This window comes from Butyrivibrio sp. MB2005 (assembly GCF_000424285.1).
GTDB lineage: Bacteria > Bacillota > Clostridia > Lachnospirales > Lachnospiraceae > Butyrivibrio.
This window is the reverse complement of the sequence record NZ_KE384158.1, coordinates 74,979-132,649: the sequence shown is the minus strand read 5'-3', so window position 1 is coordinate 132,649 and position 57,671 is coordinate 74,979. Positions and strand designations below refer to the sequence as shown.

The 57,671-nt window shown below is 40.5% G+C and carries 46 protein-coding genes and 1 riboswitch (1 of these 47 only partly in view); of the genes, 41 read left to right on the top strand and 5 right to left on the bottom strand.

Going from position 1 to position 57,671, the window contains the following annotated elements:
• On the bottom strand, positions 1 to 1,888 hold the 5' portion of the coding sequence (locus G610_RS0117190) for a Crp/Fnr family transcriptional regulator (protein ID WP_026525762.1). Its footprint begins 224 nt before the window's first position; 1,888 of the gene's 2,112 nt are visible here — the first part of the coding sequence; its start codon is at positions 1,886 to 1,888; the stop codon falls past the left edge of the window.
• A 270-nt stretch (positions 1,889 to 2,158) separates the two neighbouring features.
• Between G610_RS0117190 and G610_RS22460 the strand changes: the two genes are divergently transcribed.
• A complete protein-coding gene (locus G610_RS22460) occupies positions 2,159 to 4,075 on the top strand; it encodes a putative bifunctional diguanylate cyclase/phosphodiesterase (RefSeq protein ID WP_026525761.1) in 1,917 nt (638 codons plus the stop codon).
• Here G610_RS22460 and G610_RS0117180 read toward each other — a convergent pair.
• Positions 4,062 to 5,318, bottom strand: coding sequence for a nucleotidyltransferase (locus G610_RS0117180; protein WP_026525760.1), 1,257 nt, complete (start codon positions 5,316 to 5,318; stop codon positions 4,062 to 4,064). The genes G610_RS22460 and G610_RS0117180 overlap by 14 nt on opposite strands.
• A gap of 126 nt (positions 5,319 to 5,444) precedes the next feature.
• Here G610_RS0117180 and G610_RS0117175 point away from each other — a divergent pair, with 126 nt between their 5' ends.
• Positions 5,445 to 6,641 carry an acetate/propionate family kinase gene (locus G610_RS0117175; protein WP_026525759.1) on the top strand — a complete coding sequence of 399 codons (1,197 nt, stop codon included), beginning with the start codon at positions 5,445 to 5,447 and terminating at the stop codon, positions 6,639 to 6,641.
• A gap of 85 nt (positions 6,642 to 6,726) precedes the next feature.
• Here the strand turns inward: G610_RS0117175 and G610_RS0117170 are convergent, their stop codons facing one another.
• Complete coding sequence (locus G610_RS0117170) at positions 6,727 to 7,581, bottom strand: AraC family transcriptional regulator (protein ID WP_026525758.1); 855 nt, start codon at positions 7,579 to 7,581, stop codon at positions 6,727 to 6,729.
• 157 nt (positions 7,582 to 7,738) lie between these two features.
• Between G610_RS0117170 and rpmF the strand changes: the two genes are divergently transcribed.
• The 27 genes from rpmF (at position 7,739) to G610_RS0117035 (ending at position 35,352) form a co-directional block, all read left to right on the top strand.
• On the top strand, positions 7,739 to 7,921 hold the full coding sequence (gene rpmF, locus G610_RS0117165; protein ID WP_026490935.1) for a 50S ribosomal protein L32: 183 nt from the start codon (positions 7,739 to 7,741) through the stop codon (positions 7,919 to 7,921).
• Between the two features lie 142 nt (positions 7,922 to 8,063).
• A complete protein-coding gene (gene plsX / locus G610_RS0117160) occupies positions 8,064 to 9,074 on the top strand; it encodes a phosphate acyltransferase PlsX (protein WP_026525757.1) in 1,011 nt (336 codons plus the stop codon).
• Between the two features lie 130 nt (positions 9,075 to 9,204).
• Positions 9,205 to 9,441 carry an acyl carrier protein gene (gene acpP, locus G610_RS0117155; protein ID WP_026525756.1) on the top strand — a complete coding sequence of 79 codons (237 nt, stop codon included), beginning with the start codon at positions 9,205 to 9,207 and terminating at the stop codon, positions 9,439 to 9,441.
• 70 nt (positions 9,442 to 9,511) lie between these two features.
• Complete coding sequence (gene rnc / locus G610_RS0117150; protein WP_026525755.1) at positions 9,512 to 10,204, top strand: ribonuclease III; 693 nt, start codon at positions 9,512 to 9,514, stop codon at positions 10,202 to 10,204.
• Between the two features lies 1 nt (position 10,205).
• Positions 10,206 to 13,763, top strand: coding sequence for a chromosome segregation protein SMC (gene smc, locus G610_RS0117145; protein ID WP_026525754.1), 3,558 nt, complete (start codon positions 10,206 to 10,208; stop codon positions 13,761 to 13,763).
• The gene (ftsY, locus tag G610_RS0117140) at positions 13,763 to 14,677 is read left to right on the top strand and encodes a signal recognition particle-docking protein FtsY (protein ID WP_026494801.1); all 915 of its coding nucleotides are present in this window, start codon (positions 13,763 to 13,765) and stop codon (positions 14,675 to 14,677) included. The genes smc and ftsY overlap by 1 nt, the downstream gene beginning before the upstream one ends.
• Positions 14,678 to 14,697: 20 nt before the next feature.
• The gene (ilvA, locus tag G610_RS0117135) at positions 14,698 to 15,924 is read left to right on the top strand and encodes a threonine ammonia-lyase (RefSeq protein ID WP_026525753.1); all 1,227 of its coding nucleotides are present in this window, start codon (positions 14,698 to 14,700) and stop codon (positions 15,922 to 15,924) included.
• Between the two features lie 3 nt (positions 15,925 to 15,927).
• A complete protein-coding gene (locus tag G610_RS0117130; protein WP_035797885.1) occupies positions 15,928 to 16,803 on the top strand; it encodes a YitT family protein in 876 nt (291 codons plus the stop codon).
• A gap of 5 nt (positions 16,804 to 16,808) precedes the next feature.
• Positions 16,809 to 17,915, top strand: coding sequence for a GH25 family lysozyme (locus G610_RS0117125; RefSeq protein WP_196809865.1), 1,107 nt, complete (start codon positions 16,809 to 16,811; stop codon positions 17,913 to 17,915).
• A 1-nt stretch (position 17,916) separates the two neighbouring features.
• Positions 17,917 to 21,195: a glycoside hydrolase family 2 gene (locus G610_RS0117120; protein ID WP_026525750.1), complete on the top strand. Its 3,279-nt coding sequence runs from the start codon at positions 17,917 to 17,919 to the stop codon at positions 21,193 to 21,195.
• Between the two features lie 104 nt (positions 21,196 to 21,299).
• Positions 21,300 to 21,644, top strand: a complete 345-nt coding sequence (gene ylxM, locus G610_RS0117115; RefSeq protein ID WP_026525749.1) for a YlxM family DNA-binding protein — start codon at positions 21,300 to 21,302, stop codon at positions 21,642 to 21,644.
• Between the two features lie 3 nt (positions 21,645 to 21,647).
• Positions 21,648 to 23,027: a signal recognition particle protein gene (ffh, locus tag G610_RS0117110; protein ID WP_026525748.1), complete on the top strand. Its 1,380-nt coding sequence runs from the start codon at positions 21,648 to 21,650 to the stop codon at positions 23,025 to 23,027.
• A gap of 81 nt (positions 23,028 to 23,108) precedes the next feature.
• A complete protein-coding gene (rpsP, locus tag G610_RS0117105; RefSeq protein ID WP_026525747.1) occupies positions 23,109 to 23,351 on the top strand; it encodes a 30S ribosomal protein S16 in 243 nt (80 codons plus the stop codon).
• A gap of 50 nt (positions 23,352 to 23,401) precedes the next feature.
• On the top strand, positions 23,402 to 23,632 hold the full coding sequence (locus G610_RS0117100; RefSeq protein WP_026494794.1) for a KH domain-containing protein: 231 nt from the start codon (positions 23,402 to 23,404) through the stop codon (positions 23,630 to 23,632).
• Positions 23,633 to 23,718: 86 nt separating this feature from the next.
• Complete coding sequence (gene trmD / locus G610_RS0117095) at positions 23,719 to 24,504, top strand: tRNA (guanosine(37)-N1)-methyltransferase TrmD (RefSeq protein WP_026525746.1); 786 nt, start codon at positions 23,719 to 23,721, stop codon at positions 24,502 to 24,504.
• Between the two features lie 52 nt (positions 24,505 to 24,556).
• Entirely contained in the window at positions 24,557 to 25,090 is a 534-nt protein-coding gene (gene rimM / locus G610_RS0117090) for a ribosome maturation factor RimM (protein WP_026525745.1), read from the top strand.
• Between the two features lie 56 nt (positions 25,091 to 25,146).
• A complete protein-coding gene (gene udp, locus G610_RS0117085) occupies positions 25,147 to 25,929 on the top strand; it encodes a uridine phosphorylase (RefSeq protein WP_026525744.1) in 783 nt (260 codons plus the stop codon).
• 160 nt (positions 25,930 to 26,089) lie between these two features.
• Complete coding sequence (gene rplS / locus G610_RS0117080; protein WP_026494790.1) at positions 26,090 to 26,437, top strand: 50S ribosomal protein L19; 348 nt, start codon at positions 26,090 to 26,092, stop codon at positions 26,435 to 26,437.
• 108 nt (positions 26,438 to 26,545) lie between these two features.
• Positions 26,546 to 27,139: a signal peptidase I gene (lepB, locus tag G610_RS0117075; protein ID WP_026525743.1), complete on the top strand. Its 594-nt coding sequence runs from the start codon at positions 26,546 to 26,548 to the stop codon at positions 27,137 to 27,139.
• Positions 27,140 to 27,151: 12 nt separating this feature from the next.
• The gene (ylqF, locus tag G610_RS0117070; RefSeq protein WP_026525742.1) at positions 27,152 to 28,027 is read left to right on the top strand and encodes a ribosome biogenesis GTPase YlqF; all 876 of its coding nucleotides are present in this window, start codon (positions 27,152 to 27,154) and stop codon (positions 28,025 to 28,027) included.
• The gene (gene lepB, locus G610_RS0117065; RefSeq protein ID WP_026525741.1) at positions 28,028 to 28,585 is read left to right on the top strand and encodes a signal peptidase I; all 558 of its coding nucleotides are present in this window, start codon (positions 28,028 to 28,030) and stop codon (positions 28,583 to 28,585) included. It abuts the gene before it with no gap.
• Between the two features lie 19 nt (positions 28,586 to 28,604).
• Complete coding sequence (locus G610_RS0117060; RefSeq protein ID WP_081667580.1) at positions 28,605 to 29,369, top strand: ribonuclease HII; 765 nt, start codon at positions 28,605 to 28,607, stop codon at positions 29,367 to 29,369.
• Between the two features lie 23 nt (positions 29,370 to 29,392).
• Complete coding sequence (gene fliK, locus G610_RS0117055; RefSeq protein WP_026525739.1) at positions 29,393 to 31,309, top strand: flagellar hook-length control protein FliK; 1,917 nt, start codon at positions 29,393 to 29,395, stop codon at positions 31,307 to 31,309.
• 17 nt (positions 31,310 to 31,326) lie between these two features.
• On the top strand, positions 31,327 to 31,647 hold the full coding sequence (locus tag G610_RS0117050) for an EscU/YscU/HrcU family type III secretion system export apparatus switch protein (RefSeq protein ID WP_026525738.1): 321 nt from the start codon (positions 31,327 to 31,329) through the stop codon (positions 31,645 to 31,647).
• Positions 31,648 to 31,690: 43 nt separating this feature from the next.
• Positions 31,691 to 32,077: a YraN family protein gene (locus G610_RS0117045; RefSeq protein ID WP_026525737.1), complete on the top strand. Its 387-nt coding sequence runs from the start codon at positions 31,691 to 31,693 to the stop codon at positions 32,075 to 32,077.
• An 18-nt stretch (positions 32,078 to 32,095) separates the two neighbouring features.
• A complete protein-coding gene (locus G610_RS0117040; protein WP_026525736.1) occupies positions 32,096 to 32,803 on the top strand; it encodes a response regulator transcription factor in 708 nt (235 codons plus the stop codon).
• Positions 32,803 to 35,352, top strand: a complete 2,550-nt coding sequence (locus G610_RS0117035) for a sensor histidine kinase (protein WP_026525735.1) — start codon at positions 32,803 to 32,805, stop codon at positions 35,350 to 35,352. The genes G610_RS0117040 and G610_RS0117035 overlap by 1 nt, the downstream gene beginning before the upstream one ends.
• Positions 35,353 to 35,445: 93 nt before the next feature.
• On the opposite strand, the gene G610_RS0117030 is transcribed toward G610_RS0117035, so the two are convergent.
• Positions 35,446 to 36,618, bottom strand: coding sequence for a ribose-phosphate pyrophosphokinase (locus G610_RS0117030; protein ID WP_026525734.1), 1,173 nt, complete (start codon positions 36,616 to 36,618; stop codon positions 35,446 to 35,448).
• Positions 36,619 to 36,726: 108 nt separating this feature from the next.
• On the opposite strand from G610_RS0117030, the gene G610_RS0117025 reads away from it, so the two are divergent.
• From G610_RS0117025 to G610_RS0116990, 8 genes are all read left to right on the top strand, one after another.
• On the top strand, positions 36,727 to 38,082 hold the full coding sequence (locus G610_RS0117025) for a DUF512 domain-containing protein (protein ID WP_026525733.1): 1,356 nt from the start codon (positions 36,727 to 36,729) through the stop codon (positions 38,080 to 38,082).
• Between the two features lie 18 nt (positions 38,083 to 38,100).
• Complete coding sequence (gene der / locus G610_RS0117020) at positions 38,101 to 39,429, top strand: ribosome biogenesis GTPase Der (RefSeq protein ID WP_026525732.1); 1,329 nt, start codon at positions 38,101 to 38,103, stop codon at positions 39,427 to 39,429.
• Positions 39,430 to 39,453: 24 nt separating this feature from the next.
• The gene (gene plsY, locus G610_RS0117015; protein WP_026525731.1) at positions 39,454 to 40,119 is read left to right on the top strand and encodes a glycerol-3-phosphate 1-O-acyltransferase PlsY; all 666 of its coding nucleotides are present in this window, start codon (positions 39,454 to 39,456) and stop codon (positions 40,117 to 40,119) included.
• A 17-nt stretch (positions 40,120 to 40,136) separates the two neighbouring features.
• A complete protein-coding gene (locus G610_RS0117010; RefSeq protein ID WP_026525730.1) occupies positions 40,137 to 41,159 on the top strand; it encodes an NAD(P)H-dependent glycerol-3-phosphate dehydrogenase in 1,023 nt (340 codons plus the stop codon).
• Positions 41,160 to 41,220: 61 nt separating this feature from the next.
• Positions 41,221 to 41,315, top strand: a riboswitch (THF riboswitch).
• Between the two features lie 67 nt (positions 41,316 to 41,382).
• Positions 41,383 to 41,961, top strand: coding sequence for a folate family ECF transporter S component (locus G610_RS0117005; protein ID WP_051198090.1), 579 nt, complete (start codon positions 41,383 to 41,385; stop codon positions 41,959 to 41,961).
• Positions 41,962 to 42,160: 199 nt separating this feature from the next.
• Positions 42,161 to 42,835, top strand: coding sequence for a hypothetical protein (locus tag G610_RS0117000; RefSeq protein WP_026525728.1), 675 nt, complete (start codon positions 42,161 to 42,163; stop codon positions 42,833 to 42,835).
• Between the two features lie 185 nt (positions 42,836 to 43,020).
• Complete coding sequence (locus tag G610_RS0116995; protein WP_026525727.1) at positions 43,021 to 47,022, top strand: leucine-rich repeat domain-containing protein; 4,002 nt, start codon at positions 43,021 to 43,023, stop codon at positions 47,020 to 47,022.
• 196 nt (positions 47,023 to 47,218) lie between these two features.
• Entirely contained in the window at positions 47,219 to 48,970 is a 1,752-nt protein-coding gene (locus G610_RS0116990) for a sensor domain-containing diguanylate cyclase (RefSeq protein ID WP_026525726.1), read from the top strand.
• A 171-nt stretch (positions 48,971 to 49,141) separates the two neighbouring features.
• Here G610_RS0116990 and G610_RS0116985 read toward each other — a convergent pair whose 3' ends face one another.
• On the bottom strand, positions 49,142 to 50,200 hold the full coding sequence (locus G610_RS0116985) for a fibronectin type III domain-containing protein (RefSeq protein WP_026525725.1): 1,059 nt from the start codon (positions 50,198 to 50,200) through the stop codon (positions 49,142 to 49,144).
• A gap of 367 nt (positions 50,201 to 50,567) precedes the next feature.
• On the opposite strand from G610_RS0116985, the gene G610_RS21475 reads away from it, so the two are divergent.
• The 4 genes from G610_RS21475 to tyrS all read left to right on the top strand — a co-directional run bounded on the left by G610_RS21475 (position 50,568) and on the right by tyrS (position 56,918).
• Positions 50,568 to 51,605, top strand: coding sequence for a DUF3089 domain-containing protein (locus G610_RS21475; protein ID WP_051198089.1), 1,038 nt, complete (start codon positions 50,568 to 50,570; stop codon positions 51,603 to 51,605).
• 81 nt (positions 51,606 to 51,686) lie between these two features.
• On the top strand, positions 51,687 to 53,525 hold the full coding sequence (locus G610_RS0116975; protein WP_026525724.1) for an AAA family ATPase: 1,839 nt from the start codon (positions 51,687 to 51,689) through the stop codon (positions 53,523 to 53,525).
• Between the two features lie 438 nt (positions 53,526 to 53,963).
• Positions 53,964 to 55,202, top strand: coding sequence for an Ig-like domain-containing protein (locus G610_RS0116970; RefSeq protein ID WP_026525723.1), 1,239 nt, complete (start codon positions 53,964 to 53,966; stop codon positions 55,200 to 55,202).
• A gap of 492 nt (positions 55,203 to 55,694) precedes the next feature.
• Positions 55,695 to 56,918, top strand: coding sequence for a tyrosine--tRNA ligase (gene tyrS / locus G610_RS0116965; RefSeq protein ID WP_026525722.1), 1,224 nt, complete (start codon positions 55,695 to 55,697; stop codon positions 56,916 to 56,918).
• The last annotated feature ends 753 nt before the right edge of the window (positions 56,919 to 57,671 follow it).

Genomic DNA, 57,671 nt, shown 5'->3' with positions numbered 1-57,671 from the left:
GTCTTGGCGATGCGTTTGCTTCAAACTTGATATAGCTGATGTAATCGCTGACAAATACATTCTTGTAATTGTTGTTGAATTTCTGAAGCTGCGTCTTTAGTTTCTCCTTCATGTCGGTTGAAAGAGAGTGATTCTTCTTGTAGAACTGCAGGTAGTCGCAGTACATGGATGTAAGAGAAGGATCAGTTACATCATTCCAATGAACGCCCTGCTCGGTTTTACACATCTCCCAGCGGAACTCGCCACACAACCTTATTAGAATATCATCAAGTGTCTCAGTGTTAAAGATGGAAATTATAAGTCTTGCGGGAGTGTTTCTTTTTTTACCCTCAATTTCCTGCCACACAGCGGCGCGGCTTCCCACATTTGGCATAAGGATCATAATGGGAGTTACGTCTTCATTAAGCAGAACCTGGGGTACATTTATTTCAACATTGGAATACAGACCGCCTCTGCAGAAAACGGAATAATCCACAGAGCGAATGTAATCATAGAAGTCATGAATCTTCTTATAATCGATATAGGTAGCATCAAGCGGTCTTGTCACATTCTCCGCATCAAAAACAGGGACGTACATGGAAGGACGTCCAAAGCTCATTCTGTTACCAAGAGCCAGGAGATTCTTGACCTCGAATTTGAGCCTTTCAAGAGGATCTATTTTCATTTCTTCCATCTGTGCTTCGTTTATATCACCGCTGGTTTTCAGTGTGCGAAGGGCAGTGAAATAGTCTTCATCGAACTCATTTCTTGAGGGTTCACGCTCCATGTTGTAGACTTTCTTAAGCCATTCATAGCATGTCATGACCTGACCCTCGGGATCGGGTTTGTAGGTTTTCATAAGGACGTAAAGCTGCCTTGTGTTTTCAAGACCTGCAAGTTCCTCATCCACAAAGCCGAACATAAGGAACATCATTACTTCAGAAGGAATCATAGGATCTCTCAGACTCCTGAGGAAAGCAGATGTGTAGATCGTATAATAATCCTGAGAAACCTTTCTTCTGAGGGCTCTGCTCTCATCGGAAGAATCGTATCTTCCGGGTGTTGCTTTAAATTCAGTGATGATTTCTTTGAAATTGGCTGTAGCTTTCTCGTCGGCATCTGCATATTGAAGGATGGTGTTAAGGGCATCCTTGATGTCAATGTCATTAGCCTGTCCCTCGGTGCCGTTTCGCTTCATGTCATTTGCTTTAGCTCTCACAAGCTGCATAGTGGACTTAAAGCGTGAGATCTGTTTGTTCATATTTTCATAGAACTCAGCAAGCTCTGTCCTGCATGCAGCATTATAAGTAAGGGCCTGTATGGAGTAGAGTATTATACCGTTTGCAATTTCAGGGGATAAGCCATAGCAATACTTTTTCAGGATATCTTCCTTGGAAGCCATGGTTCTGTAAAAGCTTTCCTGCCATTCAGACAGTGCGCTTACCTTTTCCGGAGGCTTTACATTCTCTATTTCAGGGAAATGTTCAACCTCCTGACCTACGGAAACAGCCATGACAGGGTATTCCAGGGCATCCTGTTTTATCTGCTCGCATTCGGCGCAGATTTTCTCATAGTCTTCATTGTATTTGTCTATGGATGCAACGATTATTTTGATAGTCTGTGCAGCCAGGATTGGAGATATTTTTGGATTGGAGCTGACAATTTTGTATAGATCATCCTGAGAGGAGTAGGGATATGAAAAAACAGCAGACTCCTCCAGAGAGGTGTAGCTAAAGGCATAAGTTTTTCCCGGATGCTCGGCAGCGCCAAGTATGCCTCCTACCTCTACAGTTATCGCTTCACCGTCAATTGCTACGGAGACTTTTCCTTTTACAACAATTTCAATTGTCTCGACTTTATCGCCTTTTCTGTGAATAATCTCATTTGCCTTAAGATTAACGAGCCCCATATGAATCCCCTCTATTATCGAAATTGTATAGTTATAAATATTATAAATGATTTTGCGATTACAATTCATTAAAGTTTAGTAAACACTATTCAAATTAAATAAAAAATTATCGCAATTACACAAAATGGATTGAAACTTACTTAAAATAAGAATATTATGGTAGTAAGAAACAGGGAGGAGAGATACGTTTTTTGCGGGAGTCTCTTTTTGGCCCTGTATTTTTTTATTAATTGATAAATTTACGAATCACTGGGGTTGCAGAGGTTAAGGATGGTTTATTCGAATCATTTTGATATAGCCGGAATAATGGTTATACTTACCAGCTTAATATGTGCGTGGATAAGACCCAAGCTTATGAAAAACTTCAGTAAGTATCTGAAGTTATTAATTATGCTTTCGATTGCATATAATGTTCTGGATTTTGCCACAATCCTATTTCTTAAGATGCAAAATCCCGCAACCTGGTTCGTTACATACTTTTTGCTTATATTATATTTTGTTGTGCTGTCTTTGTTTCCATACAGAGGAGCACTGTATTTCTTTGAGATATGCGGAGAAAAATATAATCCGCTGATTCTAAGAATTCCACTATATTCCATGCTGTTCTTATCAGTATTCGGTAATATTTTCTTTGATTTCTTCTTCAGACTTGATAAAGAAACAATGGAATATACGCAGGGTATTGGCAGTTATGTAGTGCTGTTCTATTACTTTTTTGTTGCGATCATGGTTGCTGATTGCGCCATAAAACATAAGAGATATCTTGGCGTAATAAGGCTGCGAATGCTTGTAACATTGTTCTGCGTCACCATATTCAATATCGTGTATCAGATTTTGTTCCCGGAGACATCAATAACCGGCCTGGTACTGGCCCTTAGCGTGGCACTGCTGGTTGTAGTGTTCTGCTTCATTGACGTAACACTAGATGACCTTACGGGTCTTAATAACAAGGTTGGATTTGTCAGAGCCTGCGATGAGCTTATGCATAAGCAGGATATGACAGGCTACAGCATGATAAAAATCCAGATTTACCACATGCAGGAGCTGAATGAGCGAACAGGTATGGAGAACGGAGATAAGGTTCTTCTTTTGCTCGCTGAAAATGTAAAAAAGGCTGCCGATGAAGCAAAACATAAAGCTGTATGCGGGCGAATAGGCGGCGATACCTTTGCTATTTTGACAGATGAAGAAGTAACGATAAATACCATGGCGAAGGCCAGTATACAGGACTTTATTCAGAATCCGCTTACAGGCCTTGATTATGCGGTATCCTTCTATGCAGGTGGTTACAAGATTGAAGAGGGAGACAACGATATCGACAGTATGCTTGATCATGCGGGCTATGCACTTAAGTGGGTATCAGGTAATTTCAAGACCAATGTGGCTTTCTATGATGAGGATATCAGAAAAGAAGATGAGCACAGAAAAGCTGTCGAGCAGAAGGTCAGAAATGCCATTTTGGAGCGTGAGTTCAAGGTATATCTGCAGCCCGTATGCAACACCATGACGAGAGAAAGAGTCAGCGCAGAAGCTCTTGTAAGGTGGATAGATTCCAAGAATCAGATGATCAATCCATCGGACTTTATTCCCATTCTTGAAAAGAACGGTTTTGTAACAGAGCTTGATCTTTATGTCCTTGAAGATGTCTGCAAAATGCTAAGAGACTGGACGGATCTTGGAATCGATGTGGTTCCTGTATCTGTGAATTTCTCAAGAGTAGATGTGGATCATGCGGGAATAGTAGAGGATATTATTGCGATTGTAGATAAGTATGAACTTGATCACAGTCTCATCAAGATAGAGCTTACAGAGAGCGCCTTTAGTGAAAATATAGGAAATATCATCAGTACTCTTACAAAACTTCATGACGCCGGATTTGTGATCATGATGGACGACTTTGGAAGTGGATATTCAAACCTGAATATGTTCAAGGATATGCCAATTGATGTAGTTAAGATCGATATGTATTTCCTTAGAAATATTGAGAACAGTGAAAAGGGAATGATAGTACTTGAGTCTGTGGTTCAGATGGCAAAGAGACTTGGCCTTGAGATAGTTGTTGAAGGTGTTGAGACTCAGGAGCAGTATGACTATATCAGAAAGCTTCGCTGCGAGATGATCCAGGGCTACTATTTCGCTAAGCCTATGCCATCAGAAATATTCCCGGATCAGGTTACTGCAGGGTGATTACAGATTTTGAATACTCATTGATATCTGTTTTGCCAAGTATAAGATCATATACATTGGATGCGCGGACGGTTTCGTTAAGGAGCCTTAGCTGCATATCATCAAGTATTTTAACTGAATCAGCAAGTCTTGAAATAACAGGGATGCGAGAGCATTCCTGTATTTTTTTTAGGAGCGGAGAGGCATTCTTATTTAGCCCCAGAATTCTTGCGTAGGAAGTAAAAGAAGTCTTGTCACCGGCATATTCAGCGAGGTTTTCTGCCTTTATATCAAGAAGTATATGCAAAAGAGCGCGGCTTATTCTGGTATAAGCGATGTCCTTGCTCTTAAGAAGCATGGTAAAGTCAGAGATTTTTCTATAGCTTCTAAGATTTGCCACAATCTTATCTGAAAGGTCGCTGCTAACATCTGCAAAAGCGGTATATCCTTCATTTTTATGCATGATAAGTTTGTAGTGAAGAAGCTTAGAAAAATCATCAATTGTCATGATGGACTTATTACTGTTTTTTAGGCAGTCCTCAATAATTGAATAAACTTCTCCCGGGACACTTTGTGAAAGCACAGGACTGTCAGCTACTTCATCAGAGAAGAGAGAATAATCCTTTCCCTCTAGAAAAGCCCTTATTGATTCGGCAGAAGATAACGTCCCTTTTGCAACAGAATCGTGGTAGCCTGCACCTTCCCTTTTTATTGAAAAAGGAGTAATAGAGCTATTTTGCAGGAAAAGAGCCTTGATGTATTCTGTGCCAAGAATATCGTTAGGCATGGAAAAAGAATCGCCATCAAGTCCTGTGATTTCTGAAAGGGCTTTGCTTCTGGCAGCGGCATAGCTTTCGCCTGCTTTTACATATTCCTTTATTTTATCGCTAAGCTCAGCAGGTTCGTTAGCAAGTATTTTGGCAGCCTTGGACATTCCTTCGATGTCATCTGATTCAGATCCAAAGCCAAGAAAATCAACGCAGCCAAGTCCGTTTAATATAGAAACAGCTCCGCCTGCAAAGTACTCGGCACTTCCTGTGCTGTAATATACGGGCAGTTCAAGAACAAGGTCGGCGCCGCAAGAAAGAGCCATTTTTGTCCTAAGCATCTTATCAAAAATGGCAGGGCAGCCCCTTTGAGTGTAATCGCCGCTCATGACGATAACCACATAATCGGAGCCTGTCTTTTTCTTTAGTTTTTGAATCGCATATTCATGGCCGTTGTGGAACGGATTATATTCAGCGATTATTCCCAGTACTTTCATAAAATTTCCCGTATATTTTTATAATTTAATAAGTAAATGCTTTTAACTTATTCATTATAGTGTGCTACAATATTAAAACACAAGTTAAAACAATAACCATAAATATATATGGACATGGAGGTAATAATGAAGATTTTAGTTATCAATTGCGGAAGCTCATCACTTAAGTTTCAGCTCATCGATTCAGACTCAGAAAAAGTGATCGGCAAAGGTCTTTGTGAGAGAATCGGCATCGACGGTAGAATTAGCTTTACTCCCGGTGATGGCGATAAGATTACAAAGGATACAGCTATTCCGGATCACAACCGTGCAATCACTCTTGTTATTGAGGCACTTACAGATCCTCAGACAGGTGTTATTAAGTCTCTTGACGAGATCGGCGCAGTTGGACATCGTATCGTTCACGGTGGTGAGAAATTCACTAAGTCGGTTATCATCGACGAGGATGTTATCAAGGCTATCGAGGAAGTAAGTGACCTTGCACCTCTTCACAATCCTGCTAACCTCATTGGTATCAGAGCATGCCAAAGCGCAATGCCCGGAGTACCTATGGTTGCAGTATTCGACACAGCTTTCCATCAGACAATGCCCGAGGAAGCATTCCTTTACGGAATTCCTTATTCTCTTTATGAAAAATATAAGATCCGCAGATACGGCTTCCACGGCACAAGCCATTCTTATGTAAGTAAGAAGGCTGCAGAGATGCTTGGTAAGGACTACAGTGAGCTTAAGACTATCGTTTGCCACCTTGGTAACGGAGCTTCAGTTTCAGCTGTAAAGAACGGAAAATGCGTAGATACATCAATGGGCCTTACTCCTCTTGAAGGTCTTATCATGGGAACCAGAAGTGGTGACATCGATCCTTCAGTAGTAGAGTTCATCATGAAAAAAGAGGGCATCAACGTAGCGGAAGCTGAGAACCTTCTCAATAAAAAGTCAGGTGTTCTTGGCCTTTCAGGTGATGTATCTTCTGATTTCAGAGATCTTGAGGACGGCTACTTTAAAGGAGATGAGGGCTGCATCAGAGCTATCAATACTTTCTGCTACAGAGTAGCTAAGTATGTTGGCGCATACGCAGCAGCTATGGATGGAGTAGATTGTATCTGCTTCACAGCAGGCGTAGGTGAGAATGGACCTCTCGTAAGAGATATCATCTGCCAGAGACTTGGTTTCCTTGGTGTTATCCTTGATAAGGAAGCAAATGAAGTTCACGGTAAGGAGAAGGTTGTATCAACACCTGATTCCAAGGTTAAGGTTCTTGTTGTTCCTACAAACGAAGAGCTTGCAATTGCCAGAGATACAAACGAGCTTTGCTCAAAGTAATTCTTGTTAGCATCGATATAAAATAAAAGAAAAACGGCAGCTGTCTTATAACCGACAGTTGCCGTATTTTTTACTGACAAATATTTTATTTATTACAGTTCTGGGAGTACTTTTTAGGAGATATTCCCACGGACTTGGTAAATGCCTTCAGGAAGTTACTGTAATCCACAAACCCTGACTTCTCACAAACTTCGCTGACACCGTATCCTTCAGCCAGCAGAGCCTTGGCGATACTGATTCTTCTCGCCGTCATGTACTTATTGATGGTGGTTCCTGTTGTGCTCTTAAAAATTCTGCAAATATAGCTTTCGCTTATGTAGAATTCCTTGGAGAGCTTGGCGATGCTTATGGGAGAGTTAATGTTCTTATTTATATAGGATAAAATTGCATCTACCTGATCGTTGTAGGTACCTGATATAATAGTATCGTTGTTAGCATTATGAATTATGCTGTTGATCATCACAAAGAGCTCGGTAAATGCTGACCTTTCAACAAGATCGCGGCCATAGCCGTTATTTGACAGAATCTTATTTACAAAGAAAAGAAAACGATTCTGCTGCTCCTGAGTAAGACTGAGCTTATGAGCGAATCCGTGCTCCTTACTGTGGAAGCAGTAATCAAGGTCAGTTTCTTCACTTGAGATCTTTTTCATGAAATCGGGATGTATCATTATTACAATACGTTCATGAAGCTCTTTATCAATTTGACTGAGATAATGGGAATCATACTGATTAATTAAGAAAAGATCCCCGGGATTTATATCGTAGACTTTATTATCAATAAGAAACTGCTTGCCGCCTGAAATGGAAAAATAAACCTCGTAGCAATCGTGAATGTGCATTTCCATAGCTTTTTCATCTTTATAAAGATGGGCGATAGAGAAGTATTTATTTTCGATACTGCTAAGCATTGCTTCTTTGCAGGAATTGAGTTCTTTCATGTGCTTATAGTGCTCCGTTGTGCATGTAATTCATATAAGTTAAAAAAATCGTTGACAATCACGAATTCAACGCATATAATAGCATAAGTGTGTTGACTAATGCAAATGACCATTTGTTATGGTTCATGATATGAACGCTGTAAGGAGGTGTTACCGAATGTCTATCTGCCCGAAGAATAAGTCTTCCAAGGGTCACAGAGACCAGAGAAGAGCAAACTGGAAAATGACTGCTCCCACACTGGTTAAGTGCAGCCACTGTGGCGCGCTTATGCAGCCTCACAAGGTTTGCAAGAAATGTGGCTACTACAACAAGAAGAGCGTTGTAGCAAACGAGGATTGATTGTAAATGAGATATAAAAACTCGGATTTCATTATGAAGTCCGAGTTTTTTTATACCCTTTTTTATTACCCTTTTTGGCTTGTTTTAGCCACGCTTGTATTATAGAATAATATAGTTGAATATAATGTTTCGGGAGGTTGAAATGGCTGAACTTGTAAGAGTTGCAGTTGATGCAATGGGCGGAGATAACGCGCCCGGGGAGATTGTTAAGGGAGCTGTCGATGCTCTTGCTGAGTCCGACAGATTGAAAATCTTTCTTGTTGGTAAAGAACAACTGGTTAATGAAGAACTTTCTAAATATACATACGACAAGGAGAGACTCGAAGTCGTAAATGCTGAGGAAGTTATTGAGATGGCAGAGCCTCCGGTACTTGCAATTCGTACCAAGAAGGACTCTTCTATAGTAAAAGCCATGTTTATGGTTAAGCATGGTGAGGCAGATGCCTATGTTTCCGCAGGAAGTACCGGTGCCACACTGGTAGGCGGTCAGGTGATCGTAGGCAGACTTAAGGGTGTTGAGAGATCACCTCTTGCTCCCCTTATTCCTACTGAGAAGGGGGTATCACTTCTTATCGACTGCGGTGCAAATGTAGATGCAAGACCTTCACACCTTGTGCAGTTTGCAAAGATGGGCTCTGTATACATGCAGAATGTATGCGGCATATCCAATCCCAGAGTCGGAATCGTTAATATAGGTGCAGAGGAAGAGAAGGGTAATGCTCTTGTAAAGGAGACCTTCCCCCTTCTTAAGAATTGTCCTGATATCAACTTTATCGGTTCTGTTGAGGCCAGGGATATCCCTTCAGGTGCAGCTGATGTTATAGTTTGCGAGGCATTCACAGGTAATGTTATCCTGAAGATGTATGAAGGTGTTGCCAAGACTCTTCTTAAGGTTGTTAAGGATGGTCTTATGAGTAACCTTAGAGCCAAGATCGGCGGACTTTTAATAAAGCCCACACTCAAATCGGTTCTTAAGGATTATGACACAGAGAAATACGGCGGAGCTCCTATGCTTGGACTTTCAGGACTTGTTGTTAAGACTCACGGAAGCGCCAAGGCTATCGAGGTTAAGAACAGCATTCTTCAGTGCGTAACCTTTAAAGAACAGAATATTGCTGAGAAGATTCAGCAGGCTATATCTTCAGAAGAATAAAGCGTTTGGAATCAGGCTTTTAGCGCATACTACAGAAAATACTTGTAAGGCTAATTAAATGGTATTATAGTTTTTGTTACTACAATTACTTGTAATAAATAAGAAATTTTGCAAAGGATGGACCAATAATATGGAATTCGAAAAGTTAAAGAAAGTTATTGCTGATGTACTTAATGTTGATGAGGGTGAGATCACTCTTGAGTCTACTTTTACAGATGATCTTGGAGCTGATTCACTTGATGTTTTCCAGATCATCATGGGTATTGAGGATGAGTTTGATGTGAAGATCGACGCAGAGCTTGCTGAGAAGATCACAACAGTAGGTGAGGCAGTAGAGCTTCTTAAGAAGGCTAGAAACGAGGCCTAAGATAAATAAAGCGAGTAGGGTGTGATTTAATCTTCCCTACTCGAATTTTAGAAAAAAGTGGGAGTTGTTTATGATAGGGGAGCAGGAACTTACCGAACTTGAAAATAAAATAGGCTACAAATTTAAGGATAGGAACCTTCTTCTACAGGCTCTTACCCATAGCTCTTATGCTAACGAACAGAAGATCAATAAGCGCAAGGACTACGAGAGAATCGAGTTTTTGGGCGATGCTGTTCTTGAGTTAGTATCCAGTCATTATCTGTATGAGAAATATCCCGACAAAAAAGAAGGAGAGATGACCAAGCTTCGCGCATCCATGGTATGTGAGCCTGCGCTTTCTTATTGTGCACAGGAAATAGAGCTTGATAAATACATCTTCCTTGGAAAAGGTGAAGAGGCCACAGGCGGACGTCACAGAGAATCTATCATCGCTGATGTTATGGAGGCTTTGATCGGCGCTATCTATCTTGACAGCGGACTTGACGCAGCCAAGAAGCATATAGAGAAATATATCCTCGACAACCCGGAGGATAAAAAGATATTTTATGACAGCAAGTCAGTTCTTCAGGAAATGGTACAGAAGGACGACAAGGGAGAACTTCGTTATGAAATTTGTGGCGAAAAAGGTCCCGAGCATGATAAAATATTCGAGTCTGCCGTTTACGTGGGCAGTATCAAATTGGGAGAGGGGTCAGGAAAGACCAAGAAGGCAGCTGAACAGAAGGCGGCTTATCAGGCTATCCTGAAACTAAAAGAAAAGTAATATGTATTTAAAAAGCATTGAAATTCACGGCTTTAAGTCATTCGCAAATAAAATAAAACTTGAATTTCACAATGGAATATCCGGCATAGTTGGACCGAACGGATCAGGTAAGAGTAATGTCGCTGATGCAGTGAGATGGGTTCTCGGTGAACAGCGTATTAAGCAGCTCCGTGGCGGCACTATGACGGATGTTATTTTTGCAGGAACAGAGCTTAGAAAGCCTCTGGGCTATGCATATGTCGCAATTACGCTTGATAATTCAGATCATGCGCTTCCTATTGAATATGATGAAGTAACTGTCTCCAGACGCCTTTACAGGTCCGGAGAGAGTGAATATATGATAAATGGTAATACCTGCAGGCTCAAAGATGTAAATGAGCTTTTTTATGATACAGGTATCGGTAAAGAGGGTTATTCCATCATCGGACAGGGTCAGATTGATCAGATCCTTTCAAGTAAGCCCGAGGACAGACGTAATCTTTTTGATGAAGCTGCAGGTATCGTTAAGTTTAAATCAAGAAAAGATACCGCCATCAAGAAGCTTGAACAGGAGAAGCAGAACCTTACCCGTGTAAATGATATTTTATCCGAGCTGGAGAAACAGGTTGAGCCTTTAGAGAAACAGTCTGAGGTTGCAAAGGTTTATTTGAAGCACAAGGAAGAGCTCAAAAGCCTTGATGTGAATATGTTCCTTCTTGAAAACGAAGCTCAGAAGAAGAACCTTGCTGAGTCCGAGGAGAATCTGGAGGTTGCATCCAAGCAGCTTACAGAAGCTCAGGAGAAATACGAGGATACCAAGGCTGAGTACGAGGGAATTCAGGAGGAGATCGAGACTCTTGATCATGAAATCGAAGAGGCAAGAGCCAAAATCACAGATACCTCCGTTAAGAGAGAAAAGCTCGAAGGTCAGATTGGTATCATGAATGAGCAGATTCGTTCTGCAACCAATGACTCTGAGCATTTCGAGAGACGTAAAAAGGACGAAGAAGAGAAGATAGCTGAGAAGGAGAAGGAAAGAGATAAAGTCCTTGCCGAGAAAGAGGTTATCGATAAAGAGCTTGAAGTCCTTTCAGGTGACAGAGCAAAAGCCAGAGAGAAGCTCGATGGCATAATGACTCAGATAAATGAGATAAATACTGAGGTTGAGAATTGCAAGAGCAAGATTATCGAGACCTTGTCCGAGAGATCTACCATTAAGTCACGTATCAGTTCCCTTGATACCAGACAGGAGCAGATCAATATCAGAAAAGCTGAGCTTACAGGTAAGCTCGTAAAAGCCCGTTCCGATGAATCTGCACAGGAAGAGATTATCCAGAAGCTGAATGCGCAGTTCGAGCAGATCACAGATGAGATCAGAACCATGAACCAGAAACAGAAAGATTCTGAGAATGAACTGGCAGGAATAAGGGATAAGCTTTCACAGAAGGATGCAAAGCTCCGTGATGAGCAGAATCTTTACACACAGGCTAAGTCCAAGCTGGATGCACTGAGTAATCTTACAGAGAGATATGAAGGCTACGGCGGCAGTGTTAAGAAGGTTATGGAGCACAAGGCAGACACCCCTGGAATCATCGGCGTTGTTGCCGATATCATTAAGACTCAGCCCAAATATGAGACAGCTATTGAGATTGCACTTGGCGGTAATATTCAGAATATTGTAACGGATGATGAAGAGACAGCTAAGGAAATGATTGCTTTCCTTAAGAAGTCCAAGGCAGGACGTGCAACATTCCTTCCTCTTACAAGTATCCGTGATCCTCAGGAGTTTAAGGCTCAGGAAGCTCTTAATGAAAAGGGCGTTCTTGGTATGGCAGATGAGCTGGTTGATACCGAGGATAAATACAGAAGTGTTGCCAAGGCAATGCTTGGAAGAATTGTGGTTGTAGATACAGTTGATAACGCTGTTTTAATCGCAAGAAAATATAAGTACACTATTCGTATGGTTACTCTTGAAGGAGAACTTCTTGTTCCCGGCGGTGCCATCAGTGGTGGTACTTTCAGGAATAATTCCAACCTTCTCGGAAGACGAAGAGAGATGGATGAGCTGGAAGCTGATGTTAAAAAGCACAAAGAAAACATCGCTCTTTTCCAGAAGGAGATTGAAGATACCAAGAAACACAGAAACGAACTTCGCGTAACTGTTGAGGAACTTAGAACAGCTCTGCAGACCAAGTTTATCGAGCAGAATACTGCACGTATAAATGTGGAAAATGAGAAGGAGCGCCAGGCTCAGCAAAAGGGCAACTACTCAGACCTTAAGGCTGAGAGCGAGTCCATCGAGCAGCAGATGCTGGATATCCAGAAGGAACGAGAGGATTCCAAAGCAGCTCTTGAACAGTCAGAGAAAACTGAAGCAGAGCAGTCTGCAAAGGTATCTGAATTCCAGACCAGGTTAGAATCTCTTCACGAAGAGGAAGAGAAGGAATCTGAGAATGTATCCGCCTGGGATATTGAATATGAGAAGATTCTTCAGAAGGAGACCTTCGAAAAGCAGAATCTTGATCGTATCGAAGGCGAGATCAAGACAGAGCAGGATGCTCTTGATGAAATAATTGCATCCATCAAACAGAATAACGAGATTTTAGAACAGCGTAAAAAGGACATCGAAGAGATTAAGCTCACAATCGAGAGCTCTAAAGATGTTCAGACTGATGTAAGCAAGGCACTTGAAGAAAAGAGAGCAAAGAAAGAAGAACTTACAGCTTCTCAGAAGAATTTCTTCAAGATGACTGAGGAACTGAATCAGACTATCAACGGTCTTGATAAGGAAGTTACAAGACTTACTGCAAGATGCGAGAGAAGTAAGGAAGCAATCGAGACTCAGATCAACTACATGTGGGATGAGTATGAGATCACTCTTACAGATGCAGCATCCATGCGCGATGAGACCATGACAGACATGCCTGCGATGAAGAGACAGATTTCTTCACTTAAGGATGCTATCAGAAAACTTGGCGATGTAAACGTTAATGCTATCGAGGATTACAGAGTACTCATGGAGCGTTACACCTTCATGAAGACGCAGCATGACGATCTTATTGCAGCTGAGGAGCAGCTTCGCGAGATCATCACTGAGCTCGATGAGTCCATGAGAAAGCAGTTCATCGATCAGTTCCAGAAGATACAGACAGAGTTCGATAAGGTATTCAAGGAGATGTTCGGAGGCGGTAAAGGTACGCTTGAGCTTGTTGAGGATGAGGATATCCTTGAAGCAGGTATCAGAATCAACGCTCAGCCCCCGGGTAAGAAGCTTGTTAATATGATGCAGCTTTCCGGTGGTGAGAAGGCCCTTGCTGCGATTGCACTTCTTTTTGCAATTCAGAACCTTAAGCCTTCACCCTTCTGTCTACTTGATGAGATTGAAGCGGCCCTTGATGAGAACAACGTTGTTCGTTTTGCACATTATCTCCATAAACTTAAATCCACGCAGTTTATTGTCATCACACACAGGCGTGGTACAATGGAAAGTGCTGACAGACTTTATGGTATTACAATGCAGGAGAAGGGTGTATCTACTCTTGTTAGTGTTAATTTGATTGATAAGGAGCTTACGGATTAATGGCAGGCGGTTTTTTTGCAAAACTACAGGATGGACTCACTAAGACCAAAGAAGGTGTGGTTAAGGGCATAAACAATGTTCTTAGCAACTTCTCAAGTGTCGATGAGGATTTCTACGAAGAGCTTGAAGAGACTCTCATAATGGGCGACATTGGAATCAATGCCACAAGCCGAATTATGGACAAGCTCAGAGAACAGGTCAGAGACAGACATATCACTGATACTGCTGAGTGTAAGGAGCTTCTCATAGAGAACATCCGCGAGCAGATGCGTACCAAAGAGAACGCTTATGAATTTGAGAATCAGAAGACGGTTATCTTTGTAATAGGTGTTAACGGTGTTGGTAAGACAACATCAGTTGGTAAGCTTGCTGCCCATTTCAGGAAAAAAGGCAAAAAGGTTCTTGTGGCTGCAGCGGATACATACAGAGCAGGAGCTACAGAACAGCTTAGGGAGTGGACAAACAGAGCCGAAGTTCCGCTTGTTGCAGGAAAAGAAGGTGCAGATCCCGCAAGTGTTATTTATGATGCGGTATCTTCATTCCGTTCAAAAGATATTGATATTTTGATGATCGATACTGCCGGAAGACTTCACAACAAGAAGAATCTTATGGAAGAGCTTTCCAAGATGAACAGAATTCTTGATAAGGAGCTTCCCGGTGTAAGACGCGAGAACTTCATTGTTCTTGATGGAACTACAGGCCAGAATGCCATTTCACAGGCCAGAGAGTTTGGAGAGGTAGCTGATCTTACAGGTATCGTTCTTACCAAGCTTGATGGAACAGCCAAGGGCGGTATTGCAGTAGCTATCGTATCAGAGCTTAATATTCCGGTTAAATATATCGGAGTAGGTGAAGGTCTTGATGACCTTGAAAGATTTGAATCTGATCAGTTTGTGGATGCACTTTTTAGTTAATTTCGGAGGTCACAGTTACAATGGGGAAACAGGAGAGTTTGACGCTTCCGGCTTTTGAGGAAGCTTATGAATGTGTAAAAAAGGTAACACTGGATACAAAGCTTATCTACAGTGATTACTGGAGTCAGGTTACAGGCGGTAAGGTATACTTAAAGCCTGAGAACCTTCAGAGGACAGGCGCCTACAAGGTTCGCGGAGCATATTATAAGATAATGACTCTCAGCGATGAGGAGAGAGAAAAGGGTCTTATAACAGCTTCAGCAGGAAACCATGCGCAGGGCGTTGCTTATGCTGCTAAGGCTTACGGAGTAAAGGCTACAATCGTAATGCCTACTTCAACACCTCTTATCAAGGTAAACAGAACCAAGGCTCTTGGAGCAGAGGTTATCCTTCACGGTGATGTTTATGATGATGCCTGCGATATGGCACTTAAGCTTGCTGACGAGCATGGCTATACATTCGTTCATCCTTTTGATGATCTTGATGTTGCTACAGGTCAGGGCACAATCGCCATGGAGGTTATAAAAGAACTTCCTACAGTTGATATGATCCTTGTTCCCATCGGAGGAGGCGGCCTGGCAACAGGTGTTGCAACTCTTGCAAAGCTTCTTAATCCTAAGGTTCAGGTCATCGGTGTTGAGCCTGAGGGTGCAAGCTGTATGAAGGAGAGCCTTAAGAATGGTAAGGTAACAACACTTCCTTCCGTAAGCACAATTGCTGACGGTACAGCAGTTAAGACTCCCGGTGAGAAGATTTTCCCTTACATTCAGAAATATATTGATGACATTGTGACTGTTCCCGATGAAGATCTGGTTGTTTCCTTCCTCGATATGGTTGAGAATCACAAGATGGTTGTTGAGAACTCAGGTCTTTTATCTGTAGCAGCACTTAAGCAGATTGATACCAGGAATAAGAGAGTTGTCTGCGTGCTTTCCGGAGGAAATATGGATATTATCACAATGTCTTCCGTAGTACAGCAGGGACTTATCCTCAGAAATCGTATCTTCACTGTATCAGTGCTTCTTCCCGACAAGCCGGGACAGCTTGCTGCAGTTGCAGATATCATTGCTAAGACAAACGGTAATGTTATCAAGCTTGAGCATAACCAGTTTGTATCAATCAACAGAAGCGCAGCTGTTGAACTTCGTATAACTTTGGAGGCATTTGGCAGCGAACATAAAGAGCAGATAATGCAGACTCTTGAAGAGCACGGCTATAAGCCGAAGATTGTTCGCACCAATATTTAATATATGACTTACGTAGAGAAAATCACCAAAAAGGGAACAGATTATTTTCTTATTACACTGGGTGCTTTGTTATATGCTGTAGGAACCAGCTTTTTCAATGACCCCAATAACATTGCTCCCGGTGGAATTACCGGTGCGGCTATCGTACTTAACAGAATTGTCCCTATAGGAACCGGTGTATGGTTCATGATCATAAATATTCCGATTCTGTTTTTGGCGATTTATAAGTTCGGTATCAGATTCACTATTTCAACGATTTATGCTACGTCAATGATATCTATCTTTACGGATCTTCTTGCTAAGTACTGCATGAGATTCGCTGTATATGACGTAATTCTGGGCGTGATTTTCGGAAGTGTTCTTGTGGCTGTAGGAATCGGTATTACATTTAAATGTCATGCCACCACAGGAGGAACGGATGTTATCATCAAACTTCTCAGACAGAAATATCCTCATATTAAGACAGGAGTGCTTTTCCTTTTGAGTGATGTTTTTGTTATATCCTTTGCGGGTATTGTACTTAAGGATATTAAAGTTGTCCTGTATTCGCTTCTTGGAGTTGTGATCACTTCTTACGTTATCGATTTTGTTCTGTACGGACGTGACGGCGCAAAACTCATTTACATTATTTCTGATAAGACGGATAATATTTCTGGAAGGCTCTTGTCTGAGCTTGATGTTGGAGCAACCCATATTTTTGGAGAGGGTGCTTACAGCGGAGAAAAGAAAAAGGTTATCCTCTGTGCCATCAAAAAGAGATTGTCACCTCTTGCAGAGGACATTGTACGTGAAGAGGATCCCGATGCATTCATGATCGTAAGCAGTGCATCTGAAATTTTCGGTGAAGGATACAAGAGCTATTTTGACGAACGGATTTAATGCATATGAAAAAGAATGACCATCAAAACAGCAAAATGGTTCGAAAAACCAAAGATATAATATCTATAATTTTTCTAAGTCTGGTGAGCCTTCTTGCGCTCACCTTCTGTATAGGATTACTTCTTTCCAATGCTGACCTGCGAAGACGCATCGAAGCTAAGACCAGTGAGCTTGATGCTATCGAAAATGAGGGCTATTATACCACAGCCAGAGCAGAGCAAATGGTTGAAAGTGCTGTGGCTGAGACTCAGTCCGAGACACTTGAAAGTGTCAGAAACACATTTAAGGAGGAGCTTGGCAGCAAGGGAAGTCTTTCGGCTATCAGGGAGCTTTTTCCTGATGATCTGATAGTCGCATCTAATGGAGAATATCGTTTTTATCCAATTGATGAAAATATGGACAGACACATGTTTAAGGCTGAGGACTTTAGAGAAAGTTCCAATGGGAAGCTTGACTACATCGGTCCTGATGAAAGCGTTCAGCCTAAATTCGGAATTATGGTCTCAAGATATAATGGTGAGATTAATTTTGAAAATGTTAAATCAGCAGGTGTGGATTTTGTAATGGTAAGAGCAGGACTCCGTGGAAGCTCTGAGGATGCATCCCTTGTTGAGGATGACTTCTTCAGACAGGACATAAATGGTGCTCTTGCGGCAGGACTTCAGGTTGGTGTGTATTTTGATTCATCTGCCATCAATACAATGGAAGCTGAAGAAGAGGCGGAGTTTGTCCTTTCTCTTATAGCTCCTTATGAAGTTACTTATCCTATCGCCATAATGATCGAAGCTTCAGACAGTCCGGATTCGAGGACTATAAATCTTGAAACTGATGATTATTCAAAGATTATAGATGCATACTGCTCAAAAATTCAGGATGCAGGCTATAAGCCTATGGTTTATGGCAATATTTTATCTTATGTAGAATATATCGATCTTGGTATACAGCAAAAATATCCCGTATGGTTCTCTTTTTCAGGGGACAGACCTTATTATCCCTACAGCTTTGATATGTGGGAGTACACCAGAAACGGATATATTTACGGCATTAACGGCGGTGCAAACTTCATAATGTGCCTTACCGATTATTCAAATTCAGAAGAAACGGATGATTAAAATGGATAGATTTGATTACGGGATCATAGCTGATCCCAGGGCTTTTAAGATAAATACTTTGCCTGCTCACGCAGACTTTATTCCCTATGCAAGTGAAGCTGAGTGCGATTCAAAATCTCACCTTGCAAAGGACAGAGTGCCCTATGACACTTCTCTTAGAATGAGTCTTAATGGTATTTGGAAGTTTTCTTATGCAAATAACATTAAGAGCGCTATAGCAGGCTTTGAGGTTCCGGACTACGATTGCAGCGGCTGGGATGATATAAGAGTACCTTCAAATATTCAGTTTGAAGGCTATGATGCACCCACCTATGTAAATACTCAGTACCCATGGGAGGGTCATGAGGATATTGAACCCGGTCAGATTCCTGAGATTTTTAATCCTACGGGCAGCTATATAAGATATTTTGAGATTCCTGCAGGTTGGAATAAGGATGATAAGGTTTGCATTTCTTTCCAGGGTGTTGAATCAGGCTATGCATTCTGGGTAAACGGAAGCTTTGCTGGATACAGTGAGGATAGCTTTACTCCTTCTGATTTTGATATCACTGAGCTTTTGCAGGAGGGCGTAAATAAGCTGGCTGTTCAGGTTTATAAATGGACTTCATCAAGCTGGCTTGAAGATCAGGATATGTTCCGCTTATCAGGAATTTTCCGTGACGTATATCTGTATACAAAGCCCACTGTTCATGCAGAGGATATAAGAATAGAGGCAATTCCTGACGAAACTTTTAAGGACGGTAATCTTAGTATCGAAGTAAAGACTAATGTTAAGACAGCAAAGGTTTCCTATGAGCTTTATATGCCCTTTGACTGCAATGATGAGATGGTAGCTGCATCAGGCGTTATAGAAGTTAAGGACGCTGAAGGCTCTGTTTCTGTGGCTGTAGCAAACGTTAAACTGTGGAGCGCAGAAAAGCCTGAACTCTATGAACTTCGCCTTAAATTCATGGATGAGAATGACAAGGTATATGAAGTTGTAAGCGAGAAAATAGGCTTTAGAAAATTTGAGATGAAGGATGGCATCATGTGCCTTAACGGCAAGAGAATTGTTTTCTATGGCGTTAACAGACATGAGTTTTCCTGCGATTTTGGAAGAAGCCCAAGGCGCGAAGAGGCATATCTTGACCTTTGCACCATGAAACAGAATAACATCAATGCTATAAGAACCTGCCACTATCCGGATGATGTTTATATCTATCATCTTTGTGATGAGCTTGGAATTTATCTTATAGCTGAGAATAATATGGAGACCCATGGCAGATGGAATTCCATTATTGCCGGTGAGATTCCTATTGAGAAATCACTTCCGGGAGATAATGACGATTACAGACAGATGATGCTTGACCGCGTGGGTTCAACCTATGAGAGAGATAAGAATCATCCTGCAATTCTCATATGGTCTGTAGGTAATGAGTCCTTTGGCGGAGATGTTATTCGTGATATGGCTGATCTTTTCCGCAAGAAGGATAAAGAGCGCCTTGTTCACTACGAAGGACTTTTCTGGGACAGAAGATATAATGAGACCTCCGACATGGAAAGTCAGATGTATACTTCTGTAGTTAATGTTGAGAAGTTTTTGGAAGAGCATCCCGAGAAGCCTTTTATCATGTGCGAATACATGCATGCTATGGGTAACTCAATTGGAGGCATGTTCAAATATATCGACCTTACTGAGAGGAATCCCAGATTCCAGGGCGGATTTATCTGGGACTATGTGGATCAGTCAGTAAGGACCAAGAACCGCTATGGAGTTGAATATCAGGCTTATGGCGGAGATATCGGAAGGCGTCCCTGTGACTATAACTTCAGCGGTAATGGTATCGTTGATGGCACAAGAAAGCCCTATGCAAAAATGCAGGAGGTCAAGAGATGCTATCAGCCCTTTAGAATTGACTTTGTAACTGATGCAGACAGTGATGATAACTACCTTGCTGTAGCAGTTAAGCCTAAGAGTGTAAAGGCAAAGATCTATAACAGAAATCTTTTCACAGATGCAAAAGAACTTGATTTTTATGTGAAAATCTCAGCTTATGGAAAAGAGATATTAAATGAGCAGCTCGATATTTCCGTAAAGCCCGGAGAAGAAGAGATGTTTGACATCACTTCATATCTTGAAAGAGCAAAGGAAATCCTTAGAGTAAGTCCTGCCAGTGTTTCAAAGGACACAGGTCTTGTAAAGGATAGCACAGAGCTTGTTGTTCAGGTATCTGCTAAAAACAGGATGAAGACCTGCTATAGCGATGCGGGCTATGAGGTGGCCTTTGGAGAAAAGGCTGTAACTGTTGATGTCGCTACAGCTCCCGAAGGAAGCAGCTTTTATGCTCCGCAGCATACTTTCAAACTTGTTAAAAGCCATGACAATATCGGCGTAAGAGGCGATGATTTTGAAGTTCTTTTTTCAAAGCCTCTTGGTGGCATTGCATCTTATATCTATGCCGGAAAAGAGATGATAAGAACTGCTCCCAGGCCGAATTTCTGGAGAGCAGCCGTTGAGAATGATAATGGAAACAGAGATCCACTCAGAATGGCTATGTGGAAAACAGCCAGCTGCTTCCAGTCAAAGATGTCACCAAACGGCGAAAGTACTTATTCAGGTGCTCCGGATGACGGACAGTATCCTAAGGTTACGGAGAACAGTGATTCTGTAGAGGTCGTATTTAGAAGATACATTGCAACTTATCCTGTTACCTGCTGCTATGCGACTTATACAGTATTTAAGGATGGCACAGTAAGGGTCAGCCTTGATTATGATAAGGCAGAAGGCACTCCCGATATGCCTGAATTTGGATTCATGTTCTTTATGGATGCAGATTATGACCATGCTACCTGGTACGGAATGGGACCAGAGGAGACCTATTGCGATAAGAACCTTGGCGGAAAACTGTCTGTATACAGCAACCTTGTAAAGGATAATGTTCAGCCTTATCTTGTACCTGAGGAGACAGGTAACAAGACAGGAGTCAGATGGGCTAAGGTTACTGATATAAAGGGTCGCGGTCTTATTTTCAGAGGCTATGATGATGGCACTAAGTATTCTGATAAATATATGAGCAGACCCGGAACAATGGAGTTCTCAGCACTTCCTTATACTCCGGATCAGCTTGACGAAGCAAAGCATCCTTACGAGCTTCCACCTGTAAATCAGACGGTTGTAAGATGTATTCTTAAGCAGATGGGTGTTGGCGGAGATGATACATGGGGAGCGAGACCTCATGAAGAATTCAGAATAAGCGGCGGCCAAAAGCTTCATTTCACCTTTGAATTTAAGGGAATTTGAAGATGTAAAGTAAAAATACTTGACAGCTGATTATATATGCGGTACTATATCACACGTGCGATTAGTACCGCATTTCTTTTTGCGTGAAACAGTTCGGAGATGAGATGGAGAAGATTGTAGAACAGGGTCTTTTATACGACTACTATGGTGAGCTTTTAACCGAGCACCAGAAAAATATATATGAAGATGCAGTCTACAACGACATGTCTCTGGTAGAGATAGCCGAACAGTACAATATCAGCAAGCAGGGCGTACACGATATTATCAGACGCTGTACCAAATCTCTTGAAGGATATGAAGAGAAACTTGGAATGATACAGAGAACAGGGAAGATTCGCGAGCAGCTTGATTTTTTATCCAAGGCTGCTGATGATGAGACCATAGATCAGAAGACACTTCGTGACAGAATCATGAAGACAATAGATGGTATTACCAGGGAGTTGTCATAATATATGGCTTTTGAGAGTTTATCAGATAAGTTACAAAACGTATTTAAGAATCTCCGCGGCAAAGGTAAGCTTACTGAGGAAGATGTAAAGGTAGCCATGAAGGAAGTTAAGATGGCGCTACTTGAAGCCGATGTAAACTTCCGCGTTGTTAAATACTTTGTAAATAAAGTGCAGGAGAGAGCAATCGGTGAAGATGTGCTTAATGGTCTTAATCCTGCGCAGATGGTTATTAAAATAGTTAACGAGGAACTGACAGAGCTTATGGGCTCTGAGATTACAGAGATTCAGTTCCAGCCCGGCAAGAGCATCACAGTCATTATGATGTGTGGTCTTCAGGGTACAGGTAAGACCACTACTGCAGCCAAGATTGCAGGAAAGGTCAAGCTTAAGGGCAAAAAGCCCCTGCTGGTAGCCTGCGATATTTACAGACCTGCGGCTATCGACCAGTTAGAGATAAATGCTAAAAAGCAGGAAGTTGATTTCTTCTCAATGGGAACAGATGTTAATCCCGTTGATATCGCTAAGGCAGCCATTGAGCATGCCGAGAAGAATAACGAGAACGTAGTTATTCTCGATACTGCAGGACGTCTTCAGATTGATGAAGACATGATGCAGGAGCTTATCAATATTAAGAATGCCGTTACGGTTCATCAATCACTTCTTGTAGTTGATGCAATGACCGGTCAGGCGGCGGTAGATGTGGCAGTTCAGTTCAACGACCGAATAGGCGTTGATGGTATCGTCCTCAGTAAGATGGACGGTGACACCAGAGGTGGTGCTGCCTTATCAGCAAGACAGGTTACAGGTAAGCCTATTTTATACGTTGGTATGGGTGAGAAGCTCTCAGATCTTGAGCCTTTCTATCCCGACAGAATGGCGAGCCGTATACTTGGAATGGGCGATGTGCTCAGTCTTATAGATAAAGCTGTTGAAGCTAATCGCGAGATGGATGAACAGAAAGAACGCGAGATGGCTTCCAAGATGAAGAAGGGCAAGATTGATTTCGAGATGTATCTTGAATCAATGAAGCAGATGCGCAACATGGGCGGCCTCGGAGCCATCATGGGTATGCTTCCCGGAATGGGTAAGATAAGCGATGACAGCCTTCCCGATGAGAAACAGCTGGCTAAGATGGAAGCGATTGTGCTTTCAATGACACCTGAAGAGAGACGTAATCCCAAGCTTATGAATCCTCAGAGGAAGTACAGAATAGCTAAGGGTTCAGGTAATGACATCGCTGATGTAAACCGCTTTATCAAACAGTTTGACCAGATGCAGAAGATGATGAAGCAGATGCCCGGTATGATGGGCAAGAAGGGCAGACGAGGCTTCGGCGGCGGTTTCCCCGGAATGGGAAAAGGCGGTTTTGGTAAATTCTTTTGATATGAGAGTTCGGTAACACCATCCGAATTTTACATATAGCTACTACATTTTATTTATTTTTTATATGGAGGATTATTAAAAATGGCAGTAAAAATTAGACTTAAGAGAATTGGTAAAAAGAAGGTTCCTTTTTATCGTATCGTTGTTTCTGATTCTAAGTTCCCTGTAAGCGGCAAGTTCATCGAGGAGATCGGAACTTACGATCCTAACACAGATCCCAGCACATGCAAGGTTAACGAGGAGCTCGCTAAGAAGTGGCTCAGCAACGGTGCTCAGCCTACAGACGTAGTTAAGAAGATCTTCAAGCAGGCTGGTATTAAATAATTACCGGACGAGACTTTTTAGCTTAGTATAATAAAACTAGGGGAAAATTCATGAAAGAATTGGTAGAAGTAATTGCAAAGTCTCTGGTTGACAATCCGGATGAGGTTGTTGTAAACGAGAAAAAAGATGGCCGAAACATCATTTTAGAGCTGCATGTTGCACCCTCTGATATGGGTAAAGTTATCGGCAGACAGGGAAGGATTGCAAAGGCCATCCGCTCTGTTGTTAAGGCAGCATCTACCAGAGAGAATCTTAAAGTTGATGTCGAGATAGTTGATTGATTATCAATTGGACAGAAACCGATAATACTTACAGCCGGATAAAGTTTGTGCTTTATTCGGCTGATTTAAATTAAAAGAGGTTTTTAATGAATTTTTATATTATGACACTTTTTCCCGAGATGGTTCTTTCGGGACTAAAGACCAGCATAATCGCCAGAGGCATTGATAATGGCTATATCCATGTGGAGGCCTACAATATCAGGGATTATGCTGATAATAAACATAATAAGGTGGACGATTACACCTACGGAGGCGGTGCCGGAATGCTTATGCAGGCGCAGCCTATTTACAGCTGCTATCAGGACATAATGAAGCATATAAAAGAGAAGGATCCTGATGCTGAGGTAAGAGTTGTATACGTAACACCGCAGGGAAGTGTCTTTAATCAGAACATGGTAAGAGAGTTTTCAGGTTCAGAGAATATCATCTTTTTATGCGGACATTATGAAGGTATAGATGAGAGAGTCTTAGAAGAGATTGTTACTGATTATGTTTCAATCGGTGATTATGTGCTGACAGGCGGTGAGCTTCCGGCGATGGTTATGATAGATGCCATATCAAGGCTTGTTCCCGGAGTTTTGAATAACGAAGAGTCAGCTCAGACAGAATCATTTGATGACGGACTTTTGGAATATCCTCAGTATTCAAGACCTGAAGTATGGATGGATAAAAAGGTTCCTGCTGTGCTTTTGTCAGGTAACCATGCCAATGTTGACGTATGGCGTTTTGAGAAATCTCTTGAAAGAACTAAAGAGAGACGCCCTGAATTATACGATAAATACGTGGAGACACATCCCGATGAATTCACTCCAAAAAGTCTAAAGAAGAGACGGAAGATTCTTGACAGAATAGCAGAAGCGGAAGAAAATTAATTTATATTGTAACAGTGTGTTTTTACATAAATACGAGCATAGGAGCGATAATTTGACAGAATATTTTGTTGTTGGTGTTATAGCATCTACTCATGGTCTTAAGGGAGAAGTTAATGTTTTTCCTACAACGGATGATCCCCAGAGATTTAAGAAGCTTAAGAAGGTAATTCTTGATACAGGCCGTGAGGGTAAAAAAGAACTTAATATCGAGAAGGTTCGATTTGGTAATAAATTCGTTATCGTTAAGTTCAAGGAATTTAACGATATTTCCGAGGTGGAGCGCTTTAGAAGCAAAGAGCTTATCGTAAGCAGAGAGGATGCCATAAAGCTTGAGCCCGGTGAATACTACCTTGCAGATCTTGAAGGCATGAAGGTGGTTGACGAAGATGGGAATGAACTTGGAACAATTATCAGAGTTATCCAGACAGGAGCCAATGATGTATATGAGATGAAAAAGGCTGATGCAGCTGCGGTTTCAGAAGGGGATGACACTGTTATGATCCCGGGAATCAAAGAGTGTGTTAAAAATATTGATATAGAAAATAAAGTAATGACCATTCATATTATGGACGGATTATTTGACTAATACAGGCTATCGTAACTTAGGTCGCGATAAGATGTCATTTTACAGGAGGAAAAGCTATGGTTGATTACACAGAAGGTGCCGGTTATCAGTATCATATTCATTTAAAAGAAGGAGATGTGGGACGTTACGTGATCCTTCCCGGAGATCCCGGACGCTGCGAGAAAATCGCTGCATATTTTGATGATGCCAAGCAGGTTGCTTATAACAGAGAGTACAATACCTACACTGGCTATCTTGATGGCGAGAAGGTCAGTGTTGTTTCTACAGGTATTGGCGGTGCTTCTGCATCCATCGCTGTGGAAGAACTCCATAAAATCGGAGCAGATACCTTTATCAGAGTTGGTACCTGCGGCGGAATGCAGCTTGATGTAATGGGCGGAGATCTTATTGTGGTTAACGGTGCTGTTAGAGCCGAGGGCACTTCAAAAGAGTATGCGCCTATTGAATATCCTGCTGTTGCAACCTTTGAGATTACTGATGCTCTTAAGAGAGCTGCAGAAGAGCTGGGACTTAGGCATCACGTAGGTGTGGTTCAGTGTAAGGATGCTTTCTATGGACAGCACGAGCCTGAGACAAAGCCTGTTTTCTATGAGCTTGAGAATAAATGGGAAGCTTGGAAAAGATGCGGCTGTCTTGGATCAGAGATGGAATCTGCTGCACTGTTCATCGTAGGCCAGTGGCTCAGAGCCAGATGCGGCGCAGTAATGCTCACTGTAGCCAATCAGGAGAGAGCAAAAGCAGGGCTTGATAATCCCCAGGCCCATGATACAGACAGCGCTATAAGAACAGCAATCCTTGCCATCAGGAAGCTTATTGCTGAGGATAAGAAAAATAAGTAAAATTTCGTATTAAAAACGGCGTTTTTAGGGATAAATAAAGTAAAAAACCTTGACGCGGCAGGAAGATATATGTTATCATCTTGTATGTTGCGAAAATGACGGTCCTCTGGTATGTAACAATATTTAAGAACGTCCATTTATATAGTATAGGAGAAAGCAAATGAATACAATCATTGCAGAGATCGAGAAGGAACAGCTGAACGCACAGGCTCCTGAGTTCAACACAGGTGATACAGTTCGTGTTCACAACAAGATCAAAGAAGGAAACCGTGAAAGAGTACAGGTTTTCGAAGGAACTGTTAAGAAGATTCAGGGCGGAAGCAACCGTTGCACATTTACAGTTCGTAAAATTTCTAACGGTGTAGGCGTTGAGAAGACATGGCCCCTTCACTCACCTCTCATTGAGAAGGTTGAGGTTGTGAGAATGGGTAAGGTTAGAAGAGCTAAGCTTAACTACCTTAAAGGCCTCACAGGTAAGAAGGCAAAGGTCAAGGAAAAGGTTCGCTAAGAACATTCCACGAAAAGGCAGTTACTATTATAGTATCTGCCTTTTTTTATCTTATAGCTTCGGAATTTCTATAAGATAAGAACTCCATATCTTTGATAGGAAAATGCGATGTTTAGACGAAAGAAATATCATTCACTTTTTCATGAGAAGAAAAAAATAGTTACCCCTGAGCTCCTTAGGGAGATCTTTTCATGGGGATTTTATACAGTATTTGCGGTATTTATTGCTTTGCTGCTGGTTATGGCTTTTGGTAAAAGAGTAAGAGTTATTGGTGATTCCATGGAGCCTTCTCTATTCAACAGCCAGAGCGTTCTTGTGGACAGAGTTATATTTAAATTTTTTGCGCCGAAAAAAGATGATGTAATAGTTTTTTTGCCAAACGGTAATGAGAAATCTCACTACTATATCAAGAGAGTTGTGGCTGTCCCCGGCGAGACCGTGAAGATCACAGACGGTAATCTTGTGGTTAATGGCGAAGTAGTGAGTAATGATGACCACGAATATGATAAAATGAAAGAAGCAGGAATTGCTGAAAACGAAATTAAGCTTGATAATGGCGAGTTCTTTGTGCTTGGAGATAACAGAAACAGCAGTGAGGACAGCAGAAGTGCCAATATCGGTGTAGTTAAGCAGTCCATGATAGCCGGAAAAGCCTGGTTTTGCTATGGTAAAAGCGAAGGCAAGGGCGGCTTTGTGAATTAAAGGAAGATTTAGATGAATAATTATCAATGGTATCCGGGACATATGACCAAGGCTATGCGAATGATGCAGGAGAACATCGGCCTTGTTGATGTCATCATTGAACTGACTGATGCCAGAATTCCAATGGCAGGCAGGAATCCTGATATTGATAAGCTTGGTCAGAACAAATCAAGACTTGTAATACTTAATAAGTGCGATCTTGCAGATCCGGAAGTCAATAAGGAATGGGTTAAGTACTTTGAAGATCAGGGTATCCGTGTAATGGAGATGAATTCCAAAGAAAACGGCCGTGTCAGACAGGTACTTGATCAGGTAACAGAGAGCTGCCGAGAGAAGATTGAGAGAGATAAAAAAAGAGGTATCGTCAACAGACCCATTAGAGCTATGGTCGCTGGTATACCCAATGTTGGTAAGAGTACCTTTATCAATAAGATCTCAGGCAAAGCTGCAGCCAAGACCGGAAATAAACCCGGTGTTACCAAGGGTAAACAGTGGATAATGCTCGGTAAGAATTTGCAGCTTCTTGATACTCCCGGTGTCTTGTGGCCTAAGTTTGAGGATGAGGTAGTAGGACTTAACCTTGCGCTTATCGGTTCCATGAATGATGAGAATCTTGATAAGAATGAGCTTGCAGTTGAGCTCATTAGGAAGCTTGAAAAATGGTATCCTCAGACCATAACTGAGAAGTATCAGGTAACTGAGCAGCAAAAGCTTCTCTATGAAGAGGATCAGTACGAGACTCCCGAGTCATCTATTCTGACTGCCATAGCGCAGAACAGGAAGCTGATAAAGCAGGGAGGAAAGCCTGATATAGATAGAGCAAGTGCACTGCTTCTGGATGATTTCAGAAACGGAAGACTTGGAAAAATATCATTGGAGAGACCATAAATGGGAGCAAGAACTAAAGAATTTTTAAAAAGTGCCGGAAGTACAATATTAACAGTAGTAGTCATTGTTTTGCTGACTATGCTGTTTATGAAATTTGTAGCTCAGAGAACTGATGTTGACGGTGAATCTATGATGTACACCCTTCATGACGGAGATGCGCTCATAGCTGATAAGCTTACTTACAGATTCAGTGATCCCAAGAGATTTGATATTATTATTTTCCCTTATGCAGGAGATCCTGAGAGTTATTTTATCAAGAGAATTATCGGACTTCCCGGCGAGACAGTTCAGATCGATTATGATGGCAATATTTATATCAACGGCGAACTTCTTGAGGAATCCTACGGTGCAGAGGTTATAAAAGACCCCGGAAGAGCAGCTGAGCCTGTGACACTGGGGGAAGATGAATACTTTGTAATGGGTGATAACCGAAACTACAGCTTTGATTCCAGAGAACCGGCTGTAGGTAATATCAAGAGAGAAGATATCATCGGAAGAACCTTTATAAGAGTATTTCCGTTCTCCTCATTTGGTTTTATAGACGAAAAACAAAAATAAATTATTACAGGATGAGATTATGGCTATTCAAATAGCAGAGATTAAAAAAGAACTGGCATCGATTGGTGAGATTGATGCCTATCGTTCTTTTATTGAGAAATATAGTGATGATGAGCGTCAGGGTGTTAAGAACCTGATAGAATCCGCTAATAAAAAAATAGCAGCTGTTCAGGCTGAACTGGCTAGATTAGAGAAGATGCGTGAATTTGAGAATGCGCATCCGGATCTTCAGTTTATCTGCGGCATTGATGAAGTTGGAAGAGGACCTTTGGCAGGACCTGTGTACGCAGCAGCTGTTGTACTTCCCAAAGATTGTAAGATCTTATATATTAACGATTCTAAGAAATTATCCGAAAAAAAGAGAGAAGAGCTTTACTCTGAGATTATGGAGAAAGCTGTATCTGTTGGCATAGGTTTTTCCACCCATGAGAGAATTGATGAGATAAATATCCTGCAGGCTACCTATGAGGCTATGGCTAAGGCTGTATCCGAGCTTACGGTAAAACCTGAGTTACTACTTCTTGATGCTGTACATGTTCCTCAGCTTGAAGATTACAAACAGGAATCAATCATCAAGGGTGATGCTAAAAGTGTTTCCATTGCAGCAGCAAGTATCGTTGCCAAGGTTACAAGGGACCACCTTATGGAAGAATATGACAGACAATATCCCGGTTATGGTTTTGCCTCCAATAAAGGCTATGGAGCTGAGGCACACATAAAAGCCTTAAAGGAAATCGGACCCTGTCCTATTCACAGAAGAAGCTTTATAAAGAACTTTATCTAACAAGACTACGAAAGAGAGCCTGAATGAGCAATGTCAGTGGATTAACTTCAAATAGGCCTCTGGTGCAGGTTGATGGAAGAATAGTTAATCAAAATGCGTCAAGAGAGCAGACATCGGCGCGCTCGCTGGAAACAGGTGAGAGGATAAATGGCAAGATCATATCTCTCACAGACGAGGGCGGTACTAAAAATGCCCAAATCAGGCTGGGTGACGATTCAGTCATAAGTGCCAAGCTTCAGGAAGGCATGTCTCTGAAAGAGGGACAGTATGTCTCCTTTGAAGTAAGAGGGACATCTAACAGTCAGATCACTCTGACTCCTTTATATGAAAATACTTCTATAGATCCTACAGCGCTTAAAGCTTTGACCGCTGCAGGGCTTGAGCCTACGGAAAGCAATCTTGAGATGGTTAAGACCATGATGGAGAACGGAATGTCCATTGATAAGGATTCCGTCATTTCCATGAACCACCTCATAGCTTCCAATCCAGACACACCGGTATCATCTTTGGTACAGATGAAGGCTCTGAATATCCCCGTTAATGATCAGAATATTCAGCAATTTGAGAGCTACAAGAATTATGAGCATCAGGTAGTGGAGACCATGGACTCCATTATGGATGAGCTGCCTTCAGCTTTTAATGAGCTTGTACAAAAAGGGGACGGCGAATCAGCAAATAAACTTTATGGCGATATTCTGAAAATGATTTCGGATGGCATGGAGCAAATGGAAAATGCCGCCGCAGCTGCAGATGGAGCAAAGGCCCAGGGTGCTGCAAACGCCATGGAGTCTGCTCAGAATCCGTCAGGTGGTAATGCTGTAAATCCTGAGAGTGCAGAGCTTTTACTTAATCCTGAAGCAGAAGAAAACGCCGAAACTGTGGCAAATGCAGAGACTGCTAAAAATGGTGCATTGCAGGGAGAAATATCCTCAGAAACTCAGCAGGTTCAGGAGAAAAATCCCGGCACCAATTCTGTTCTTGGATCCCTTGAAGAACTAGCTGAAGAAGAGCAGGATGCCGGCCAGGGCAAAGCTGTGCAGAATCAGTCTGATGCCGGTAAAGCACAGCAGGCAGAGGTAAATCCCAAAACCGTTACACTTAGTAATGATTTCGCTAATCTTGTTAAAAATATACAGACAGAGACCAAGTTCGCAGGCCCTGAGATGATGAAGCTTGTAGCCCAGGCAGGTGGCCAGGGCGCAGCAGAAATTGATGAAGCGGCGCTTATGAAGGAGCTTGCAAAAGCTTATTCCGGTAGTGAAAACACCAATGATGCTACGGCAAATGCTTTTCAGAAGCTCTTTGGCAGCAATGAATATAATAAGCTTATGAAGGATGCAATCCGCGATCAGTGGATGCTTGAGCCTTCTGATGTAAGCAGTAAAGAGAATGTTGAAAGCCTTTATAACAGACTTAACGCCCAGGCTAAGCAGCTTGGAGAAACGCTTACCAATACTCTGGGAGCTGAGTCTAAGGCTGCTCAGAGCGCCAATTCACTGATGAACAACATTGACTTCATGAATGAGCTTAATCACATGTTCAATTACGTACAGCTCCCTCTTAAGATGGCTGATCAGGATGCACACGGAGATCTGTATGTATACTCCAACGGCAAACGCAAATTCCAGCCGGGAGAAACAGTAAGTGCGATACTTCACCTTGATCTCGATAACCTTGGGCCTTTGGATGTCTATGTAAAAATGAAGGACAATAATGTTAAGACCAATTTCTATGTGGCAGATGAGGGTGTTCTTGATCTTATAGAAGCACATATAGATATTTTGAATGAGAGATTAAATAAACGCGGCTACAACATGGAAGCTAAGATGATGCTTCATACAGATATGGATAACGACAGTGATGATGCGGCAGTTAGTGAAATGCTCGATGTTCGTAAAATGCCTGTGATCTCAATGCAGTCATTCGATGCGAGGGCATAACTTCGGGAAGAGGAAACATGGCTGAGAGCGGAAAAAACAAAGATGGAAAACCAAAACAAGCCATAGCGCTTGCATACGATCCAAACGAAGATGGCGCTCCCAGAGTCATTGCCAGTGGTAAAGGACAGCTTGCGGAGAAGATTATTGAGGCTGCCCAGGAGAAGGACATCCCGGTTCACGAGGACAGTAAGCTGGCAGATACGCTGTCCAAGCTGGAAATAGGCGAAATGATACCTCCTGAGCTCTATGAGGTTGTGGCTGAGATCCTGGTATTCGTAGATGCTATGGACAAAATTAGGGCCAAAGAAAAGCAAAATGTTGATATTTCGCAGTTTTAGGCCATAAAAAGCAAATTTGGAGTTATGTGATATAATTTTTTATATGAACAAAAGAGAAAAAGGAAACTATTTCGAAGAGCTTGCTTGCAGACACCTTGAAGAAAACGGTGCGCAGATCCTGTTTAGGAACTACAGATGCAGGTCAGGAGAAATAGATATAATTGCTAAAGACGGTAGATATATTTCATTTATTGAGGTAAAATACAGAACCGGAACTAAATTTGGTGTAGCCGAAGCGGCAGTTGATCTGCGCAAGCAGAAAACAATATGCCGCGTTTCTGATTTTTTCAGGAAGCAGAATAAAATGACGGCAGACACAGCGCAGCGATTTGATGTTGTTGCGATGATGCAGGACGATGACGGCATTGTGCATATTAAATGGCACAAGAATGCTTTTACATATATTCCTTTGAAAAAAGCATTTTATTGATTTACGGAGGTTAATGATTTGAAGCAAAATATTCTTGTTTGTGATGATGATAAAGAAATTGTTAATGCCATAAGCATCTATATGCAAAAGGAAGGCCTTAATGTATTCACAGCATATAACGGACTTGAGGCAGTTAAGATTGTTGAGAATAATGACATTCACGTGGCTATAATCGATGTCATGATGCCTGTAATGGACGGCATTCAGTGCACCATGAAAATTCGAGAGATCAGCTCGCTTCCCATAATCATGCTTTCTGCAAAATCCGAGGACGCAGATAAGATCCTTGGTCTTAATATCGGTGCAGATGATTATGTAACAAAGCCCTTCAATCCCCTTGAGCTTATTGCCAGAGTTAAGTCCAACCTTAGAAGATATACTCAGCTTGAGGTGAAGGAGCCTGAGGTTGAAGAGGAAGGAATTTACAAAGCAGGCGGTCTCGTGCTTAATGATAATATCCGCGTTGTCACTGTAGATGACGAGGTTATTAAGCTTACCAAGATCGAATACAATATTCTTTTGCTTTTGTTAAAAGAAAAAGGCAAGGTTTTCTCTATCAATGAGATTTATGAGAATATCTGGAATGAAAACGCAGTAGCAGTAGATAACACTGTGGCTGTACATATCAGACATATTCGAGAAAAAATTGAAATAGATCCCAAGAATCCCAAATACCTTAAGGTAGTATGGGGTGTTGGTTATAAGATCGACACCGAGGGGAACTGATGCTTAAACGTTTATTTAGAAAAGATTCATTAACATGGTTCAGCAGAACTATACTAAGAACTTTCCAGCACCTCTGCCTTGCAATAGTTGTAGGTGCTATTTTCTATGTGCAGCACGGCTCAGTAATAAAAGGTGTGGATGGAACGGAGTATTCACTAAGAGAAGGTGATGCCGCTCCCAAATATGAGGATTCCGATTTCTTTAATACCATCCTCATTAACAAACTCCACGGAGTCGCAGAACTTGTGGGAATCAGTACCATGATCGAAACGGATGGACTGTATAATTCCGACAAGAAAATCGACGTTACAGCATTTGTTAACAGAAATTCCATGCTTCAGAGCGATTACATTACAGGTGTCTACAGGGTATCAGACCTTATCAAGTGGTCTCAGAACGGCTTTGAGTACGAGGAGAGAAGCTTCAGCGACAGTGATAGCAGCAAGTTCCTTGCTAATACCACGATTTATACTCACCTTATGAAAAATAACGCAGAAGGTGGTATGAACAGCTTTCTAAATTCCCAGATTGATAATAATACCGTCAGGACCAATATAAATGTTCCCACAGAAGGCAGTGACGCAGGAACCCATACGATTCTTTTATCCAGATATAAGACTATAAATGATGAAAATATCGAGGATATCGTTTCAACCTGGGAAGGCTATAATGAGCTTTGTGCTAACATTACAGAAGCCGCATCTACCATGGCTCTTAACTATGATACTTATTTTAATATTAAGGGTAAGCTGAACTTCGATAAGAGCAATTTCAGATATTACATCACAAGGACCATCAACGGTAAGACTGAGACCTATACCAATATTGAGGAACTAAGGAAAAATCCCAACGGTATAGATATAGGGGAGAAATTCAGATCCTACGGAAAATATATTTATTTTTGCCCATACGATCTACAGTATTCATCCAATACCAAAATCGATGAGGCGAAGCTTAGAGAGATTTTAAGTAACTATGATTACGCTTTCCCTGATCAGATGAAATATTACTTCGCAGTTGATACTGAGAAGTACCCAAGCAGTGATGATTTCACCATTGGCCGCGACGCATTTCGCAGATATATTCCTTACTATAAGCAGCTCTATGTGATGATAATCATCTTTATGTTTATCTATTTTGTTATTATAGTTCATCTGATAATCTGCGAAGGACATGTGGAATATCAGGATGGTACCTATGGCGGAGTAGAAAGACTGGATGTTTTTCCTATAGAGATCACGATAATTCTTGCAGCACTTGGAACCTTCTTCTTTTTCTGGGGATTCCATTATGTATTTGAATTCTCGCCTATTGTTGCTGCAAGTACCACGTATTCCGCTGTATTATTGGGCTTTTTCACTTTCCTTGCGGATAATGCGTTTTCATATGGCTTATACGGACTTGTAAGGAAGATAAAAACAAAGACCTTATATCGAACTTCTCTTGTAAAGAAAGGCGTAGATCTTTTCCATAAGGTGTCAGAGAAAATGAGTATGCGACAGAATATGTTTATAATTACTGTCGTACCTTATGCACTGTCAACCTTTATGAATTTTTACCTCATCATCTATCATGATTTTGCCGGTATAATCATTGCGATTATCATGGATATCGCTATCGGTATTTATGTAGTTAACGTAAACAATGACAAGATTATTGTATACGAGGCGCTAAAGAAGATAGGAAACGGTGAGATAGATGTAAAAATCGATCTCAACAAGGTTCATGGTGGAAATCTGTTTATTGCAAAGGAACTTAATAATATCGTTCATTCCGTCGAGGATGCAGTAAACAGGAGTATGAGAGATGAGAAGCTAAAGGCTGACCTTATTACAAACGTATCTCACGATATTAAGACGCCTCTTACTTCCATCATTAACTATGTTGATCTTTTGAAGCGTGAGAATATAGAGGATGAGAGAGTAAGAGATTACATCAGTATTCTTGAGAATAAATCCCAGAGACTTAGGCAGCTTACAGATGACCTGGTGGAGGCCTCCAAGATATCTTCGGGAAATATCACGCTGCATATGGAGCGAATCAATTTTGCTGAGATTATAAAGCAGACTCTTGGCGAATTCTACGAGAAGCTTGAGGACAGCGACCTTACAGCAATACTTAAATGTGAAAAGTACAATGTAATGATCGATGCCGATCCAAGGCAGCTTTTCCGAGTAATTGAGAACCTTATAAATAACGTATGTAAATATGCCCTTACAGGCACCAGAGTTTATCTGGATCTTGATGTTACTGAGGATGAGGATGGCAAAAATCTTGCAACATTCTCAATTAAGAATATCTCAAGAAACGAACTCAATATCAAAGCGGAAGAGTTGACTGAGAGATTCATCAGGGGTGATATTTCAAGAAGCACAGAGGGTAGCGGACTTGGACTTTCAATTGCTCAGAGTCTTACGGAAGCCATGGGTGGAAAGTTCAGTATTGTCCTCGATGGAGATCTGTTTAAGGCAAATGTTATGTTCTATACCGATGAATTCGGAAATGGCAATCCTTCAACTGAACAGATAGAAGTTACAAAAACAGAATAATGGGAAATAAAAATCGGGAAGCATGATTGCCTCCCGATTTTTTGTCAGATAAAGATTTTGCGAGCAAAATCCTATTTTCAATTATTTAAAATCTTATGCCTTATCATTGACCTTCTTAAGGAGATCCTGAATGGACTCAGTAGGTGTGATAACATAGCTGAGACTTGCATCGTGGTTAACGAAATCGATAACTGTTGCAAGGAACTTACTCATATCAGCTACGATGTAGTAAGGTCTGTCGGCATATTCAGGGGTCTGATAGATAAGATTGGTTGTAATAAGAGCATCAAATGCTCCTTCTTCATAACCCTTATCAAATATATCAATACCATTTGTGAAAAGACCGAAGGTCGTGCAGATATAAACTCTCTTAGCACCACGCTTTTTAAGCTGCTTGGAGGTGTCGATCATACTTGAACCTGAGGAGATCATATCATCGATGATGATAACATCCTTGCCTTCGATGTCGTCGCCCAGGTACTCGTGAGCAACGATGGGGTTGGAGCCGTTAACAACCTTGGAGTAGTCACGTCTCTTGTAGAACATACCGGTATTTACACCAAGAACGTTGGCAAAGTATACGGCTCTGTCCAAAGCACCCTCATCCGGGCTTATTACCGTAAGGTTATTCTTATCTACAACAAAGTCTTCAATGTTAGTGATAAGTGATTTGAAGAACTGAGGTGATGCCATGAAGTTATCAAAGCCCGAAATAGGAGCGGCATTTGAAATTCTGGGATCATGAGCATCAAAGGTCAGGAAATTGGTAATTCCCATCTCATGAAGCTCTTTGAACATTACTGCTGCATCGAGAGACTCACGGTTATTTTTGTGGTGCTGTCTGCCCTCATAGAGGAAAGGCATAATGATATTGATTCGTCTTGCCTTACCGTTGATGGCAGCGATGACACGCTTAAGATCCTGATAGTGGTCATCGGGTGAATAGTAGTTGGTGTAGCCATGCATCTTGTAGGTAAGAGAGTGGTTCATAACATCAGCTAAGATGAAAACATCCTTACCTCTAATTGATTCAGTGAGAGTAACCTTACTTTCACCGCTTCCGAATCTGGGATTCTGATATGATACTCTGTAGTCATCCTTAACATAATCTCTGAATGCGGGATCGCTTGGCAGAGTATGAAGTGCATGTCTGAATGAACTAAGATGATTGTTTACTTTCTCGCCCAGATCTTTTGCTGAATCCATAACGATCAGTGCAAGAGGGGCTACTGGAATAAGTGATTCTAATTTATGAAAATCTGGCATTTTGACTCCTATCAAAAAATTTCATATTTTTCCGAGTACTATCTTATGTTATATTATACTGACACGTCAAGAAAATTCATGTATAATCGTGTGATGAAGGGATAATATATGAACAATAACGGACATCTTATCAAAAGTGTATTAAAGGGAAGTATTGCCGAGGAGATGGATATTACTCCCGGTGACAGACTTATTTCCATTAATGGCACTTTGATTGAAGATATATTTGATTATCAATATATGGTTCAGGACGAGGAGCTTGTGCTCCTTATTAGGAAGCCTGACGGTGAAGAATGGGAAATAGACGTAGAAAAATACTATGATGAGGACCTTGGTATCGAATTTGACAATGGCCTTATGGATGACTACAGATCCTGCAGCAATAAATGTATTTTCTGCTTTATAGATCAGATGCCTCCCGGAATGAGGGAGACCCTGTATTTTAAGGATGATGATGCGAGACTTTCTTTTTTACAGGGGAATTATGTTACACTTACCAATATGAGTGATCATGATATCGACAGGATTTTGAAATATCATTTATCACCCATAAATGTTTCTTTCCAGACCACAAATCCGGAGCTTCGTTGCAAGATGCTCAACAACAGATTCGCCGGAGAAGCCCTTAAAAAGGTGGACAGACTTGTGGCTGGGGACAGCGGCATAGAGATCAATGGTCAGATTGTTCTCTGCAAAGGTGTTAACGACAAAGAAGAGCTTCACAGGTCCCTTTCAGATCTGTATAAATACAGACCCAATCTTAAGAGCGTTTCAGTTGTACCTGTGGGCCTTTCAAAATTCAGAGAAGGCTTGTATCCACTTGAACCCTTTGAAAAAGATGATGCCCTTGAGGTAATCCGTGAAATAGAATACTGGCAGAATAAAGCCTTTGAGGAATACGGAGACCACTTTGTTCATGCATCTGATGAATGGTATATGATAGCACAGCTTCCGATTCCCGGCGCTGAGATTTATGATGACTACGGTCAGCTTGAGAATGGCGTGGGAATGGTAAGACTCCTTCTGGATGAGTTTGATGAGGCGCTTGCAGAGCTTAAAAGCGGTGCTTTTGAAGGCTTTGATCCTGGCAGCTTTAAGAGGAAGGTTTCTACAGCCAGCGGAAGACTTATTTATCCTTATATCTGTGAGATGGCAAGACGCCTTTCAGAGGTGGTTCCGGGGCTTGAGATTCATGTTAATGAGATAGTGAACAATTTCTTTGGCGAGAGAATCACTGTTACAGGCCTTCTTACAGGACAGGACATAATAGCGCAGCTTAAAGGCAGAGACCTTGGAGATACTCTGTTTTTACCACAGAATGTTCTTAGAGCAGGGGAGGATTATCTCCTTGATGATGTTCATATCGCTGATATAGAGAGAGAGCTTGATATTAAGGTGGATATCCTAAAAAGCGGCGGAAGAGATTTCATTTTGGGTCTTCTTGGCCTTGATGGAAGTAATTGATAGCAGGACGGTAATTTTATGAAGAGAAAAAATATAGTAGCGGTCGTAGGTCGACCGAATGTAGGAAAAAGTACATTTTTCAATGCGGTAGCAGGTAAGAATATCTCTATTGTAGAGGATACTCCCGGTGTTACCAGAGACAGAATATATATAGATGTGGAATGGCTTGACTGGAATTTCACTCTTGTTGATACAGGTGGTATTGAGCCTGATTCCAATGATACGATCCTCACGCAGATGAGAGATCAGGCAGAGATAGCGATCGAGACTGCTGATGTCATTATTTTCATGTGTGATGTTAAGCAGGGACTTACAGATGCGGACTCTCAGGTTGCGGATATGCTCAGAAAATCAGGTAAGCCCATCGTTCTTTGCGTAAACAAGGTTGACAGCTTCAAGAGAGATAATCTTGATGTTTACGAGTTTTATAATCTTGGAATCGGTGATCCCTTCCCTATAAGTGCTACCAATAAGCAGGGAATCGGCGATCTTCTAGAGGAGGTTGTTAAGAATTTCAGCTCCAAGGGAAGCGAAGAGGAAGAAGATGATTCAATTCGCGTTGCTGTTATAGGTAAGCCCAATGTTGGTAAGAGCTCTATCATCAACAAGCTTTGCGGAGAGAACAGACTTATCGTATCTGATGTGGCAGGAACTACAAGAGATGCCATAGATACGGAGATAAAATATAACGGAAAGAAATACACCTTCATTGATACTGCGGGACTTCGCAGGAAAAATAAGGTTAAAGAAAAGCTCGAGGAATACATGATCCTTCGAACCGTTACGGCTGTTGAAAGAGCTGATGTTGCCATTATCGTTATTAACGCTGATGAAGGTGTTACTGAGCAGGATGCCAAGATAGCAGGTATCGCTCACGATAGAGGTAAGGCTGTTATCATCGCTGTTAATAAGTGGGATCTTATTGAAAAAGATAACAAGACAGTGAACGAGTTCACTAAGGATGTCAGAAATACATTATCTTTCATGCAGTATGCAGAGCTTATATTCATTTCTGCAGAGACAGGTCAGCGTCTTGTTAAGTTGTATGATATGATAGATATGGTCAGCGAGAACCATGCTATGCGTGTTGCTACAGGTGTTCTTAACGAGATAATGATGCAGGCGGTTGTAATGCAGCAGCCTCCGTCAGATAAAGGTAAGATGCTTAAGCTCTATTACATCACACAGGCTGCGGTTAAGCCACCGACCTTTGTTATTTTCGTAAATGATAAGAAACTGATGCATTTCTCATATACCAGATATATTGAGAATCAGATCAGAGCATCATTTGGTTTTAAGGGGACGCCTCTTAAATTCATTATAAGAGAGCGTAATAACGACAAATAAAAATCCGTGGGGGAGGAAAAAGAAGTGATCAGATTGTTGTGTCTGCTGATAGGATATGTTTTTGGCATGTTCCAGACAGCTGTATTGTACTGCAGACTTAAGGGGGTTGACATCAGGAATGTTGGAAGCGGCAATGCCGGAACTACCAATACTCTGAGAGTCATGGGAGCCAAAGCCGGATTTACTGTGCTTTTTGGCGATATGCTTAAGTGCTATCTTGCTGTTAAGCTGGTTCAGCTTTTTGTGGGACCGATGCTTCTTGGAGACAGCTTTGAACAGATGAAGTATCTGCTCATGATATATACTGCATGCGGAGCTGTTCTTGGACATGATTTTCCCTTCTATCTGAAATTCAAAGGAGGAAAGGGAATAGCCTGCACAGCAGGAAACATCATTGCTTTTGGTTGGAAATACGTTATTGTAGGCCTTTTGGCTTTTCTTGTTCCTTTTAATATTACACACTATGTATCTTTGGGATCTTTGATTTTATATTCAGGTTTCTTTATTGAGCTCGTAATCATGGGGCAGCTTGGATTTTTGGGAATGCCTCAGAATTATCTTATAGAGATGTACATAATAGCTTTCCTGATGACAGCCCTGGCTTTTTATCAGCACAGAGCCAATATCAAGAGACTATTGCAGCATTGCGAGAGAAAAACTTATATTTTCAAGAAAAATAAAACAGAATAACCTGTAAGGAGAAAAACGTGGACTCAAAAAATGTAGCAGTCATAGGCTCCGGAAGCTGGGGTATTGCCCTTGCCTGGAGACTTCACAAAAATGGTTTCAATGTAACACTTTGGGCCAGAAGGGAAGAAACTGCAAGTAAGCTAAGGTCAGAAAGGGAAGACAAGGATAAACTTCCCGGAGTTATTCTTGATAAGGACATCAAAATTACTTCCAATATGGAAGAAGCACTTAAGGATGCAGGAATGATAGTTGTTACTGTGCCTTCTGTGGCTATCAGAGAGGTATGCGTCAAAATGAGACCATATCTGGCTGAGGGAGAGGAAAAGAGAATCATTGTCAACTGTTCAAAGGGTATTGAAAAGGATACTCTTATGGTTATGTCGGATGTGATTCTGGATGAGCTTCCGGGCAGTGAAGTGGCTGTTCTCTCAGGGCCTTCACATGCTGAAGAGGTAGGTAAGGGCTTACCCACTACAATTGTTGTAGGTGCATTCTCCAAGGAAAGTGCAAGAGAAGTTCAGAATGTATTTATGGCTGAGGAATTCAGGGTTTATATAAGCCCCGATATGCTTGGCATAGAGATCGGTGCGGCACTTAAGAATGTAATCGCACTGGCTGCAGGTATTGCAGATGGTCTTGGTTATGGCGATAATGCCAAGGCTGCGCTTATCACCAGAGGTATAGCTGAGATGTCAAGACTTGGCGCTGCCATGGGCGGTGACTATGAGACCTTCTCAGGACTTTCCGGAATGGGAGATCTTATAGTGACCTGTGCTTCAATGCATTCAAGAAACAGAAGAGCAGGTATCCTCATTGGACAAGGGAAAACTGCAGCTGAAGCTACCGCAGAGGTAAAGATGGTAGTTGAGGGTATAAACAGTGCCCAGGCAGCTCTTGAACTTGCCAGAAAATACGAGGTTGAGATGCCTATCGTAGAGCAGATAAATGAGGTTCTTTTTAATGGCAAGGATCCCAAAGAAGCTGTGAAAGAGCTTATGCTTCGTGAGAAGAAGGCCGAAAACGAATTGCAGGAATGGTAAAATTCCTGTTGACGGCGCCGACTTTGTTGCTATAATGAATCTGGAAACTAAAATATTTATTAGCAGAGTAGAATTTGACGCGTTAAGTGCTGTCTGTACAGGGAGTTGACAGATGGACGAAGGGAAACCGCGGTGTCAGGTTCGCATCCCGCTGCTGCATATAGAATGTGCTTATTAGCACCTCCTTGTGCAGAATGCGTGTCTGCAAAGGAGGTGTTTTATTATGTCACAAAATTATCTATCAAAAGAAACAAACGAAGTAGCAGTAAACAGATGGATTGCATCCCTGAAGGAATTCAAGCATCTTAGAAATGTTACATTCTGCGGAATGCTTGCAGCTATAGCAATTATCCTTGGCTATGTTGCTACTTTTAACATCGGAAACTACATTAGGATTGGTTTTTCAGGACTCCCCAATCAGATTGTGGATTATCTCTTTGGACCTGCTGTAGGAGCGATTTTCGGAGCTGCCCTTGATGTGATCAAGTGGTTTCTTAAACCCACAGGTGATTTCTTCCCCGGCTTTACAATCAGTGCAGCTCTTGGCGGAATTATCTATGGTTATGCTTTTTATAAGAAGAATATCACAATTGCAAGAGTGCTTACTGCACAGCTCATAGTAAAGATTTTCGTAAATATCTGCCTCAACTCCATATGGCTTAAGCTCCTGTATGGTCAGGCAATCCTTGCAATGCTCCCCGGAAGAATTATTTCCAATTCTGTAATGCTTCCGATTGATACCTTTATTACTTTTGTAATGTTAAAAGCTATCGATAAAACGATAAGACCGATGTTCCGGTAATGTTCGCCGGCATGCAGTTGTTCAAGGAAACGATTGGATGCCGGTTTCTTTTATTAAGAAATAATAAATAATTAGTTCACACAAACGACACATTTTATGTTATTATATTTTACGTTGTGAATATAATTCAAAAGAGATTCTCGCGTTATACAAGGGAGGACTTGTGAATGGGTTTTGAGGATTTCGGAAAGAGGGAAAAATGAAGAAAATTATAAGATCACTTGTGGCTATGTTTCTTGCATTTGCAATTGCATTAACATGTGTACCGCAGACAGCTGAAGCTGCAGCTAAGATTACTACAGCAGGCGTTGGTAAGACAAAGACCGTACAGATGAAGCTTTATAAAGGTGCCGGCAAGCATACAGCTAAGGTAAAGTTCAACGAGATGTCTTATGTTGGAACAACAAACGGTTTCAATGTTTATCACGTAACTATTACAGTTAAGAACACAAAGATTTCTCAGGCAGAAGCTAACGGACTTAGCAAAGAGTACAGAAAGAAGTGGTTCAATAACTGGTATTCAACAGCTCTTGTACTTACAGACAGCCAGGGTAACGATATCAATGGTGTAAAGGCAGCAATTGATTCTTATGATTATCAGGTTAAAGATTCCGGTAAGTATAAGAAGACATCTAACTACACAAAGGGCTGGTACAGATATCATGATACATTCCGTTATCCTAAGACAAGAACATTCAGCTTCTATGTAGATGTTCCTACTTATGAGACAGATGTATATGTAGGTATTGCAGGTCTTAAGAACGGTCAGCTTACTTCAACAAAGGAGATCCAGTATAAGTATGGTACTATCAACTGGAAGCAGGCTGGATTTGGTGGCAACAAGAAGAACATCGTAGCTACAAAGGTTCAGTAATTTCGACTAAAATATTTATTGCTTTAGAATTATAAACTGTCACCATGAATGTTACGTGGTGGCAGTTTTTTTGATATAATTTGCATTGATAACACGAATAGGCATTGGAAAGTAATAGCAGTGTATATGGGGATATATTGCTGAACCAGCAGCCCAATGCCTGATTACTTTTATGGGAGGTTAAAATGAAGAAAAGGTTTCTTGCGATGGCAATTTCTTTGTCATTGGCTACTCAGGCTGTCATTGGTTCCGGCAGTATTTCAGCTTCAGCTGAGTCAGGATCATCATATCAGTCTGAAGAATCAGAAAATGTATCCACTGAAGAAAACTTAAATAACGCAGAATCTGATACTGAAGACAGTTCATCATCTGATTCTGAAAGTTCGTCCGGAAGCTCTGATGAGCAGAATAATGAAGGCGCATCAGACGGAACTACTAGAGAAGCTCCGACAGATGATGCTTCAGAAGGATCAACTAGTGAAGCTCTGACAGATGATAATTCAGGTGATGGAGCTTCAAATGGAGATACATTTGAGGATGGTACTTCTAAAGATGATAGTACCGAAACAGATAAGGTAAACGATGAAACTCAGGCAGATGAAAATTCTGAGAAAGCTGAAGGCACTGGTGAAACCGCCGTTGCGGAACCTGATGAAAATAGCGAACTGCCTACTGTTAATGCTAGTGAGTGGGATTTTGACAGCGATGAGGATTATGAAAAATACCTTAAAAAACTCTATGCATCAAATCCATACTATAGTGAGACCGGAACACCCTGGCTTAGAAACTTTGAGTACCATATAGAAGGTGATACATTAGTTCTTGATAAGAATACATCCTTCGAATTTGGTGATGGTCTTATGATCATACCTTCCGGGGCTGTAGTTGATGGAAATAATTATAATGTTGAGATCAATTTATCAAGTGATTTCTTTTGTGATGAAACAAGAAATAAGGCCATTGCAGTTTGCTTTGGCGGAAGCTATTCTTCAACTCTTGGGATGCTCAAAGAATTGGAAAATAGTCCATATGCTCACGAATCAGGCATAGCCTTTTCACGAATTACAGCAGTAGCACAGCGAATTTATCCTGACTGGTATGACCAACCTGATCCCCTACCTATGTCTGTAGGATCACGTTGGGGTGATGTGTGCGGCTCTAATAATATAAGTGCACATGGTAATGCTGAATTGTTATTTAGAGGATTTGTATCAGAGTTCTATAATTTGGCTGGTTGTGATTTCAACGATGTTGAGTCAGTTTCATATATGTTTATGGAATCAGGCATTAAATATGTTTGTGGATCCATAATTCCACAAACAAACAATTATGGTGCGATGTTCGCAGGAGCTCAGAACTTAAGCAAAATATCAGAATTATATCTTAATGATGGTAATTATGACCATATGTTTTGCAAGTGTGATGGACTTAGGGAAGTTAGGCTTACATATGGCAGCGGAACTGTTTATGCAAACGGAATGTTTGAAGGTTGTCACAATCTTGAAAATGTGGATATAGGATGTAGTTATTCGGATTACACCTATAATTATGATGATGGCTATTACATGACTGTAGGAGGAATGTTTTCAGAATGCGTGAACTTGAATTCTGTAAATATAAATGGAGTTAATATCGCTGGTATCGAAGGCATTTTTGCAGGATGTCCAAATCTTAACGTAGTTAGCTTTAAAGAATCTAAATGGATAATAGATTGTTTGCCTGAAGAATATGAATATAGTTTTGGAAATTTATGTTCAAGATATATGAAAGAGGGTGCTGAGAATTTTAAACTGTTTGATGAGAGAGCTCAGTTATCAATGTTTGAAAACTTTGAAGATATTATCATCAAATGCGAAGATTGCCGTAATCCTTATATCTTTTTAACCGGTTCTTTATTCAACGAATACGATGGAGATAGTCAGAAATATTATAGGGGAATTGACTTAAATACCCCCAAGAACTGCATTTTACAGGCCGTACACCCGGCAGATGAAAAGCGCATAGAGTTTTATGATGATGAAAACTCTGAGCCATTTTCCTTCCAATACTTGGATAAAATCGATATACTGCCTAATTACAAGCCATATGATTATTATATGTATGGCAGTGATGGCTATACAGTGAGCGGATGGTTTACAAAGAAGAGATTTGGTAAAAAAATAGAAATCGGCGATAATGCAGAGAATTATGAGAAGGTATATGGTTTTTACCAGTTTCCTTATGAGATACAGTACAATGATGAAATGGCTAGTTTTTACAATGGTGATTTTAATCGTAGTACATATACCGTATCTGATTTAAAGTGGAAAGAGCTTAAGAGCAAGTTAAGCAAGACTGAATACAAGAATTTAAAAGATATCTTCAAAGTTATGATGAAGCCTGATTATAAAGGCATATGCTTTGGTATTTCACTTGCGCAATTAGGTGCACATGCAGGACGATTGAATTCGAATAAGAAAATACATGATTTTGACCCTAAAAATGCGAAAGATAGTGAAATTCTTACTTTGTTGCAAATGTCCCAGAATACAACTGCATTCAAAAATGTATTAAAAGAGTACAGTAAATATGATGGTGAATATAAACTAATTAAACTTGTAAATAGGGCACTGAAGGTAAAGGAAGAGGGCCCTGCGATGCTAGTATATAATGTTCCAGGATACAAAGCAGAAGGGATGACTGTAGAAGGAGGAGACCATGCTGTTGTTATCGATGGATGTGAAGCAGTAAACAAGGTTATAGAGGGAACAAAATATACGTGGAAAATTAGTGTATATAATATTGAGAGTTGTGAAGGGATGGAACTTTCTGATTTATATGCATCGAATAAAGGTAGTTTATCTGATTACGATATATATGTAAGTGAAAACTATTTGAAAATGACTAATACTTGCGGCGGGGAACTTGATTCTCGACCAATAGATGGCTCCAAAGTATTAGCGATATTTGATGATATCGATCAGCTGTACTTTTTTGGAACTTTCAAAGCTAAGAAAAATGGTTACAACATCATCAGTGTCGCTAAGGGTACTATCAAGAAAATTGGTGACTTCTTAACAAAGATTGGAATAATCTCTGGTGATGAAGCGGTTGCTAATGAAGAGTACTTTGTAGATTATACTGATGAGTCTTACGACAGCAGCGAGCCGATAGAGATTACTCCCGATGAGGATGGCGTAGAGTTTACATATGAAACTCAGAATCAGGTTATAACCTTTAAGTCAGATTCCAAAGAGCCGGTTAAGGTATTTTATGATGTAAATACTGATGATTACAGAATCGAGGCTGTTGGTGGAAGTTCTATAGAAGTTGAGACTGTAAATGATAATGGTGCTTCATTTGGAACTGTGCTTAAGGGAAATGTTAAGGAATCAGGAAAAGCTATAGAAGTATCAACTAATAATGGCCAGGTACTTATAAATAGTGATGCAGAGCTTGATGCTGAATTATATGTAGAAGACAAGGACGGTAAAGTAGCTGATATAGATGCAAAAACCGTTACAATTAACGATTCAGCAGCTGATAGCAAAGTAGAAATCAAACTGGATTCTGATAATGATGGAGAATGTGATGACAGAACCATTGATGTAAATTATACAAATGATTCTGTATCTTCAGTTAATGATTCTGAGAGCCAGAATTCAAATGATGGGGATAGCGAAAATAAGCCTAATCAGAACCAGAATGGCGAAGCCGCTAATGTACAGCAGAATACAGCTGAAACTGAAAACAGCAGTAATGCTCAGGTAAATAATGAGGCTGTAGTTGAAGTAGGAACTGAGTTCACAAGCGCTGGAAAAGAATACAAGGTTACCGGTGAGGGTACTGTGAAGATCACAGGGCTTGAGAATAAAAACGCTAAATCACTTACGATTCCTTCATCAGTTGTATATGAGAATAAGGCTTATTCTGTTACTGAAATAAATTCAAAAGCCTTTAAGGGACTTAAGAAGCTTCAGAAAGTGACCATACCTTCATCAATTACAAAGATTGGAAGCAAGGCATTTTATGGCTGTTCAAAGCTTAAGAGTGTCACACTCAAAGCTAATAAATCACTTACTGTTGGAAAATCTGCATTTAAGAAGGTGCATTCTGATTGCAGTATTAAGGTAAAAGGCCTTAAGAAGAAAGACAAGAAGAAGGTAGTAGAAAAAGTAAAGAAGCAGACAAATGGATCTGTAAAGTAAATTATGGTATTTAACGGAGGCTGCTGCACTATGTGTGACAGCCTTTTATGTCTAGGGGATAATCAGACTTTTTGATGGGGGACAAGCGCTTTGGGTTACACATAAAATATATTTTAGACTTATTTTATCAATATATACCATACTTTTGAGTTACAATATATTTGTAATATAGTGTATTTAAGCGGGAGAGACCGGTTTGAAACTATTACAGACATCTTTAAATGACATATTTGAGACAACGATTCAAAGTTGGGTAGATCATATTAATTCAAATAATAGGACTGCTTTATTCCATGTTTATGTTCCTTATGACTACGAAAACAATCTTAAAAAACTGGATTATATCAGAAGTGTTTTGAAAGAAAAGGCTCCTGCTATTCCTGTTATCGGATGCAGCGCAACCGGTGAAATTTTGAATGGTAAGATAAATGATAAAGATATAGTAGTTACAGCCATGGTTTTTGATGATCCCGGTACCGGCATAGAAGTTCGTACAACCTATGATCATACTGAAGAATTAGATGCTGTCGCTGTATTTAATGAGGTAAAGAGTATACCTCACATCAAGGGCATTGAAATCCTTACAGTTGCTACTAATGATGAGTTTGAGAATGCCGCTGAAATCGTTGACAATCTACCTGAAAATATTGTTATTTTTGGCGGCGTAGCAGTAGGTGATGATAATCATAAGCCCTTTGTTTTTGCAGGTGATGGAACCATTAGTTATACGGGCTCTGCATATGTTATTTACAAGGGAAAAGACCTGCATATCCAGGCAAACAGAATGTTTGGATGGAAGCCTATAGGTTATCCGCTAGAAGTTACCAAAGCCGAAGGCTGTGTTGTTTATGAACTGGATGGTAAGCCGGCTTATGAGGTTTATAACCATTACCTTCATATAAAAAAGGATCAAAACTTCTTTTATGATGCCTTAGAGTTTCCCTGGGAAGTTAGTGTAGGTAAAGATACTGCCTATATAAGGCATGCTAAATCCGTGAATCCTGACGGATCTATTGTGATGTCATCTAACATTCCGCAAGGTAGTTTCGTCAGATTGACATTCGGTGATCCCAGACGAATCATCAAGCATACTAAGCAGACTATTCAGATGATACTTGAATTTGCACCCCAGGTAGTAAATATGGTTAACTGCATGGGACGAAAGCTTTTTTGGGCAGAAAATGAAAATATTGAAGTATCACTAATATCCAAACATATGGAATCAACAGGTTTTAGCGCACTTGGTGAGATTCTCAGGTATAAGGGAATGTCACTAATTAATAATCTTTCCATCGTGACTGTAGCTATGAGAGAAGGTCCGCCCGGTATTGTGCCGAATTTTGATTTTCACGAAGCTGAGCTAAGTACAAACCTGCCGGTTACTGCGAGGCTTGCAATATTTATCAATACAATTACTGAAGAAATAATGGAAAAGAATGAGCAGTTAAATGAAATGCTCTATAAAGCGTCACATGATGCACTGACAGGTCTTTTAAACCGTGGTGCAATAGAACGGCTTATATATGAGAATAATGAATCGGTTTCGGGTGAAGACCTTAACTGGCATCTTATAATGTTTGATGTGGATGATTTTAAGAAAATAAATGATAGGTACGGACATTCTAAAGGTGATGCAATTTTAAAATACATTGCTGATACACTTTCAGATTATATTTCTGATATCCCAAATGCAGAAGCCGGGCGCTGGGGTGGTGAAGAGTTCATGGTATTTATTTCAGGTCATGAAGTATCCAAGGTAAAAGAAATTGCTGACACAATCCACAGTAGAGTAAGAGAAAACTCAAAAAATGATATGTTGGTCACCATCAGTGTTGGTGCTACCAGCCATCACAGCGATGAAGCTATACAGGACACACTGGATAGAGTAGACAAGTTCCTGTATGAAGCAAAAGAATCAGGAAAAGATCGGGTTTGTACCGATTTATGATGGATGATCAGAATTTTTGATAGCTTGAAAAACTGTGAGAGTATGTCAAGTTAAGAGTGCATGTTTTTTGAATTTAGGCATTAAAATACCGCCCGGATGAAATTCATCCGGGCGATGTTTATGTTCGTTTGCAATACATGATTTTGCAGTTTTAGCCGCAGGAAATCAGAATTACTTGTAACTGCCATTTGAATCAGAATAGATATAAGAGATGCTGTTTCTCTTAAGTACTGTTATGTAGTTAACACCTGTTGTGAAGGTCTGGCCATTTACTTTCTTGTAAGCCTGAACATATATGTAATAGGTCTTGTTCTTCTTAAACTTCTTCTTGCCATACTTGCTGACTGTTACAGAGCCCTTGTTTGCTTTTACGCTCTTAACCTTCTTATAGCCGGAATTAGCTTTATCAGATACATATACGTTGTAGCCTGAAACACCGTCCATCTTCTTCCATGAAACCTTGAGCTTGGAACCGCTGATCTTAGCACCAACTACAGCATCTCTTGCTCCCTTTGAGGGCTGTGTAAAGAAGAATGCAGTCGGGCTCCAGTCACCATAGTATGTAACACCATTGATGGTTGCATAAGAACGAACCTGTGCCTTATAAACGACATAGTTCTTGATTTTCTCTGAGAAGCCTGTGCCTGTTGTTATTCCTGAATCAATTGTCTTGCCCTTGTGATTCTGGAACAGGTATTCATAACCATCTGCAGCGGTCTGTCTATCCCAACCAATGTCAAGCTCTTCGATGAAACGGTACCAACGAAGCTGGTTAAGACCTGTTACCTGACCGGGATTGGTTTTAATGGTTGCGGAATCTTGAAGTACAGCAGTTTTGTTTTCAATAGTACTTTCATATCTTCTTGTTTTACTATTGTATTTTCGAACTGTCCTTGAATAATCGCAATAAAGATATACTTCATATTTTGTTCCGGGCTTTAATCCATTAAAAACATAGCTTGTAGCATTTGTGTTAGCGATGGGAATCTGTCGTGCTAAAGCGTTGCTTGAGGCAGTTTTAGAATCCTCTGCATAACCAAGATATAAAGATTTGACTGTTATGTCCTTACTTCCAATCGCATTCCAGTTAATTGTTACTGAATTCTGTGTCTGTGCTGTTTGTGTTATAGTGGTGTAAGCTTTAGCAGATGTAACACGAAGACCAAACACGAGTAAAAATGCTGCCACGTATAATACTAAACGTGACAAGGTTTTGAGTTCTTTTTTCATAACCCCTTTTCCTCCATTAACTTTCCTTCGAAAACTATTTTCTTTAAAATGTTTTCCTATTTATAGTACGCTATCTATTAAAACGTATAATATGTCTATCGTCAAGGAAAAGTTAATAAAAATTTAATAATATTAATAATTAATTAATTATTGCAGGAAGTGAAATTGTATATGTTTTTCTCAGAAATAAGGATTATATAACATAAACCCGGTAAGGAGAGTTGTAAGTGATGGAAAAAGAAGCGATCCGTATCATCAGTAAGGAACAATAATTACTTTTGAATCTTATATGATTGATTTTATAGATATTTAAGAATGTGGATAAGCGGTTTACAGTAAAATGGATATATCTGAAAGGAGGCATTTTATGAGGAGAATAGTTTCTTTCGTCACATCTTTTATAGTTATAGCTTTTACTGTCTTTGGTCCTTTTGCTGCTACAAAGGCATCCGCTGTTGCAGGTTTTACAAGCGCATTGGATTATTCCAAGGCTGAGAACTGGCTCTATGACGGGGCATATCCCGAGAATGAAGTCGATGTTTTTATAGTCGCACCTACGGTGGATACTCTTAGTCAGTACAATTCCCAGATCACCCCGGGATATAAAAAGATATTCAGAAATGCCATGAATCAGCAGCAGGCTATTTATGCATATACATGCAGGATATATGCGCCATATTACAGACAGGCATCCATGAATGTTTACGGACTCTCTGATGCAGCAGAAAGAGAAAAGGCCTTAAGTAATGCTTATGTAGATATTTCCGCAGCCTTCAAGTATTACATAGAGCATAAAAATAATGGCAGACCATTGATTATTGCAGGTTTTTCCCAGGGAGCTGATATGTGCTACAGAATTCTTCAGGAATATTACGGAGGTGACTCGGAAAGAGCCGTAAGTCTTAGAGAAAATCTTATTGCTGTTTATGCTATTGGATGGTACATGACAGAAGATATGATAAATAAGTATCCTCAGATAGTTCCCGCAAAGGGTGAGACTGATACAGGTGTAGTTGTAAGCTTTGACTGTGAGGACGGAACAGTAACAGACTCGATGTTTATGCCTGCAGGTTCTAAGGGCATTTCCATAAATCCGCTTAACTGGAAAACAGACAGCACCAAGGCTGACAAGTCTCTTAATAAAGGATCTGTAACACAGGATAGTAAAACCGGTGCTATTACTTCTGTAGAAAAGGGAAAATATGGAGCATACATTGATCCTAACAGAGGATGTCTAGTTGTAACGGGTATAAATACAGAAGAGTACCCGCCTGTGCTTTCGATTTTCCCTGAAGGATGCCTTCATCTGTATGACAACTTCCTTTTCTTTGTAAATCTCCAGGAAAATGTTCAGAAGCGTACAGATGCATTTTTACAAAAAAAGGTGCTGGACACTGCTGCATAAAGTGCATTGATGATTTAACCCTAATTAACCATAGACAATAAAGGTTAATTAGGGTTAAAATATCTTTAGAGGTTAAATGCTATGAATGCAGAGTATCAAGAGATTAGTAATAGAATCCGCTCCCTTCCAAAGGGATATGTAACGCAAAAGATTATAAATAATAAGACTTATTTTTATCATCAGTGGAAGGATGATAATGGCAAGATGCATTATGACAGCATTAGTGAAGATGATGCTGTTATTTTGCGTGGAGGTATAGAGGAACGGAAAAATCTGCAAAAGCAATTAAAGTCAATAGGTAAAAGTATTGGGCGAAACATTGTGTCAGAGTTAAAGGAGCCAGGCCCCGTGTTTGGTGTATCTTCCATGCCTTTGGATTATGATTTTGAAGTAAATGCAATATATGGAAATGCGCTTAGGAATATGGCTGATGGTGCATTGGGTTTTAAGAAAAGAGATTGCCTCCATATAATTGAGGATTATATTTTTGGAAAACAGATGGATAAGGTATGTCTTATCTATGGCCTTAGGCGTACCGGGAAGACTACACTTTTAAGACAGCTCATACTTGATATGAATGATGCTGATCGGTCTCGCACGTTATATATAAAGGCGACAGTGAAGGATACGATGGCAGATATGAATAGAGCCATGAAGCTTGCTGTGAAAAGTGCATTTAAATATGTCTTCATTGATGAAGTTACTCTGATAAGTGATTTCATCGACTCAGCATCGCTTTTTTCAGATGTATATGCTGCGCAGGGAATAAAGGTAATACTTTCCGGTACTGACTCACTGGGGTTCTATTTTGCTTCAAATGAGGAACTGTATGATAGGGCTGTGATGGTTCATACAACTTATATTCCTTTTAGAGAACATAAGAGACTTTTGGGGATTTCCAACATTGATGAATATATAAGGTATGGTGGTACATTAAAGGCCGGAGAGCTTAAATTTGGAGATGCTATTGATTGGGATGAAGCTTCATTTCGGGACGATGAGAGTACCAGAAGATACATTGATACTGCTATATGTAAAAACATCCAGCATTCTCTGACCTGTTATAAAGAAGGCAGCCATTTCAGAAATTTGAAAAGGCTATACGATGCAAATGAATTAACCAATGCAATCAATCGTATAATTCAGGATATGAATCATGAATTTACAAAAGAAGTTATTTTACGAGAATATGTATCAAGAGATTTAAGGTCTACAGCGCAGATGCTGAGAAAAGTAAGAAACTCTGAAAACAGAACTGATGCGTTGGATGAAATGGACACTTCAAATGTAATAGCAGGATTGAAGAAAATTCTGGATATAAAGGAGAAGGAAGAACTACAGGAAGCGATTACAGAAGAGGTGGCAGCTGAGATAAAAGAGTATTTCGCCGCTTTGGATCTGATTGAAAATATAAAAGTTGAATCAAGCGCAGCTGTTTCGGGCAATTTGTACCGCACAGTGTTTACGCAGCCGGGAATGAGATATTGCCAGGCCCAGGCTCTTGTTTATCTGCTTTTGCGTGATAAAGAATTCAAGGGACTTAGCGAAAGGGAGAAGCTTCTTATATCAAGAAAAATCCTGGATGATGTAAGGGGACTTATGCTTGAAGATATAGTACTGTTGGAAACACATAAGGTCATGAATAAAAGGCGTGTGTTTAAGTTACAGTTTGATGTTGGTGAGATTGATATGGTCATTTATGATCCCGAGAATGATAGCTGCGAATTATTTGAAATAAAGCATAGTAACGTGAAATCAGATGAGCAGTGGAAACATTTGATGGATGAAAATAAGCTTAAGTATATCAGAGGTATTTATGGCTCTATTTCGAGGAAGTGTGTGCTATATAATGGGCAAAGTGAAGTCTTATCTGATGGAAAAGAATACAAAAATGTTGAGGAATATCTTTGTGAATTTTAGGAGTTATTATTGTGTACCATACCTACCGCCACCTATGGTAGTTTTTATATGACAAAATATCTATGCGGCATTGAAGTAGTTTTAATCTGTTGCTGTGAATGATTCAGGATTAATATTCATTTACGTAACTCTTAACACAATTTTTAGAAAAACTTTTGTATAATCATTATATATATTTTTCAAAAAGCGTTGTTACGAGAGGAATTATTTTGAATAGAATAATAAGCTTGACAGCAAAGCAAAATAGAAATACATTGTTCACAGCACAGCACAGCACAGCACAAAATAACTGCGCTCATTTTTCTATGGAAAAAGAATACTTAATTTATGATGACTAACCGTCGAATAAAACAGGGATAATCTCTGTCATGTTCGACGGTTTTGTTGTGATAGATGATTTTATGTATCTATTTTTTTCTTATGTAAGGAGGTTAAATTATGAGCGAGAGAAACAAAAGCAAATCGAAAAAAATCGTGCACAGATTAAAGGGATTATGTGCACTAACCCTGGCATTTATATTATCAGCTATGGTGATACCGGGAATGCCTTCCCAGCAGGTTAAAGCTGCTGAAGGTGATAATTATTATTTTATTATCAATGAAAAAGCGAGTTTGAATGGATTATTTACCGGACAGGAAAACCTTGCAGGAAAACATGTGTATGATGAAATAAACAGGTTTTATTCAGAAGAAAGTAATTATAAGGACAACGGCTACGTAAAAATAGAACAAAAAGAGGGTAAGAATGTTCTCGAGCCATCACAGGGGTCACCCCTTACAAAAGTGGGGCAGCTAAAAGCAAACGATGGTACTGATGGTAGTAAAATTAAAAGCGATACTATTACGGTAGACATTCAGAATGACGCAACCTTTTATATTGGTTGCAATGCACAGGCAAAAGGTCTTTCCAATAGTGTAAGTAAATCTGGTGCAATTATTCATGCTAAAGTGGATGAAGAAGAAAAGGCAGTTACAACAGGATGGTATGATGCCGGGAAAGCAAGCCTTGAATTACCTGCAGGAAAATATGAACTGAGTATGACCGGTACCTGGTCAAGAAAAGATTCGGCTACTGTAGATCTGAACATCAAGACTTTGGAATTATATAGTGTTGGCTCTAAATTCCTTCCTATCTCTGTATCGCAGTCGGCAGGTAAGATTAAGATTAGCTGGGAGAAGCAGGAGAAAGCAGCAAATTACGAGGTATACATAGATTATTGTGGCAATCAATTAAATAAGGTTGCAAAGAAAACAAGCAATAAATCTGTGACTATAAAGAAGATTCGAAATAAGAAAATTAACACTAAGAAGAACTTTAAGTGTTACGTTGTTGCACGTGATAATAGTGGGACAGAAATTGTTCGTTCAGTGGTAGCGCATGTTGCCGGAAAAGATAAATCCGGTTACACAAACCCTAAATCCGTTAAAGTATCTAATAAAAGCATAACAGTAAAAAAAGGAGAGACAAAGAAAGTAAAAGCATCTGTTGTCTCTGCTGATAAAAAGAAGAAGCTGCTTAAGCATACAAGTAATCTTCGCTATGTATCTGATAAGACATCAGTTGCAACCGTTGATAAGAAAGGCAACATTACTGGTGTTAAAAAGGGAACCTGCAATGTTTATGCTATTGCACAGAATGGTATTTATAAGAAAATAGAGGTAACGGTAACAGAATAAATCAGTATTGAGTCCTCAGGGCTGATTCAAGAAGGATGCTCTTGAGTTGCAACTATATCCGTAGAGAAATTTGATCCAACCAGAAAGCAAAATCTCTTGACAGCACGGATAAAATATTGATAATTATTATCTAAAGGCTTTGAACGGAACAAGTAGTTCATTGTACCGGCCACAGAGAGCAGCCGTTTGGTGAGAGGCGCGGACACGGACTTTGAATGAATACCTCCGGGAGCTGCATGGAAGAATGATGAAACTTATCTAGTAAGCCATGACGAGAACCGAGCGTTAGTCGGAAGAGTATGAAGTGATTGCATTCTTAGTGGCCGATTTTTCTGTCACTTAATGAAGACTTTGCATAAACGGAGTACTTGCTGAGGCATGCAGCGTGAGCTACATGTGAATGAAGGTGGTAACACGAATTTTTCGTCCTTCGTAACTGATTTCGGTTGCGGAGGACTTTTTTTCGCAGCCTAAGTAAAAGGAGGCAAAACAATGCAAATCTATGAGGAACTCAAACGAAGAGGTCTTATCGCTCAGGTAACAGACGAAGAGCAGATCAGAGATCTCGTAAACGCAGGAAAGGCTACATTCTACATCGGCTTTGACTGCACAGCAGACAGCTTAACAGCCGGTCACTTCATGGCACTTACACTTATGAAGAGACTTCAGATGGCTGGAAATAAGCCCATCGCTCTTATCGGCGGCGGCACAACCATGATTGGTGATCCTTCAGGAAGAACTGACATGAGAAAGATGCTCACAAGAGAAGATATCGATCACAACGCTGAGTGCTTTAAGCGCCAGATGGAGAAGTTCATCGACTTTGGCGAAGGCAAGGCTATCATGCTTAACAACGCTGACTGGCTTCTTGACCTTAACTACATTGATCTTTTAAGAGAGGTTGGAGCTTGCTTCTCAGTAAACAACATGCTTAGAGCAGAGTGCTACAAGCAGCGTATGGAGAAGGGACTTTCATTCCTTGAGTTTAACTACATGATCATGCAGTCCTACGACTTCTATTACATGTTCCAGAAGTACGATTGTAATTTAGAGTTTGGTGGTGACGACCAGTGGAGCAACATGCTTGGCGGTACTGAGCTTATCAGAAGAAAGCTCGGCAAGGACGCTCACGCAATGACAATCACACTTCTTACTGATTCTCAGGGTAAGAAGATGGGTAAGACAGCAGGTAACGCTGTATGGCTTGATCCCAAGAAGACTTCACCTTACGATTTCTACCAGTACTGGAGAAACGTTGGCGATGCCGATGTTGATAAGTGCCTTAAGATGCTCACTTTCCTTCCTATCGAAGAAATCGAGGAGATGGAGAAGTGGGAGGATTCCAGAATCAACGAGAAGAAGGAAATCCTTGCATTCGAGCTTACAGAGCTTGTTCATGGTAAAGAAGAGGCACAGAAGGCTCAGGACGCTGCCAGAGCACTTTTTGCTGGTGGCGGTGATCTCGCAAACGTTCCCGCTGTTGCACTTAAGGAAGAGGACTTTAGAGATGGCGTAGTTGACATCCTTCAGGTTCTTGTAAGCGCTGGTCTTTGCCCCACAAGAAGCGAAGCTAGAAGAGCAGTTCAGCAGGGCGGCGTTATGTTCAACGACGAGAAGGTAACAGACTTTAAGACCACTTACACAAAGGATACCTTCGCAGGTGAAGGCATAATGGTTAAGAAGGGCAAGAAGTCCTTCAAAAAGGTTACACTGTAATAAATGATTCAGGCGAGAAGTCCTTCAAGAAGGTTACACTGCAATAAATGATTCAGGCGGCGAGCTTGATTTACCGGATATTTGAATACAGTAGATATGTGATATTAGGGCCGGCAATATGCCGGCCCTTAATCATTTCGGTAAAGCGGAGTCAGTATCACTCCATAAATACCTATTTTATTGTTTTCGAAACGCAGTGCCAGTATTATTCCATAAATACCAATTTATATTGTTTCTGAAACGTAGTGTCAGTATTATTCCATAAATACCTACTTTATTGTTTTCGAAACGCAGCGTCAGTATTATTCCATAAATACCTATTTTATTGTTTTCGAAACTCAGTGTCAGTATTATTCCATAAATATCAATTTTTATTGTTTCCGAAACACAGGGGCAATATTATTCTGAACATATCTATGATTTTTACATGGCATCACAATTTATTTTAATATTGACAAAAGTACATCTATATATTATAGTAAGTGTCGAATTTCTGATCGGGATTCTTTTTAAAGACATATCAATACGGCATAAATAGTATTCTTCGTCGTAGATTCCTTTTTTATTTAACAAGCCAACAAATTACCAAACGTTTTTATCTTGAATAATTCCTGAAATGTCTTGTGCATTTCCTAAAAGGTCCATAAAACGTGGGCTTAGCGGAAAATAGCTATGTATCCCCGTTAGAATGTTAGGAATCTGGGTCTCTCTAACGCGGAAGAAGCCAAGAAAAGCCAATCATCCCCGTTAGAA

Bases quoted from the DNA above. Each gene is read 5' to 3' on its own strand.
- trmD (WP_026525746.1), top strand. From the start codon at position 23,719: ATGAATTTTTATATTATGACACTTTTTCCCGAGATGGTTCTTTCGGGA.
- rplS (WP_026494790.1), top strand. From the start codon at position 26,090: ATGAATACAATCATTGCAGAGATCGAGAAGGAACAGCTGAACGCACAG.
- ilvA (WP_026525753.1), top strand. From the start codon at position 14,698: ATGGGGAAACAGGAGAGTTTGACGCTTCCGGCTTTTGAGGAAGCTTAT.
- G610_RS0117120 (WP_026525750.1), top strand. From the start codon at position 17,917: ATGGATAGATTTGATTACGGGATCATAGCTGATCCCAGGGCTTTTAAG.
- G610_RS0117100 (WP_026494794.1), top strand. From the start codon at position 23,402: ATGAAAGAATTGGTAGAAGTAATTGCAAAGTCTCTGGTTGACAATCCG.
- G610_RS0116995 (WP_026525727.1), top strand. From the start codon at position 43,021: ATGAAGAAAAGGTTTCTTGCGATGGCAATTTCTTTGTCATTGGCTACT.
- ylxM (WP_026525749.1), top strand. From the start codon at position 21,300: ATGGAGAAGATTGTAGAACAGGGTCTTTTATACGACTACTATGGTGAG.
- fliK (WP_026525739.1), top strand. From the start codon at position 29,393: ATGAGCAATGTCAGTGGATTAACTTCAAATAGGCCTCTGGTGCAGGTT.
- ftsY (WP_026494801.1), top strand. From the start codon at position 13,763: ATGGCAGGCGGTTTTTTTGCAAAACTACAGGATGGACTCACTAAGACC.
- lepB (WP_026525743.1), top strand. From the start codon at position 26,546: ATGTTTAGACGAAAGAAATATCATTCACTTTTTCATGAGAAGAAAAAA.
- der (WP_026525732.1), top strand. From the start codon at position 38,101: ATGAAGAGAAAAAATATAGTAGCGGTCGTAGGTCGACCGAATGTAGGA.
- G610_RS0117050 (WP_026525738.1), top strand. From the start codon at position 31,327: ATGGCTGAGAGCGGAAAAAACAAAGATGGAAAACCAAAACAAGCCATA.
- G610_RS0116970 (WP_026525723.1), top strand. From the start codon at position 53,964: ATGAGCGAGAGAAACAAAAGCAAATCGAAAAAAATCGTGCACAGATTA.
- G610_RS0117030 (WP_026525734.1), bottom strand. From the start codon at position 36,618: ATGCCAGATTTTCATAAATTAGAATCACTTATTCCAGTAGCCCCTCTT.
- G610_RS0117005 (WP_051198090.1), top strand. From the start codon at position 41,383: ATGTCACAAAATTATCTATCAAAAGAAACAAACGAAGTAGCAGTAAAC.
- G610_RS0117045 (WP_026525737.1), top strand. From the start codon at position 31,691: ATGAACAAAAGAGAAAAAGGAAACTATTTCGAAGAGCTTGCTTGCAGA.
- rnc (WP_026525755.1), top strand. From the start codon at position 9,512: ATGATAGGGGAGCAGGAACTTACCGAACTTGAAAATAAAATAGGCTAC.
- G610_RS0117025 (WP_026525733.1), top strand. From the start codon at position 36,727: ATGAACAATAACGGACATCTTATCAAAAGTGTATTAAAGGGAAGTATT.
- acpP (WP_026525756.1), top strand. From the start codon at position 9,205: ATGGAATTCGAAAAGTTAAAGAAAGTTATTGCTGATGTACTTAATGTT.
- G610_RS0117180 (WP_026525760.1), bottom strand. From the start codon at position 5,318: ATGAAAGTACTGGGAATAATCGCTGAATATAATCCGTTCCACAACGGC.
- rpmF (WP_026490935.1), top strand. From the start codon at position 7,739: ATGTCTATCTGCCCGAAGAATAAGTCTTCCAAGGGTCACAGAGACCAG.
- G610_RS0117035 (WP_026525735.1), top strand. From the start codon at position 32,803: ATGCTTAAACGTTTATTTAGAAAAGATTCATTAACATGGTTCAGCAGA.
- G610_RS0116975 (WP_026525724.1), top strand. From the start codon at position 51,687: ATGAATGCAGAGTATCAAGAGATTAGTAATAGAATCCGCTCCCTTCCA.
- lepB (WP_026525741.1), top strand. From the start codon at position 28,028: ATGGGAGCAAGAACTAAAGAATTTTTAAAAAGTGCCGGAAGTACAATA.
- tyrS (WP_026525722.1), top strand. From the start codon at position 55,695: ATGCAAATCTATGAGGAACTCAAACGAAGAGGTCTTATCGCTCAGGTA.
- G610_RS0117060 (WP_081667580.1), top strand. From the start codon at position 28,605: ATGGCTATTCAAATAGCAGAGATTAAAAAAGAACTGGCATCGATTGGT.
- smc (WP_026525754.1), top strand. From the start codon at position 10,206: ATGTATTTAAAAAGCATTGAAATTCACGGCTTTAAGTCATTCGCAAAT.
- G610_RS0117000 (WP_026525728.1), top strand. From the start codon at position 42,161: ATGAAGAAAATTATAAGATCACTTGTGGCTATGTTTCTTGCATTTGCA.
- ffh (WP_026525748.1), top strand. From the start codon at position 21,648: ATGGCTTTTGAGAGTTTATCAGATAAGTTACAAAACGTATTTAAGAAT.
- G610_RS0116985 (WP_026525725.1), bottom strand. From the start codon at position 50,200: ATGAAAAAAGAACTCAAAACCTTGTCACGTTTAGTATTATACGTGGCA.
- ylqF (WP_026525742.1), top strand. From the start codon at position 27,152: ATGAATAATTATCAATGGTATCCGGGACATATGACCAAGGCTATGCGA.
- G610_RS0117170 (WP_026525758.1), bottom strand. From the start codon at position 7,581: ATGAAAGAACTCAATTCCTGCAAAGAAGCAATGCTTAGCAGTATCGAA.
- G610_RS22460 (WP_026525761.1), top strand. From the start codon at position 2,159: ATGGTTTATTCGAATCATTTTGATATAGCCGGAATAATGGTTATACTT.
- rpsP (WP_026525747.1), top strand. From the start codon at position 23,109: ATGGCAGTAAAAATTAGACTTAAGAGAATTGGTAAAAAGAAGGTTCCT.
- G610_RS0117130 (WP_035797885.1), top strand. From the start codon at position 15,928: ATGACTTACGTAGAGAAAATCACCAAAAAGGGAACAGATTATTTTCTT.
- plsX (WP_026525757.1), top strand. From the start codon at position 8,064: ATGGCTGAACTTGTAAGAGTTGCAGTTGATGCAATGGGCGGAGATAAC.
- G610_RS0117175 (WP_026525759.1), top strand. From the start codon at position 5,445: ATGAAGATTTTAGTTATCAATTGCGGAAGCTCATCACTTAAGTTTCAG.
- G610_RS21475 (WP_051198089.1), top strand. From the start codon at position 50,568: ATGAGGAGAATAGTTTCTTTCGTCACATCTTTTATAGTTATAGCTTTT.
- G610_RS0117125 (WP_196809865.1), top strand. From the start codon at position 16,809: ATGAAAAAGAATGACCATCAAAACAGCAAAATGGTTCGAAAAACCAAA.
- udp (WP_026525744.1), top strand. From the start codon at position 25,147: ATGGTTGATTACACAGAAGGTGCCGGTTATCAGTATCATATTCATTTA.